Origin of the sequence: Streptomyces sp. NBC_00414 (genome assembly GCF_036038375.1) — a bacterium.
Taxonomy (GTDB): Bacteria; Actinomycetota; Actinomycetes; order Streptomycetales; family Streptomycetaceae; genus Streptomyces.
Genome location: NZ_CP107935.1, coordinates 6416154 through 6473613 on the forward strand (window position 1 = coordinate 6416154; position 57460 = coordinate 6473613).

Sequence of the window (57460 nt, forward strand, 5' to 3'; positions counted from 1 at the left end):
GGACGCTTGATCGCGCCGCCGGCGAGCACCCTTGCGTAGGCATCCCAGACCGCGTAGACCGCAGGTACCTGCTCCAGGACGATGTATTGGTACGGTCCCCTGCCGGAGGTGATTGCCTTCAGTAGGTAGCGCAGCGGCTCCAGTACCAGGCCGGTACGCGAATCGAGGTCTTCGAGCTTTTTGTCGACGAGCTGACCTTCTGGGTCTTCGATCAGCTCGTCGATGAGTTCCGTGACCGTATCGAGAGCTTCTCGCCCGGCGCCTTTCCCCGCGATGGAGAATGACTGGCAGGGCGGTCCACCTGCCAGAACCCTTGTGTGCGGGACCTCGTCGTAACGCTCCTTGCGCATGACGGTCACATCGGCATGAATGGTCGGCAGGCCGGCCCGGTAACGCGTTTCACACGCGTTGCCGTCCAGCTCGATACCGACGCTGGTGAGACCCAGGAAGTGCGCTGCGACATCCAATCCGCCGGGGCCGGCGAAGAGGTCGAGGACGTCGTAGTCGAACGATCTGTCCTCGGAGTCGTGCGTCTGTGTTTCCGGGTTGCTCATGTGGCCGAAGTGTAGCCGGCGTGTGGGTGTGATCGTCGGCCTAGTGCCTCGGCCACCGAATGCCCCAGAGCCTCACCGACCGCAGGTGGGGCGGCGTTGCCCACCTGCCGGTAGCGAGCGGTCTTCCGACCGGCGAAACGCCAGTCCTCGGGGAAGTCCTGGAGCAACGCCGCTTGTGCCACGGTGATCTTGACCAGCCCCTCGTCGCCCAGAGCCGGGTCCCACCTGAAGTCGTGATCGGGGATCTCGTCACCGAAGGACTTCGTGTAGACCCCCATCCGCTCCCATTGAGCCTTGGTGCCGCGCGGCCCGAAGTCCGCGCCTCCTCGCGCCTTCGAGCCGCCCACCAGCGTCGGTGCGACGTGTACGGCTTGTGCTGCCCAACGGTCGGCGTCCGACCAGCCCCGTGACCGCATCGACCGTGCCAGTGCCTGCCCCACCGACACATGTCGGCGAACGGTGGGCGGAGGCGGCTGAAAGGCCGCGGCCCACCGGCGCTTCACAGCCACGAGGACACCCGACTCGCGGTCCTGCGGCACTCCGAAATCTGCGGCGTTCAGGGCGAACCAGCGTAATTCGTAGCCGAGGTGCTCCAGTTCGCCGTGCAGGAAGTCCCGTACGGGTGCGAAGGAATCCTTGTCGACCAAGGTGCGCATGTTCTCGATGACCAGGGCGCGCGGTTGTACGGAGTGGGTGAGGTACGCGGTGGCCTCGATGAGCCGGATCTCTTCGTCCGACGAGTCGCGTGTCACTGTCGCGCTCGACTTCACCCGGGGAAGACCGGCTGTGAGCACGTCCACGTCGTACGCCTCCGGGTGCTCCGAAGGGTCGAAGTCCAACAGATCCTCTTGCACCACGTTCCAGTGCGGGCGGTTCATCAGGAGTGTCTCGCACGCATGCGGGTCGATGTCCAGGAGCAGCTTCGGTTCGAAGCCGGCTCTCTCCAGCCCGAGCGCGAGACCCCCCGCGCCTGAGCAGACATCGACGAACGTCAGCTCACTCATCGTTCTCCATCCCCCTGTTGCCGTGCCGCTGCCGGTCCACTGCGGCCGCCACCCGCTCCGCCACCTCGCTCGGCGCCTCGTGCTCCCAGAACCGCAGCACCGTCCACCCCGACGCCACCAGGTGCCGCGTCGTCTCCGCGTCCCGGGCCATGTTGCGGTCCAGCTTCTCGCGCCACCACTCCGCGTTCGCCTTCGGCTGGGTCGCGTGCTGCGGGCAGCCGTGCCAGAAGCAGCCGTCCATGAAGACGGCGACCTTGGTGCGGGTGAAGGCGATGTCGATCGTGCGCCGGGACATCTCCGGGACCCGGACGTTGAGGCGGTACCGACGGCCCGCGGCATGGAGCAGCTTCCGCACGGCCACCTCGGGTGCGGTGTCCCGTCTCGCCTGTCGACTCATCCTCGCGGAGACGGCGGGCGAGGAGGGTTTCGCGGTGTTCATGGACGCTTCCCGTGCTCAGATGTCCTGGTGATCGACGATCGCATGGTCGCTCGTCCCGTTGTCCCGGGCCCGGAAGCGCAGCAGGCCGCGTCCCGCCCGTGCGGAGCCACCCGGTGCGACCAGGGTAAAGGCCATGACCAGACGACGGGGGTCGACCGAGCCGTCGGAGGAGAGCACGGCATCGGACTCCACGACCGGGTACAGCACGACGGCGCCGCGTCGGGGACGAACGAGTGACTCCACGGTCTCGTTGCCGTGAGGTGCCCCGCCGGACCCGGCGATGCGTAGGACGGACGATCGGTGCTTGGGCTCGCTGATCGCACCGAACAAATCGTCCCTGCGCCGCGTACGACGGGCCAGCGACAGCGGTCGCGACCCCAGGACACGCCCTTCGGTACGGCGGCCCGACGTCTGCTGCGGAGCGATCACGACCCAGTCGTCGATGGGCGCGTTGAGGTTGCCCGCCTCGATGAGGGACTCCAGGTGGGGCGAGAACTGACGCGGCTCCGACCAGCGTAGCTCGCACAACACCCTGAGGAGGGTGTCGTGGTCGACGGTGGAGACGAGCGCCTCGTACTCCGTCCCGCCGCAGGCGAGGGTGACCGGCGGCGCGTCGAGGCGGTCGATGACCGGCTTCCACGTCTCCACGTTGTGCCGCAGGTCCGCCGTCGCGGTGTCGGCCGGGTAAGCCGTGGGCTCCACCCACGCACCTGGCGACCGGATCTCCACCAGCTCCGCGTTGAACATCTTGTTCCGTGCCGCCGGTTTGAGCCACGGTAGGTGCTGGGAGACCAGGGGCGGCACCTGCGAAGGCGTCAACTGCGGACGTCCGTCCACCAGTTCCGCGTACCGCGCCAGCTGCCCGCGGAACAGTTCCTCATCCCGGCACACCGCCTCGAACGCCTCGTACAGGTCCGCTGTCCGGCTACGCCCGTAGGCCTCCTCGCGGCCGATGTACAGGCGTACGAGGTCTCGGTAGCCGGGGCGGAAGCCGAACCAACGGCCCATCTGCATCAGGGTGTCCGCCTGCTGGGTGGTGCGGCGGTAGTAGGTGACCGTCAGACCCTCCACCGTGAAGCCACGCGACAGCTTCGTGCCGCCCACCAGGATCTTCCAGACGTTCGGCGTGCGGTCGAAGTCCAGGTCGAGCTGGTCGAAGTAGCGGTCCGAGTCGCCGTTCACGACGATGACGGGGCGACTGCCGGAACCGATGAGCTGGCGGGCCCGGCTGACGTGCGGGCGCAGTTCCTCGTACGAGGCCGGCGAGGGCAGGCCGGCCGCGCGGGCCTCGCTGACCTTCGCGTGGTCCGACTCCCACAGGGCGGCGAGCCGCGTGTGGCCTGCTGCGGACGCGTAACCCGCCTCGTGCCACATGGAGTTGATGCGCAGCGCGAGCTCCGCGTGGTCGTCCTTCTTCACCGACTCGTGCACCAGCATCGTGTGGTGGCGGAACGGGCCTTCCGGCACGCCGTGCGCCGCCCGGTACAGCTTCAGCGCGCCGGACAGGACGAACGCGTCCATCGCCTCCTGGAGCCGGTCGCCCGTCGAGTCGTAGATGCTGCGGACGTGCGCCTCCTCCTGCGAGTTGGCGTACGTGCGCTCCTCCGGCGGCACCGTCGAGTCCAGGTCGTGGAAGTCCTGTACGCCCATGTAACCGGCGGGCCGCGGGAGGGAGATCAGGAAGTCCGACGGGAAGATGTCGTCGCCGTCGCTCGGGTCCACGAAGACGTTGGCGAACGGGGTCGCCGTGTAGCCGACGTACTGGGCGCGCGGCAGCAGGCCGATGAGCTCGGATATGAGCTTGTTGATCGCGGTGCGCTCGGTGCGGCCCTGCTCCCACTTCTTCGGGTTCGACGTGTTCACGGACGCCTGGTCGGACTCGTCGTCGATGATCAGGGCGGGCAGCTCGCCGAGGATGCCGTGGATCTGCTTGAGGTCTTTGACCAGCTTCTCCAGGACGCCCTTGTTCTTCTTGACCACCATCACGCGGGCCGCCGCGTGGTGCAGGTTCGACGGGTCGTGCAACGGGCGGGTCGGTTCGCGCTTCTCGAACTCCAGGGCGCGGATGCCTTGCGCGAGGCTCTTGTAGTCGTTGTCGCGAGTGGTGAGGCGTTCGATGTCGAATGCGCCACGGGTCGAGGGGCGCCCACCGTGCCGGACGAACTCCGGCCACTCCTCGTCGTCGCCCACGTAGTCCACGCCTACCAGGCTGTCCACGTCGTCGGGGTCCGCGCCGCGCAGGATGTTCTCCTGCCCGATCAGCTCCATGTCGAGGCGGCGCTGCGTCTGCGCGCGCAGCATGTTGAGGGTGCCGCCGAGGACGATGACCAGGCGGTATCCCGCGTCGACGGCCTTCGCGGCCACACCGGTGAAGTTCGCGGTCTTCCCGGACTGCACGTAACCGACGACCAGGCCCTTCGCCTTCCGCGCGGCAGTCTGCTCCGGGTCGGCGAGGCGCTCGACCACCGCGCGGCTCGCCTCGTCGAGACCGGCGACCGCCTCCGGCGACCAGCCCTTGGCGCGCAGCTTGCGCTCGTAGGCCCGCCAGTAGAACGAGCGGGCCTCCGCACGCTCCGGGGTGTACCAGGGGGTGAACTTCCGGGTGATGATCGTCGCGCCGGGCACCTCGGAAACCCGTACCAACTCGTCGAGCACCTTGCGCAGGTCCTCGCCGAGCCGCAGCCGGTCGTACGCGGCCGCGCGCCGCTTCGGGGTGCGGGGTTGGACGTCGGGGGCCCAGGGGGCGGACTCGGCGAAGTCCCAGTCGTTGAGGTGACGGCTCCACAGGGCGAGGAGCGCCTCGTCGCCGGTGGTGAGTCGGGCGCGGAACGTCTCCTCGGTCAGGTCGGCGTCGGGGTGGTCCTCGTCGGCGGCCAGCGCCGCCCACTTGGCGAAGTGCTTCGGGCCGCTCGTCATGCCGGACAGGGCGGAGGTGTGGATGGCGAGGAGGGCGTCGTCGCTCACGGAGGTCCTTAGACGATCGGGGTGGTGGTCACGGTGGCGGGGAGGGAGGGGCAGGAGACGCCGCGTTCGCGGCGCTCGCGCTGGACCCGCACCGACGCCAGCAGGATCGTGTTCCAGTAGTCGACGCGGTCCTGGCGCGCCTTCTCCCAGCGGCCGAGACCGAAGCAGTCCTCAAGGAGGAGATAGAGGAGCGTCTTCGTGACCGGGGCGTCGTTCGAGCCGCCGCGCCGGCCGTCGTTGAAGTCCTCCCGGAAGGACCTGTTGAGGAGGACGGCGTTCGCCTCGCGGTCGAGGTCGAAGAAGCGGTCGTCCGGCAGCGGCACCCAGACGAACGCGATCGGCTCCTCGCCCGGCTTCTCCGGCAGCTCCTCCTTGACGACCCGTTTGACCTTCGGATCGAAACCCTTGCCGGGCGGCGTGACCGGCTTGCGGGTGATCTCGGAGCGCTTCGAGCCGTCGCGGTACGCCGCCTCCGTGTCCAGGAGGTAGGCCTGGAAGGTGTGGCCCGCCGCGTCCACCGACTCCTCCACACCGAGCGTGAAGGCAGGGGTCACGGTGACGCCCTCCTTCTTCACGTCGAGGCTGAAGACACCGTTCGGCTTGGCCGGCAGGTCCACCTCCACGCGGGCCAGGACGAGGTGGCCCTCCGGGCTGCGGAGACCGTTCCAGCCGCCCGCCTGCACGAGCCGGTCGTTGCGGTAGAAGTAGAAGCCCTGCCGCTCGGCCAGGGCGCCGATCTGCCGGAAGCCCGCCTGCTTGGACTTGGCGGGCCAGATGTGCGCGGTGAGCGTCACCTCGCCGACGCCCTCGACCGGGGCCGTGAACGAACGGGGGTAACGCGCCCGCCCCGGCACCTTGTAGCCGAACGGGTCGAGGGGCTCGACGCTGATGTGGTCCAGCTCCTCCCACTGCCCGCCGTCGCCGTCGCCGACGTCCCACACGGCGATGTCCAACTTCAGGCCCTTGCGCAGGAACCGGTGGAAGTAGAGGCCGAGGTGGGTCTCCAGGCGGGATATCGCCTTCGACAGGTACTGGTCGCTCTGTCCGCGCGCGACCGTCTCGAAGGTCCGCACCCGGTCCCAGCGGACCACCGTGCCCTGCCACTCGATGACGCCGTCGTAGCGGTCGACGAGGTCCTGCGCGTAGCGCGGGTCGACGGTGTCACAACGGAAGCCGTCCTCGATGCCCTCGGCCGTGAGGCGGCGGCCCGCGGCGCGGGTGCGCCGGGTGCGGCTGACGACGGTGAGCGAGGAGGCATGGGAGAGGGAGGCGGCCTTCAGGCCCGTGCCGTACATGCCGAGGGAGTCGTCGTCGTAGTCACGGCGCTTGCCGACCGTCATCGCGGCGTCCAGGCCGGCGTTGTCCATGCCGCGGCCGTTGTCGATGATCAGGAGCGTCAGGATGCGCTCGGCGTCCCGAAGGAAGTGCACCACTATCTCGTCGGCGCCTGCGTCGAGGGAGTTGTCGATCAGGTCGGCGACGGCGACCTCGAAGCCGTACCCCTGGTTGGTGAGCGCCTTGCCGTAACCGGCGTCCGGGGGTAGGTGCGTACTGCCGGTGGTGGGGACGTCGTACTGCCAGGCTGCGCTTGATTTATAGGGCATGGGCTTCCTCGTGCACACAGGTCGGAGCCTGCGTGGGGGAGGAGCGGCCCGACATCCCGATCGATGCTGTGACGGTACTGCAAAGGTCGGACATCGGAACCGTCTGTACCGAAATGAGGACGGAGAGTTCCTTGTGCCCCTTGCCCGGGCGGCCGGGGGCTCCGGTTTGAGCCCCCGGCGCCGGGGACGGTCGGACAGCGGAAGGCCGTCTACAGATCCGCCCCGTGACAAGCCTCGTAAGCCTGGCCCGACCCACACCAACAACCCGCCCCCCGCTCCGGCGGCCAAGCCACAGCCCGGCCCCGCGCCGCCAGCGTCGTCGCGTACTGCGGCAACAGGGACGCATCACCCGGGGAAGCCAGTTCCGATGCCGCGAAGGCCTCGTACGACGGGACCGTGCCCGTCACGATGCCCAGGTTCGGGGTGCCGGAGGACGACAGTTCTCGTAGCGAGGCCTCTATCGTCGAGAGGTGTTCCTCGTGGGACGGGTACTCGGCCGACAGGCTCGGGTAGGCCGTCAGGAGTTCGGTGAGTTCAGGGGCCGGCCAGTGCAGGACCGCCACCGGGAACGGGCGCGACAACGCCTCCCGGAACGTGCCCAGTTCGGCGCGCAGGCGGGAGATCTCCGCCTGCAGTTCCGCCGGGTTGTCGGAGCCCAGCGACCACACGCGCTTCGGGTCGTGCAGCTCGTCCAGGGACACCGGGGAGGAGTTGAGCGAGTCCGCGAGGGAGTCCCAGCTGTCGTGGGACAGGCCCAGCATGCGGCGTACGCGATGGCGGCCGAAGAGGACCGGGTGGGTCGCGTACGGAGGCTCCGGGACGTCCGTCAGGAGGTGGACCGCCGCCTCCGTGAACGTCTCCTGCGCGGCTTCCAGCTCGTCGTGGGACTCCAGCGACTCGGCGACGATCACCCATGGGGCCGGGTCGCGCGGTGCCGCCGCGCGGACGCCCTCGATGATCGCCCTGGCCTCCGCCTCGTGGCCGTACTCCCAGAGGTTGGCTGCCTTCAGGGCCCGTACCAGGAACGGGTTCTCCAGCGGGATCGTGCTGGAGAGCAGGCGGTCGTAGAGAGAGGTGGCTCGCGGGCGGTCGTCGGCCAGTTCGAGGTGGGCCGCTGCCTGCACGAGCAGGTGTTCGGCGTCCTCGGGATACAGGCCGGCTGTCCGCTCCAGGCGTGCTGCTTCGGCGTTGTGGTCGACGTACTCGGCAGACGTGTCGGGGCGCATGGATGACACCGTACTGCCGACGGCCGACAGAGGTGAGGTATGTGCAGGCCAGGGGTCAGATCGGAGCGGGATGTTCGGAGGAGCGTCCGGCGGAGTGTTCATGGGGATGGTGGGTTGGTGCGTCAGCCCTTATCGTGCGGCCCCCGGCACCGGAGAGGAGGCACGCGTGCGGGTTCCCGTCGTCCATCAGCAAGGTCGGCGGCGGCGTGCGCGTTACGCCCGTCTCCTCCGCAACGGTGCCGAAGTTCTCGTGACCCTCGGTGTGGTCCTCCTCCTGCTCGTCGCCCACCAGCTGTGGTGGACCAACCGGCAGGCCAGGGAGGGCGCCGAGCGCAAGGTCCAGGCACTGGAGAGGGAGTGGGAGGGAGGGCGAGGGGGATCAGGGGGCGGCTCCTCCGGCTCGGGCGGCGGCGATAGCGATAGCAGTAGTGGCAGTGGCAGTGGCAGTGGCAGTGGCAGCGGTGGTGTCGGGTCTCGGCGCTCGTCGGACTTCGGCTCCGTCGGCGTGCGCCCCCGCTGGGACCAGGCCTACGCCGTTCTCACCATCCCCCGGCTCGGGCTTCGCGTGCCCGTCGCGGAAGGGGTCGGCAAGTCGGGTGTGCTCAACAAGGGGTACGTCGGGCACTACCCGGGCACCGCTCAGCCCGGCCGCGCCGGGAACTTCGCTCTCGCCGGGCACCGGAACACCCATGGCGAGCCCTTCCGGTACATCGACCGGCTGCGGAAGGGCGACCGGATCGACGTCGGGACCAGGGACGCCGTCTACACGTACGTCGTCGACCGGACGCTGCCGCGGACCTCGCCCGGGGACGGCGGAACGATCCGCGCGATTCCCCGCAGCACGGTCAGGCCCGCGTACGGGTACACCGAGCCCGGGCAGTATCTGACACTCACCACGTGCACGCCCCAGTACACCTCCAAGTACCGGCTGGTCGTCTGGGGGAAGCTCCGCTCCGTGCGGCCCCGCTGACACCGAGGGGCAGCCGGGCGGATCAGGATTTCCCGACCTTGTCGTAGCGGCCCAGGAAGTGTGGAGCGCCGTCCTGTACGCGGTGCAGGAAGAGGCTGTTGAGGAGGACGAACTCGTTGGTCAGCGGATCGAACTCGATGGTCTTGGCGAGACCCTTGTGGGTGGTCTCGCGGAGCCTGCGCACCATGGCGCCGCGTTCGGGCTCCACGTTGCCCAGCTCGCGCAGACCCTGGGCGAGGAAGAGCAGCGCGTCGTACGCCTCCACCGCGAAGCGCCCGACCGTGCGTACCCCGAAGCGTTCGCGGTACGTCTTCACGAAGCGCGCCGCGGCCGGCAGCTCGGCCGGGTCCACGTAGGTCGTCACCATCACCCAGCCCTCGGCCGCCGGGCCCGCCTCCGTGAGGAACGCGGTCTGCAGTACGGGTTCCGGGGCCATGCACGTACCCCGGAAGCCGGCCTGCCGCAGGGCGCGGGCGCAGCGGGCGGCCCGGTGCGGTGAGGCGCCGGCGTACACGACGGCCTGGGCGTCGGCGGCGAGCACGGCGGCGGCGACCGAGTCGAAGTCCTCGCTGTCGGCGGCGACGGTGTGGGTCGTCGTCGTGCCCTGGGAGGGCGGGTACGCGGTCAGGTCCTTGACGATCTGCCAACTGGTCTGGCTCGCCGCCCTGTCGTCGACGAGCGCGGTCCTGCGGCTCTTCCCGGCGTGGCTGAGGTAGTGGATGAAGGGCGTCGACAGGGCGTTCTCGTCGGGTCTGAGCTGGAAGTACGCGCGGGTGGTGGACTGGGAGTACAGATCGGCACCGGAGGAGACGGACACGATGGGCAGCAGGGCCTTCTCGTAGCGGGCCACGGCGGTCTCGGCCGTGGCGGTGCCGGTCGCCCCGATGACGGCGTACACGTCGTGGTCCGCGACGAATCCGCCGGCCACCTCCTCGGCCCGCTTCGCCTTCCCGGCGTCGTCCAGGACCTTCAGCGCCAGGTCGAAGGGGCGGTCGCCACCGGAGCCGGAGCCGGAGCCTGCGCCGTCGTCCGAGTCACGCGAGCTGGACCCGGAGTTCCGCGAACCGGGTTTACGGAAGCCGGAGTTGAAGTCCGATACGGCGATCCGCGCGCCCCGCTCCTGCGCCAGGCCGGTCGCCCTGTCCGGGCCCGACAGGTCCGCGTGCAGGCCGATGACGTACCGGGGGAGGGAGCCGGAGCGGGCAGAGCCGCCGCGGCTGCCCGAGGACTGGGTGGCGGCCCAGGCCGCGAGACCGCCACCGGTCACGACCACTCCGGCCGCCGAGCCCAGCGTCAGCAGGCGGCGCCGGGAGAGGGCGGGCCGTGCCGGCGGCTCCACGAGCGTCACGGGCTCGGGGCGGGGGTCGGGCAGGGCCAGGACCGCTGACGAGCGTTCCGCGATCAGGCGGGGCAGCGAGGGCGGCAGCCAGTCGGAGTCCTCCGCCTCGCCCCCAACCCTGCCTCCGCCGTCGACGGTCAGCGTGTCCCGGACCTCCTGCGCGGTGGGTCTGGCCGCCGGGTCCTTGGCGAGGCAGGCGGTCAGCAGCGGGACCAGGGTCCACGGCACGGCGTCCAGGTCCGGTTCCTCGTGGACCGTACGGAAGATGACGGCGGCGGCGGTGCCCGTGCCGAACGGGCGGCGGCCGGTCGCCGCGAACGCCAGGACGCAGCCCAGCGAGAAGACGTCGCTCGGCGGGCCGACGCCACCGCCGCCGGCCCGCACCCGCGCCTGCTCGGGCGAGAGATAGCCGGGCGAACCGATCACCACGTCGCTCGCGGTCAGCGCGGTGGCCCCGGTGGAGCGCGCGATGCCGAAATCGATCAACCGGGGCCCGTCGAGGGCGAGCAGGACGTTGCCCGGCTTGACGTCCCGGTGCACCAGGCCCGCGCGGTGCACCTCGGTGAGCGCTTCGGCCAGCCGGGCGCCCAGGACTCGTACCGTACGGTCCGGCAGGGGCCCGTGCAGGGCGACGGCCTCGGCCAGTGACGGGCCCGGTACGAAGGCGGTCGCCAGCCAGGGTTCGGGGGCCTCCGGCTGTGCCGTGGTGACCGGTACCACCCACCGCCCGGTGAGCCCGCCCGCCGCGTCGGCCTCGCGCCGGAAACGGGTCCGGAAGTCGTGGTCGGCCGCGTACTCGGCGCGGATCACCTTCAGCGCGACCAGGGTCCCGCCCGCCGAACGGGCCAGGTAGACCACGCCCATGCCGCCCGCGCCGAGCCGGCCGAGCAGCCGGTGGCCGCCGACGGAGCGCGGGTCGCCCGGCTTGAGCGGGCGCAGTCCCGCGGGACCTTCCGCGGGCGCTCCGCCCACCCCGCTCACCGCGCTACACCTCGGAGGGAGCTTCGCCGAGGTAGCGGAACCTGCCGCCCTCGACCTGGTGCAGGAAGATGCCCCAGCCGGCGAACGTGCCGTCCTCCGGCTTGAAGGAGAACTCCTTGGTGATGCCCTTGTAGCGGCTCTTGCGCAGCAGATCCACCAACTCCCGGCGCCCCGGCGGCCGTACGCCCGCGGCAGCGGAACCTGTCGTACTCGCCGTGCCCTTGCTGTCCTTGCTGTCTTTGCTGCCCTTGGTGGTCCTCAGCAGCTCCTGGACGACGAGGTTGACGGTGTCGTACGCCTCGACCGCGTAGTAGCCGGGCGCCGCGTCGTAGCGTTTGCGGAACGCCGCGGTGAAGGCCTTCGCGGCCGGTACGGCGGAGGGGTCGACGAAGGAGGCGGTCATCAGCCAGCCCTCGGCGGCCTCCCCGGCCCGCTCCAGGAACTCCGGGTCGATCACGGCCTGCGAGGCGAACCGCGGTCCCTCGAAGCCGGCCGCCGCCAGTTCACGGGCGACCCGGGCCGCACCCTCGGCGTATCCGGCGTAGACGAACGAGCCGATCCCGGCCCGCAGCATGTCGGCGACGACGGGGCCCATGTCGTCCGTGCCCGCCGGGACCACCCGGGGGTAGGCGGGCCGGCCCAGACTGCGCATCATCGTGGCGTTGATCCCGGCGGACTCCTGGGCGTACGTCTGCCCGGTGCGGTCCTGGAGCAGGCCGGGGCGCAGCGAACCCGCCCGCGTCGCGCTCTTCGTGTTCGTCGGGCTCTTCGTGTGCTTCATGAGGTAGACGCTCATGGGGAGGGAGAGGGCCGCGTCGCTGGGACGGCAGTGCACGAAGGACCGGTACTCCGGTGAGGTCAGGAGCAGACCTCCGGCCGAGACCGACAGCAACGGCATGAGGGCCTCGTCGTACGTGCCGAGGACCGCGCGGGCCGCCTCGTCGCTGGTGGGACCGAGCACGGCGAGCACATCGGTGTCCTGGATCAGCTTCTTGGCCGCGGCCGGCGCCCGCTTTGCGCTGCCCCCGTCGTCCACGATCCTCAGGGTGAGCTCGAAGGGCCTGTCCTTACGGGAGTTGAACTGCTCGACCGCCAGCCGGGCACCCCGCACCTGTGCCTCGCCCGCCGTCCGCAGGGGGCCGCTCAGATCCGCCTGCACGCCGATGGTCCAGCGGCGGGCCCCCGACGCCGACGCGCTGGAGTCGTCGCGCAGGACCGCCCAGGCCGCGGTTCCGCCCGCGGCCATGAGCACCGCCGCGCCGGAGGCCAGGAGCAGCCGCCTGCGGCCGGGCGACGCCGGTTCCGTCTCGTCCTTCGAGCCCGAGCCCGAGCCCGAGCCGGTGCCCGAGCCCTGGGCCGGAGTTTCGGCGACGGTCGGCTCGATGTCGGGAAGCGCCAGCATCTCGGCCGAACGGTCCGCGATGCCCCGTACGACGTCCTCGGGCAGCCAGGCGAGCCGCTCGTCGTGGGGGACGGCGTCCTCGACCAGCAGGACCGTGCCGATCTGTTCGGCCGTCGGACGGTTCGCCGGGTCCTTCGCCAGGCACAGGCGCAGCAGTGTCAGCAGTTCGACGCCGTCGGCAGGATCGGCGGAGTCGGCCGCGTCGCTGGAAGTCGCAGGACCGCTGGAATCCGCAGGACCGCTGGAGTCGTCGGAGATGCCGGACAGGTCGGGTTCGTCGTGGACCGTGCGGTAGAGGAGGGCGTCCGCCGTGCCGGTGCCGAACGGCGGGCGACCGCTCGCCGCGTACGCCAGCAGACAGCCCAGCGAGAAGACGTCGCTCGCCGGGCCCACCGCCGCGCCGCGCGCCTCGGCCTGCTCGGGGGAGAGGAAGCCGGGGGTGCCGACGATCAGGTCGGTGGAGGTGATCGCGGTCTCGTCGGTCGCCCGGGCGATCCCGAAGTCGATCAGGCGGGGCCCGTCCACGGCGAGCAGGACGTTGGCGGGCTTGACGTCGCGGTGGACCAGCCCGGCCGCGTGCACCTCGCGCAGCGCGGCGGCGAGCATCCTGGCCAGCGCGAGCACGCTGCGGGTGGGCAGCGGGCCGTGGCGGGCGACCGATTCCTCAAGGGATGGGCCGGGTACGAAGGCGGTGGCCAGCCAGGGCTCGGCCGCGTCCGGGTCCGCGCCGGTGACCGGCACCGCCCAGGGGCTGCTCACCCGGCGGGCCGACTCGACCTCACGGCGGAAGCGGGCGCGGAAGTCGGGCTCGTCGGCGTACTCGGACCGGATGACCTTGACGGCGGCCAGCGCTCCGGCCTCCGTACGGCCGAGGTAGACCACGCCCATGCCGCCGGACCCGAGCCGTGCCAGCAGCCGGTGTCCGCCGGTCCGGGCGGGGTCGGTGGGGAGCAGAGGACCGCTCATTCCGGCGCCTCCAGTGCGATCTCGACGCGGCTCAGCATCTGGCCCGCTCCCTGTCTCAGCGCGGAGTCGACGTCGTCGTCGGAGCGCCCCTTCGCACCCCTGCCGCCGACGGCCACGGTGACCTGTCCCAGGCGGCTCTGCACCCAGTAGTAGTAGTGCGGGCCGCCGAGCTCGTCGCTGTAGTACTTGCCGCTCTCCGTGAGCGAGTCCTCGGAGGTGAAGTTGGCCAGCAGACCGTAGGCCGCGCCCTGGGAGAGCAGTCCGGCGATCCGTTCGTCCTGGCGGAGCTGCTGGTCGGGACAGCGCAGCGCTTCCTCCAGCATGCCCGCCATCTCCCACTCGGCGTCCTGCACGCTCCGGTGCACGGTGACGACTGCGGTGACGCGGATCGGGCCCTTGGCGCCCTCCGCGGGCAGTTCGCTGTTGCGGGTGAGGGTGGCGAGCACCGTCGGGGGCAGCGACTCGCGCTGCCAGACGCAGTCGGTGCCGAGGACGGGCCAGGCGCCGGGGTCGCTCTCGTACGGGCCGCGTCTGACGAAGCCGGGGGCCCAGTCCGCGGGCGTCGCCGCGACGGAGCGGGCCAGGCGCCGGGCCTCCGCGCGGGTCTTCGGCGCACGGTCGGGGTCGGGGGTGAACCCCAGACCCGTGGCGCCGGCACTGGGACCGGTACCGGTGTCGGCACCGGTGTCGGCACCGGTGTCCGCGGCGGTACTGGCGTCAGCGGTGGTAGTGGCGTCGGGAGTCGGACTTCGGGGTGGGCCGGAAGCGGGACTGGAACGGGCGGGCTCGGCGGACCCGTCCTCCTCGGTCCCCGAACAGCCCCCCAGTAACAGCCCGGTGGCCAAGACACCCGAAAAAAACCGCACGGGTCTCCGATATCCCATCAACGCCCCCATCCGCACGCGCGTTCCCCGCTGGGAGGGTACCGACTATGCCCCTGGGGTACTACGGGTCCGCTGGAGTCCGCGGGACTCGGTACGGCGGCGCCCGCGGGCCGGTCCCGTATACCGGTCCCGTACACCAGTCCCACACACGGTCCCGTACAGCCGATCCTGTCGATCCTGTATAACGGCAAGAGGTCATCGAACAGCAGAACCGAACGAGCAGAACCGAACGAGCAGAACCGAACGAGCAGAACCGAACGAGCAGAACCAGAGGACAGGAGGGCAGCCCGTGACACGGACCTGGGCGCAGTTGAAGCCCGCCGTCCTGCTGCTCGTCCTTCTCCTGCAGGTGGCGCTCCTGGACACGGGAAGCCTCTCCGGCGCCGTCGCCGTCACGTTCGCGGCGACCGCCGCGGCCGGGTCCGCGCTCGCCGCCTGTTCCCTGATCTCCTCGCGGCTCGCGCCCGCCGTGCCCCGTACCCGGGTCCGTACGGCCATGCGTGACCGTGAGCAGCGCACGGCGTTCCTGCCGCAGCGCGATCCCGACGCCCGGGGGCGCAGGCGTCCCCGAGCCCCCGGCCGGGCCCTCCCGACGGCCGCGTAGGGGACTCTCAGCTGCTCTGAGCAGCTGTTCCAGCCAGCCGCTTCAGTCGCCTCAGCTGCTACAGCTGTTGCGCTGTGCCCCTCGCGGGCCGTCATGCCGACGCACGTCACGTCGCACCTCGACGCACGTCACGTCTCATCTCCTCGGCACGACGAGACCCACGGAGGGCTCACCCATGTCCGGCTTCTCTTCCCTGTTCGCCACCTTCATGTCCGCCTTCGCGAGCCTCGTGGAGGGGCTCGCGGATCTCCTCGACCCGCTCTTCCACGACTCGGCGACGGCCGCCGCGATCATCCTGTTCACCGCGTTCGTACGGCTCCTCGTGCATCCCCTGTCACGGGCCTCGGCACGTGGGCAGCGGGCGCGGGCGGCGCTGCAGCCGCGGATCGCCGAGCTGCGCAGGAAGCACGGGAAGAACCCCGAGAAACTGCAGAAAGCGGTGATGGAACTGCACGCCGCGGAGAAGGTGTCCCCGCTGTCCGGATGCCTGCCGAGCCTCTTCCAGCTGCCGGCCTTCTTCCTCCTCTACCACCTGTTCTCGAACTCCCGGATCGGCGACGAGGCGAACTCCCTGCTCGCCCACAAGCTGTTCGCGGCGCCGCTGGGGGACCGGTGGGCGGACGCGCTGGGCGACGGCGGGATCTTCGGGGCGCAGGGGCTGGTGTACGTGGGGTTGTTCGTGATCGTCACGGCCGTCGCCACGTTCAACTACCGGCGTACGAAGCGGATGATGGCGGCGAGTGCCGCGGCGAACGGTGCCACCGCCGGGTTCGGTACGGCGCGCACGGCCGGTGCGGCCCCTGGTGGCCAGGACGGGCAGCCGCAGGTGCCGGGCATGGGCGCGATCACCAGGATCATGCCGCTGATGTCCTTCTTCACGCTGCTCACCGTGGCCTTCGTACCGCTGGCCGCCGCGCTGTACGTGGTGACCAGCACGACGTGGAGCGCGATCGAGCGGGCCGCGCTGTACCGGGACATGCCGGGTACGGTGCCGGCCGCCACCGTGCTGGGCTGACCCACCGGAGTCCGGGGCGGGCTGACCCACCGGAGTCCCTGGCGGGCCGGCCCCGGAGTTACGGTCCAGTCCGTGAACCGGGTATTGCGGACTGGACGCCGACCTTGGAGGATCGACCAGTCCTCCGATGGCTGCACCCATCGGTCGGGCCGCCCGCGATCAAGGGAGATAGTGCTCATGAAGCTGCTGCGAGTCGGTACGGCGGGGGCCGAGCGTCCCGCGCTGCTCGATGCCGAGGGAGTCCTGCGGGACCTGACGGGCGTCGTGCCGGACATCGACGGGGCGCTGCTCGCCGACGACGCGGCGCTCGGCCGGATCCGTACCGCCGCCGAGGCCGGGGAACTGCCCGCGCTCGACGCGGACGGGCTGCGGGTCGGGCCGCCGGTCGCCCGGATCGGCAAGGTCGTCTGCATCGGCCTCAACTACCACGACCACGCCAGGGAGACGGGCGCCGAGCCGCCTGCCGAGCCGGTCATCTTCTTCAAGGCGGCGGACACCGTGGTCGGGCCGCACGACACCGTGCTGGTGCCGCGTGGCTCGGTGAAGACCGACTGGGAGGTCGAACTGGCCGTCGTCATCGGGCGTACGGCGCGGTATCTCGGTTCGCGCGAGGAGGCGCTCGCGCATGTCGCCGGGTACGCGGTGGCGCACGACGTGTCCGAGCGGGAGTTCCAGATCGAGCGGGGCGGCACCTGGGACAAGGGGAAGAACTGCGAGACGTTCAATCCGCTGGGGCCGTGGCTGGTGACCGCCGACGAGGTGCCTGATCCGCAGGCGCTCGGGCTGAAGCTGTGGGTGAACGGGGAGTTGCGGCAGGACGGCAGTACGGGCGACCAGATCTTCTCCGTGGCGGAAGTGGTGCGGTATGTGAGTCAGTTCATGACTCTTTATCCCGGGGATGTGATCAATACCGGGACGCCTGCGGGGGTTGCTCTGGGGATGCCCGAGCCCAAGCCGTTCTTGCGGGCGGGGGATGTCGTGGAGCTGGAGATTTCCGGGTTGGGGCGGCAGCGGCAGGTTTTTGCGCCGGCGTAGCCGTTCCACGGGGCCGTTCCACTGGGGGGCGCGGGGAGGTGGGCTGGTTGCGCCGTCCCGCGCCCCTTGAGGGCTGCGCCCCCTGAAGACCGAAAAGACTGCGCCGTTCCCCGCGCTCCTTGGGCCTACGCGGTCAGGAAGCGGGTCAGGGCCTCCACCACCAGTGCGTGGTCCTCCAGTTGGGGGAGGCCCGATACCACCACAGTGCCGATCACTCCGGTGTTCTCGATGGTGATCGGGAAGGCTCCGCCGTGGGCCGCGTAGGTGTCGGGGTCCAGGCGGGAGGAGGCCTCGAACGTGGTGTCCTTGTCGCGGAAGCGGGTGCCGACCAGGAGGGACGAGGCGGCGTAGCGCTCGACGACCCGCCGCTTGCGGTCGATCCAGGCGTCGTTGTCGGGCGTCGAGCCGGGAAGCGCGGCGTGGAAGAGCTGCTGGCCCCCGCGGCGGATGTCGATGGCGACGGGAGCGTCGCGCTCGCGGGCCATCTCGACGAGCAGCGTGCCGAGGGTCCACGCGTCGTCGTGGGTGAAGCGGGGGAGCGTCAGCCGGCGCTCCTGCTCCTCCAGTTCGGCGACGGTCGGGGCGGAAGAGGTACTCACAGGGTCACCGTCACGTTCTCGTGGGCCGAGCGGTACGCGGCCTCCAGGACGTCCAGCGCGGCGGCTGCCTCCAGAGCGGTCACCGGGTTCTCGCCGGTGCCGCGCAGGGCGTCGGCGACGGCCGCGTAGTACGCGGGGTAGTCGCCCGGCACGGTCGGGACCGGGGTGCCGCCGCCGGTCAGCGGGGACTCGCCCGAACCGACCCGGCCCCACAGCTCCTCGGGCTCGACGCCCCACTCCTTCTCGCCGCCCGCGACCGGGCGCGCGCCGTCGCGCAGGGCGGCCTCCTGCGGGTCGAGGCCGTACTTCACGTAACCGGCCTTCGAGCCCAGCGTGCGGAAGCGCGGGCCGAGTTGGGCCGTCGTCGCGGAGGCGTAGAGGTGGGAGCGGACGCCGTTCGTGTGCGTGATCGCGATGAACGTGTCGTCGTCGGCCTCGGCGCCCGGGCGGCGTACGACCGACTCCGCGTACACCGTGGCCGCCGGGCCGAAGAGCACCAGCGCCTGGTCGACCACGTGGCTTCCGAGGTCGTACAGCAGACCTCCGATCTCTGCGGGATCGCCGGACTCGCGCCAGCCGCCCTTGAGTTCGGGCCGCCAGCGCTCGAAGCGGGACTCGAAGCGGTAGACGTCGCCGAGGCCGCCCTCGGCGATCAGCTTCCGGAGGGTCAGGAAGTCGTTGTCCCAGCGGCGGTTCTGGAAGACGGAGAGCAGCAGACCGCGCTCGTCGGCGAGGGCGGCCAGCTCGCGGGCCTCGGCCGCCGTGCCCGCGATCGGCTTGTCGACGACCACCGGCAGGCCCGCTTCGAGGGCGGCGCGGGCGATCGGGACGTGCGTCTTGTTCGGGGACGCGATGACGATCAGATCCAGCTCGTCGGCGCGCTGCCAGAGCTCGTCGGGGGTCGTCGCGAACCGTACGTCGGGGAACTCGTCCCGTGCCTGCTGCTGCCGGTCCGGGTTCGCCGTGACGATCGTGTCGAGGACGAGGCCCTCGGTGGCGGTGATCAGCGGGGCGTGGAAGACGGAGCCCGCGAGGCCGTAGCCGACGAGGCCCACCCGGAAGGGGCCTTCACGGACGGGGCCCTCGCGGCGGGAGGTGTCAGAGCCTGTGGCAGTCATGCCCTCCACTTAAACAACGCTGTTGCCAAAGTGCAAGCGCCGGGGACAATGGGGTGTGGACGCAAGGAGCGCAGAAGGAGCGAAGAGGGGTGCCGAGTGGCTGGGATCAGGACCGGCGGTGAGAGCGGGGTGAACCTGCTCGCACTGCGCAGTCACAACGCCGCGCTGCTGCTCGACCTGCTGCGGCGGGCCGGGCGGGCGGGGGTCAGCCGCCTCGAACTCGCCGAGCGCACGGGGCTGACTCCGCAGGCCGTCAGCAAGATCACCGCCCGGTTGCGTGAGGACGGCCTGGTCACCGAGGCGGGACGGCGGGCCTCCACGGGAGGCAAGCCCAGGACCGCGCTGCGGCTGGTGCCGGAGGCCGGGCGCGCGGTGGGACTCCAGGTCGACCGGGACGAGCTGTGGGCCGTCCTCGTCGACCTCACGGGCGCGGTCGTGGCGGAGCGCCGGGCCGCGCTCGACCTGGGAGCCGGGGCGGAGGCCGTACTGGCAGTGGTCGTGGACGAGGCCCGGGTGCTGGTGGAAGGGCTGCCCCGCCCCGGCACCGGCACCAGCCCCGGCACCGTCGGGCCCGCCGAGTCCATCGAACCTCCCGTGTCCCCCGTGTCCCCCGTGCCCTCCGTGTCCTCCGTGTCCGCCAAGTCCACCGTTCTCGGTGTCGGGGTCGCCATGCCCGGGCCGCTCGACCACACGCACGGCGTGCTGCACCGGGTGACCGGGTTCCCCGAGTGGGACGGGTTTCCGCTGCGGGACGCCCTGGCCCGGCGGCTCGGGGTGCCCGTGGTCCTGGACAAGGACACGAACGCGGCGGCGCTCGGGCTGGCCGTCGGCGGCGAGGTCGGAGCTTTCGCGTACCTGCATCTCGGTACGGGACTGGGTGCCGGGCTCGTGCTCGGCGGGGCCGTGCACCGCGGGGCCCGTACCGGGGCGGGGGAGTTCGGGCATCAGGTCATCCAGCTGGACGGACCGCCCTGCCCGTGCGGCAACCGGGGCTGCGTCGAGGCGCTCTGTCTCGCGGCGGTGGCCCGGGGCGACATCGACGAGGCGGCCCGTGTCCTCGGCGAGGGCGCCTCGAACCTCGTCGGACTGCTCGACATCGACCTCGTCCTGCTCGGCGGCCGCACGGTCACCGCGGAGTCCGAACGCTTCGTACGCGGCGTCGGCGCGGTCCTGGACACCCATGCCCGGCGCGAGGGCGCCGGCAGCCCCGTACCGGTGCGGATCGCGCCCGGCGGCGCGCGGGCGGTGGCGGAGGGCGCGGCCCAACTGCTGCTGGCCCCGCTGTTCGGACGGACACGGGCCCTGACCGGAGGAGGCTGAGCGACGGGATCGGCCCCCTCGGCCGGGAGCCGCCCCTTGACCCGGGAGCAGCCCCTGGACCGGGCGTGCCCCCGTGGCGCAGACCCGACCGGACGCGCTCCCGCCCCCGAAAGGCCCCCGAACGGCCCCCGCCCCCGCGCGCCGCGGCAGCCCCCGCCCACCTCCGTGGCAGGCTCCCGTGTCCATGCGACTGAGCAAGCCCCTGTCTCTCGCCGTGACCGCTGCAGCCGCCCTCACCTCCGTGCCCGCCGCACAGGTCTCCGCCCAGGCCCTCCCCGGGTCCGGGCCCGACCAGCACGTCGGCCGGCTCGAACCGGACCGGCTCGAACCGGGCCGGCCCGCCTGCGCCGCCTCCGGGAAGCGGGAGTTTCCCGTCCGTACCCGGATCCACGGCGGGCCCGATGTCTACGAGGCCGGTGGCGGATACCGGATCTGGTACATCGACCTCACCAACACCACCGACGTGACCTGCGAGAACGTCCACCCGGTCGTCGTCCTGGTGGACGAGAAGCGGGCGTTGACGCCGGAGCAGCCGCGTCTGGAGTTCTACGACGGGCAGCGGCCCCGGCCCGTGACCTTCGAGCGGACCGACGAGGACGAGCACATCGGCGTGCTCGGCGCCTCCGTGCCCGGCGGGTCCGGTGATTCCGGGGAGGACGACTTCCCGGGGTTCACCGTGGCGCCCGGCAGGACCCTCTCCGTCAAGGTGCGGCTCGCGGTCACCTCGGACGCGGTGGCCAACGACGTCGTCGCGAACGCGGCCGTCGTACAGCGCCACGACGACGACGGCGCCTGGGTGGGCCAGTCGAACGACTACCGGTTCCGCATCGTCGGGGGCGGGGCGGGGGAGCAGGGGACGGCCGAGCCGCGCGGCGACGCGGCGGACCGGGAGCGGGTGCCGGGCGCCTCCGACGGCTTACCGGACGGACTCCCGTTCGCCGAAGAACTGGCCGGTACGGGACTGTCGTCGCCCCGCGCCGTCCTCGCCGCGTCGGCCGGCGCGCTGCTGCTCCTGGCCGCCGGGGCCACCGCACTGGTCGTGGCCCGCCGCAGACGCTGAACACGAGGCGGGTCACCGCGCGGGCCCTCACCCGCCCTCTCCCTCGTCCGCCCTCTCCCTCGTCCGCCCTCTCCACCAAGATCCAGCGCATGGCTAGGCTGGGGGCGTCGGCACACAGCTGTGTCCGGTGATGCGGGCGCACCCGCACGGCTCACGCAGAACGCGTACGGCAGGAGACGGCACATGGCAGAGCGCAAGCCCATCGAATCGTGGCTCACGGACATGGACGGGGTGCTCATCCACGAGGGTGTGCCGATCCCCGGCGCCGACGCCTTCATAAAGAAGCTCAGGGAGTCCGGGAAGCCCTTCCTGGTCCTCACCAACAACTCCATCTACACGGCCCGTGACCTGCACGCCCGCCTGCGCCGGATGGGCCTGGACGTGCCGGTCGAGAACATCTGGACGTCCGCCCTGGCCACCGCCCAGTTCCTGGAGGACCAGCGCCCCGAGGGCTCCGCGTACGTCATCGGCGAGGCGGGTCTGACCACCGCGCTGCACGACATCGGGTACGTGCTGACCGACCACGACCCCGACTACGTGGTCCTCGGCGAGACCCGTACGTACTCCTTCGAGGCCATGACGAAGGCGGTGCGGCTGATCAACGACGGCGCCCGTTTCATCGCCACGAACCCCGACGAGACCGGCCCCTCGGCCGAGGGCGCGCTGCCCGCCACCGGAGCGGTCGCCGCGCTGATCACCAAGGCGACCGGCAAGCAGCCGTACTTCGCGGGCAAGCCGAACCCGCTGATGATGCGGACGGGACTCAACACCATCGGCGCGCACTCCGAGACCAGCGCGATGATCGGCGACCGCATGGACACCGACGTGCTGGCCGGTCTGGAGGCGGGCATGGAGACCTTCCTCGTCCTCACCGGTCTCACCACCCGGGCGGAGATCGAGAAGTACCCGTACCGCCCGTCCACGATCGTCGACTCCATCGCGGACCTCGTCGAACGGATCTGAGCCACCCGTACGAGCCACCCGCACGGGCCACCGCACGAGCCACCCGTACGGAGCAGTGGGCCCCCTCCCCGGATGCGTCCCCGAGTCCCGGGGAGGACGCTCCAAGTGTCTGGAGGTTCACGATGGGTTCACTGCGACTCGCTCTCTGTGCCGGTGCGGCGGCTGCCGCCGCACTCGCCCCCACCGCGTACGCCGCCGACGGAGGTGTCCGGGTGACCCCGGGCTCCCCGGCCCCCGGCAGCGACATCCGGCTGCGGGTCCAGGGGTGCACCGGGATGACCGGCACCGCCGCGTCCGAGGCGTTCGTCGCCGACGCGCAGCTCACCGGGACTCCCGGGACCCTCAGCGGCGAGACCCGTGTCCGCTCGACGCTCGACCCCGGCACGTACGACGTCAAGGTCACCTGTGACGGCTTCGAGCACAAGATCAAGGGCACGGTCACCGTCGCCGACAAGAAGCAGCGCGAAAAGCGGGAGCGGGAGCAGAAGGAGAAGAAGCGGGAGCAGGAGGAGCAGAAGGGGAAGCGGGATCCCGCGTCCCCTGCCGCGTCCGCGCCCGCCTCCCCCGTCGCCCCCGTGCACGCGGGCGGTGGCGGTACCGCCCGGCTCGCCGCCGCCGAGGCCCGCTCGGAGGGACCCGGCACCCGGCACGCGGTCGTCGGCCTCGTCCTGGCCGGAGTCGCCGCCGTCGCCGTGGCCGTCAGCAGCGCCCGGCGGTCGCGCGGTCGCGCGGACTGAGCGGCCATGTCGAAACGCGGGCATCGCGAACGGAGCGAACCCCGGGAGCACGCCTCGGGCGGTGGCCGGCTCCTGATGGGAGTGGCCTGGGCGCTGCTGCTGCTCGGACTGTGGCTGTGGGGCCGAGAGGTCACCGACGTACGGCAGGGCATATCCTCGCCGACCACCGGTGACGTGGCGGCGGTCGGACGGCCGCTCGGTGTCGAACTGCCGCCCGCGGTCCGGCCGCTGCGGGCCGCGCGGCCCCAGCGCGTGGACGTGCCGGCCCTGGGCGTCCAGGCGCCCGTGGTGAGCCGCGGGCTCGACCCGCGCGGGGCGATCGATCCGCCGCCGTACGGGCAGCCGGGGACGGTCGGCTGGTACGAGGACGGGGTGCGGCCCGGGGCGGCCGGGACCGCGCTGCTCGTCGGGCACGTGGACACCGACACCCGGCCCGCGGTCTTCTACCACCTCAGCGAGGTGCGGCCGGGCGCGGAGGTCCGGGTGGTCCGGGACGACGGCACGGTCGCCGAGTTCACAGTCGAGGACGTACAGGTCTTCGCCCGCGACCGCTTCGACGCCCGGAAGGCGTACGGGGTACGGCAGACCGGGCGCGCCGAACTCCGGCTCATCACGTGCGGCGGCACCTTCGACCGGGACAGCCGCACCTACACGGCGAACGTGGTCGTCTCCGCGTACCTCAGCGGCACCGGTCGATGAACGGATGAGCGGACGGGCGGTGGCAGCACCTTGCCCGGTCGACGACCCGCTCCCCCCGGAGCCGTCGACCGGGCTGGTCCTCGACCGTGCGCGCACGGGCTGCGGGAGTAACCCGGCGACCGGCACGGGAGGTTCAGGGTCCCATCCGGGTGTGTGCGGATGGTCGGACAGCCGGGGGCCCGGGCCGTCTGAGACGACTCTAGAACGTATGAGCGTTCCGGCCTAGGGTCTGAATGACGCCAAGTCCCGCTCCGGTGGCACTGAGTTATCCGCGCAGGTGGCCGGAGTGCCGTGGCAGCGGCGAGGCGGGTCCGCGGGCCCCGCTGCCCGCCCCGCGGCAGCCCGGTCGTTCATCGCTGTAACAGCTGGCCGACAAGGCGTGACTGTGCTCGTGGGCGGCCCGACACGTATGTCAGGATTGATACTTCGGACGGTGCACCCGAGGGGGAGTTTTCGATGTACGGGAGCAGGGGGGCCGGGGCAAGGGCGTCCGTGGCGGTGGCCGGAGCTGTGCTGCTGCTCGCAGGATGTTCGTCCTCGGACGACGGCGGCGACAAGGACAAGTCGGGCGCCAAGGTGAGCCAGCAGCCCAAGGACAAGGACCCGTTCTGGGTCAACCCGGAGGGGAACGCGGCTGAGCAGGTCGCCACCTATGAGAAGGACGGCAAGGACGAGGACGCCGAGCTGATCCGTACGATCGCCGAGCAGCCCACCGGTCAGTGGCTCACTCCGGAGAACGCCGAGCAGGAGGCGCGCGGTTTCACCGAGGCCGCCGCGAAGGCCGACCGGGACGCGCTGCTCGTCGTCTACAACATCCCGCACCGCGACTGCGGCCAGTTCTCCAGCGGCGGCGCCGCCGACGGCAACGCGTACCGGGGCTTCATCGACCAGGTCGCCAAGGGCATCGGCGACCGGGCGGCCACGGTGATCCTGGAGCCGGACGCGGTCCTGCACATGGTGGACGGCTGCACCCCGGACGAGTTCCACGAGGAGCGGTACGACCTCCTGCGGGGCGCGGTGGAGAAGTTCGAGTCGCTGAAGAACACGAAGGTCTACCTGGACGCGGGCAACGCGGGCTGGGGCAAGCCCGACGACATCGCCGAGCCGCTGAAGCTGGCGGGCGTCGAGAACGCGAGCGGCTTCGCGGTCAACGTGTCCAACTTCTACAAGACGCCCGACAGCACGAAGTACGGCAAGGAGCTGTCGTCGAAGGTCGGCGACAAGCCCTTCGTGATCGACACCAGCCGCAACGGCAACGGCCCGTACACGGAGGGCGATCCGGAGGAGAACTGGTGCAACCCGCCGGGGCGCGCCCTGGGTGAGGCACCCACGACGAAGACCGGTGACGACCTCGTCGACGCCTATCTGTGGATCAAGCGGCCCGGCGAGTCCGACGGCACCTGCAAGGACGGCCCGAAGGCGGGCCAGTGGTGGCCGGAGTACGCGCTGAAGCTCGCGAAGGCGAGCAAGCAGTAGCCATCCGCTCGTCATGTGACTGGGGCGCCCTCCGCATGCGGAGGGCGCCCCAGTCACGCGACGACTGCTGTCGTCAGGCCGGTGTCAGGGGATCTTCACCCACTGGGCCTTGCTCGGGGTGCCCTGGTCGTCCGTCACGAACAGCATGTACCAGCCGGACTCGACGAGGTTGCGGCTCTTCGGGACGGTGACCTCGATGCCGTTCTTCGTCTTCTCGAAGTCCAGCGCGATCGACCGCTGGTCGACGTCGGTTACGTGCGTCGAGGCGCTCGGCCGGATCAGCCGGGCCGACTTGATCGACGAGGAGTGCTTCGACGTGAAGGCCGCCGACTCACCGCGCGCGATGGTCTTCGGGCCGCCGGAGAGCGTCGGCCGCGAACCCTGGAACAGGTACGGCGGCGTGTAGATCTCCACGCGCTGCTCGAACTTGCCCGGCTTCGTGTTGGCCTTGTCGGCGTAGAGCGAGTCCGAGCCGAAGAACATCACGCGGCCGTCGGGCAGCAGGATCGAGCCCGAGTGGTAGTTGCGGCCCACCAGCGGGTCGGCGACCCGCTTGAACTCGTTGGTCTTCGAGTCGTACATCCGCGCCTGGAGGATGTTGGTGTCGCCGCGCCCGCGGTAGTCCTCCGAGCCGCCCGACACCAGCACGTCGTCGTCGGGGAGGATCGAGTACTGCGGGTAGCGCGTGCCCTTCTCCATCTCGGGACCGTCGGTGAACTTCGGGTTGTCGGCCAGCAGGTCGATGATGCGGGTCTTCTTGCTGGACAGCTTGGACTCGCCGACCCCGCCGCCGCCGATCACCATGTACTTCTCGTCCTGCGCGGGCGGCAGCAGCACCGTGCCCGCGGTCTCCAGGAGCTTCGGGTCGGACATGCCCTTGAGCTTCTTGAACTTGTTCGACTCCAGGTCCCAGACGCCCGGGTCACGGCCGACGTCGTCGGGTCCGTAGCCGGCGTTCGCGCCCGAGTAGAACAGCTTGCCGTTCTGCATCAGGGAGATCGCCGGATAGGTCGGGAACTGCCGGACGCCGTCGGTGTACGTCCACTTCTTGGTCTTCGGGTCGTACACCTCGTTCTTGCCCGGCACCAGCTGGCCGATCTCGTCCAGGCCGGAGAGGCTGAGGATCTTGCCGTCGGACAGCGTGGTGAGCGTCGGGTACCAGCGCGCCTCGTTCATCGGGTCGACCTTGATGTACTTCTCGGCGACCGGGTCGAACTCGTAGGCGTCCTTGATGCCCTGGAAGTCCTTCTTGTCGAGGGCGAGCTTCTGGGCGATGCCGTACGTGTTGCGCGCGTCGGCACCCGACAGGCCCTGCACGCGGTAGTTGTCCTGCGTGCCCGTCTCGTACTTGGAGCCGCTCTTCTGCGCCTCGACGTAGATCCGGCCGAGGCCCGGTTCGTTGCGCAGGAACTTGCCGGTCGCCTTGTCGAAGACCTTCTTGGCCCGCTCGACGACGACCGGGTCCTTCGACACGAACGTCTTGCCGTTCTCCTTGCCGGAGAAGCGGGTTCCGGCGGGCAGGGTGATCGGCTCGTCCGGGTTCTCGTTGTGGACGACCATCAGGCCGCCCGCCTTGGTGATGTCGCCCTTGAGCTTCTCGTAGCGCTTGGTGCCGCCCGCGATCAGCAGATTGCCGTTGGGCAGTTGGGTGTGGCCGGTGCAGAACAGGTCGGCCGGCGTCGGGACCTTCTTGATCGTCTTCTTGACCGGGTCCCAGATGCGCGTGTCGAACTTCTTCGCGTCGAAGTTGTCCTGGTTGTTGCCCGAACCGGCGATCAGCAGGATCTTGCCGGTGTGCAGAAGCGCGGCGTGAATGGTGTTCAGCCGGTACTTCTCGGGGAACTCGACGATGTCCCACTTGCCGTTCGCGGCCTTGTACTCAGGCCTGTTGATCTTGTACTCGTGGTACTGCTCCGACCCGAAGCGGTACAGCGCGGGTCCGTTCATCCCGGCCAGCGCAAGCACCACCGCCGCACCTATCGCGATGCGGCGGGCACGGCGGCGGCTGGAACCGTCTTTCACTTCAAATCCCGTCTAACTCGGCTTGCTTGACTGGCCCGGCGTGGCGGCCGGCGGCGACCGGAAGGATCTTCCGGCCCCGGCCCGACCGCCGGCCCGGCCCCTGGGAGGAGATACGTGGCGCGGCGGCCGCGTATCTCAGTTCCCGGACGAACGGTGCTGCCCCCCGAGGGAGATCTGCACGGTCTGGTCGTTCCCCCCGCCCGACGCCCAGCTGGGCTTGTGCTGAGGCGCGTGCTGGGCCGCGTGCTGAGGGGCCGGAGACTGCTGTGGCTGGAGCGGGATCCGGCTGTCGTACACGGGCGCCGGGGCGGCCGGTGGCTCCTGCGGGGAACCCTGCCGGTGCTTTCTCCCCTTCTTGTCCTGTCGCATCATCCAGCGCCAGGCGAACATCGGCGAGGCGGTGATGAGCAGCGCGAACGTCGCCCAGATGATCATCGCCGGGTGGGCGTGACCGTAGACGAACCCGGCGGTGATCGAACCGATGAAGATCGCGATGAAGTACCAGTGGTACCGGAACGTGCCGAACCAGGTGTCCGGGCTCGCGGAGTCGCCCTTCGGGGTGACCACGAACTTGCTCTTGCGCCGCAGCACCGAGTCGATGAGCGCCTTCGCGTACAGCGGCGCCGACAGCGCGGACATGATCATGCCGGCCACGCCGCCGGAGCCCTCGGGCTCGTGCGGCGAGACGTTGTGGCGGCGGTTCCAGACGTAGAGCCCGATCTGCAGCGCGGAGGCGTTGCCGTAGAGCATCAGCCAGATCGCCGGGTCGATGTTCACACCCGAGGCGCCGAGACCCAGGAACAGGGCACAGCTCAGCGCGGCCAGGATCCAGTTGAGCGCCGACATCGGGTAGAAGATGATCATCATCGTGTAGTTGAAGAACTTACTCGGCGGCAGCGAGTAGGCGCCCTTCCAGTACTGCTTGAGGATCGTCTCGTACGTACCCCGTGACCAGCGCATCTGCTGGGTGAAGAAGTCCGTCCAGGCGTTCGGGCCCTCGCCGACCGCGAGGACGTCCGGGGTGTAGACCGAGCGCCACTTCTTGCCCGTCACCGGGTTCTTGTGGCGGTGGATCTCGAAACCGGTCGCCATGTCCTCGGTGATCGAGTCGTACAGACCGCCGATCTGCTTCAGCGTCTTGATGCGTACGGCGTTGGACGTGCCCACGAACATGGGGGAGCCGTAGGCGTTGCCCGCCCGCTGGATCAGCGCGTGGAACAGGAACTGCTGCGACTCGGCGGCCTTGGTGATCGGGTTGTCGTAGTTGCCGTAGACCTGCGGGCCGATCACGAAGCCGATGTTCGGGTCGCGGAAGAAGCCCAGCATCCGCTCCAGGTAGTTCGGCAGCGGTACGTGGTCGGTGTCGACGGAGGCGAAGAAGTCGTAGTTGTCGCCGTGCGCGTCCAGCCAGGCGTTGTAGTTGCCGTGCTTGGTCTTGGCGCGGTGCGGGCCCTTCTTCTGGTTCCACTTCGCGACGCCCTTGCGGGAGAAGTGGTGCACGCCGAGGCGCTCGCAGACCGCCTTCACCGCGGGGTCGTCGCCCTCGTCGAGCAGCCAGACATGCATGAGGCCGCGGTGGCGGATCCGGACCGCGGCTTCCAGGGTCTTCGTCACCATCTCCAGCGGCTCCTTGCCGGGCACGAAGGAGGTGAGGAAGGCCACTCTGGTGCCGGTCTCGGGCACCACCGGGATCGGGTCGCGGGCGACCAGCGTGGCGTGCGCGTTGGACAGCACGTTCATGCAGCGGAACAGCTCGATCAGACCGATCGAGACGAGCATCACCATGTCGAGCGCGGGCAGGAAGTCGTACGCGGGATAGTCCCGTTCGGTCCAGTGCGTCGGCTGGAGCAGCCAGCCGAGCAGCACGAGCGACAGGAGCGGCGCCGCGCCCAGCATCAGGGCGGCGCGCAGCCGGTGCGGCTCCTGCGAGAGCAGCGTGCGGTACTGCACCTTGTACGGCTTGCTCGGATCCGGTTGCGTGAGAGGACCCGCGAGTCGGCTGTAGTGCTCGTAGTCGTATCTCGGCAGGTTCTTCTTGATTCTGCGGAAAGTGCCGGTCCGCGTCTGTGACGGCACCCTCAGCTGGGTGGTCTCGGACGGGTCGGAGTTCTGCCGGGCGCCCGTCGGCGTCGACGTCATGAGTCATCCCCCCACACGCGAAGTCGCCGCGTGCTCGTTGTTCCCTTGCCGGCTCATGTCCCCCTAGACATTCACAGGCGTATCAACAGCAGGCCCCCGTCACCACATCATCCACATACCCTATAGACATGGCGGAGCGGCCTTCCGGTTGCATGATGCCCCCCTCGACATCCGTGTCTGAACGGGGCCCCAATCCCCGTCTCCGGACGCAACCGCTTTCATGCCCCCAACTGCGCTGTAACCGCAGCCTCTTGTTGCCCAGGGTTCTACGCCATTCACCATGATCGCAAGATGCGAAACACGGTGTTTACCGGTCATACGCGCTCATTGGGGAGCCTGCTGATCTCGTTCGGTACCGTTGCGGTCAACCGTGTACGGATGTTGCCGAAGTGTTCTCTTATTGCGTCCTCGGCCCGCCCGGCGTCACCGGAACGCACCGCGTCGAGGATCTCCCGGTGCTGCCGGCAGGTGACCTTCGGATCCTGCGGAAACTCCACGAGATCCGTGCGTACGCGGTGGAAGGCGTCCCAGAACGCCTCCAGGAGCTCGCTCAGCAGCAGGTTGCCCAGACCCCGATAAAGGGTGGCGTGAAAGGCGCGGTCGGTCTCGGCGAGACCCGCGCCGGCGCCGGCTTCGGCCTCCATGCGGTCGACCAGCGCGTCCAGAGCGGCCAGGTTGTCCGGCGGGACGTTGCCCGCGACCCGGGAGACCAGGCCGGTCTCCATCGCCTCGCGCAGCTGCAGCAGCTGCAGGAGGCTGTCCTCGCCGCGGTAGTGCCCGGCGACCGTGCGGAACGCCAGGCCCTCGATCATCGGCGCCATGGACATCGGCCCGACATAGGTGCCGAAGCCGTGCCGGATCTCGACGATGCCCATCGCCTGGAGAGCCTTGAGGGCCTCGCGCACGGAGTTCCGGCTGGCGCCGAGCAGCTCCATGAGGTCGGGCTCGGTCGGCAGTACGGCGCCCGAGGGCAGCCGACGGTCGATGATGAGCTTCTTGATCTGCTCCTGGAGGTCGCGCGCCATGGCGAGAGGGTAGCGGGCCGTACGGGGTCGGCCCTACGCGAAGAGGCTCCTCGCTTCTCGCGAGGAGCCTCTTCCCTACTGCTTGTGCAGTTCTTGCCGCACCTCTTGTGCGCCGCCAGGGACTCGAACCCCGGACCCGCTGATTAAGAGTCAGCTGCTCTAACCAACTGAGCTAGCGGCGCGTGTGGCTCTCGCCGACGCGAGAACTCTACCGGACCTTCGGGAGCGGTCCGACCGCAGCTCCGGCGGGGGCCGGCCGCGCAGTTCCCCGCGCCCCTGGCCGGGCCGGGGCACAGCCCCGCTTTTCAGGGGCGCGGGGAACTGCGCGAGCAACCCGCACCGGAGCCGCAGCCGAAATCGAACCCCACCGCCGGAGGGGGCCGACTACATCATTCGGACCGTCAACATGCGGTATAGGCGACAAGTTGCGAAACTGACGAACGTGCAGACGCGCGGAAAGCTCACGCAGGACAGCGAGGGGAAAAGCATGACCGCTCCGGCATTCGAGGAATTCGATCCCGAGAGCGATTGCGACTGCCCCGGATGTACACACTGGCGGCACGTGCTGCCCCATTCCGCGGCCGTCGGCGGATTCGGCGGCCACCCGGCGGCCCATTCCCCGGCTCTCGGCCCGATCCTCACCCGCGCAGGGGGCGCCCCCATCGCGCTCGTTCTCGCGGCGGCCGCCGCCGGCACGGCGCTCGGCGCCGCGGGCGCCACCCCCGCCCTCGCCGCCGCGCACGCCCCGCAGCGGCCCGGTGTCCCCGCGGGGGACGACCCCGGCTCACCCCAGGGCGGCACGACCCCGCTGCACGGCCCCGGCGGCTCTCCGGCCAAGATCAAGGCGCCTCTGACGACCCGGGCCGAGATCATCAACCGGGCCAAGGAGTGGGTCGTCGCGCAGGTGCCCTACAACATGGGCGCGTACTGGTCCGACGGTTACCGCCAGGACTGCTCGGGCTTCGTCTCGATGGCCTGGAATCTCGGCGGGAACGAATGGACGGGCAGCCTCGACAAGTACGGCGTCCGAATCGCCCGGGACGATCTCCAGCCGGGGGACATGCTGCTCTTCCACAATCCGTCCGACCCCGAGAAAGGTTCGCACGTCGTGATTTTCGGCGGCTGGACGGATTACACGCGGAGCCACTACATCGCATACGAGCTGACCCGCCCGCACGCCCGCAGGGTGGTCACTCCCTACGCCTACTGGAGCAATTCGGACCGCTATCTCGCCTATCGCTACAAGGGAGTCAGGTCGGAGCCGGTCAAGGGCGGCACCGTCACGCCCGTCACCTCGCCGGCCACGGCCGCCTTTCCCGGGGCGGCAGCCTTCGGTCCCGGCGCGAACAACGCGTACGTCACCCGGCTCGGGCGGATGCTCGTCGCACGGGGCGCGGGGAGTTTCTACACCTCGGGGCCGGGGCCGCGCTGGTCGGACGCGGACCGGCGGGCGACCCGGGCGTTCCAGCAGGCGCAGGGCTGGACCGGGGCGGACGCCGACGGGCTGCCGGGGCCGGCGACCTGGTCGTACCTGGTGAACGGCAAGGGCCGTGACGTCAGGGCCGCGAACGCCGGCAGCCCCGGCAGGCCCGGCGGCCCCGGTACTCCCGCGAAGCCCCCGGCCGGAGGGGTCGCCTCGCACGGTGTCGCCGGCTATCCCGGCCGGGCGCTGTTCCGGCCCGGCGCCGACAACGCCCACGTCACCCGGCTGGGGAGGCAACTGGTGAAGAAGGGATTCGGCAAGTACTACACACAGGGCCCGGGACCGCGCTGGGGCGAGGGCGACCGGCGCAACGTCGAGGCGTTCCAGCGCGCGCAGGGATGGCGCGGCGGGGCGGCGGACGGCTACCCGGGGCCGGAGACCTGGCGGCGCCTCTTCTCCTAGCGCCCTGCTCTCAGCGCTCGGCTCTCAGCGCCCTGCTCTCAGGGCTCGGCTCTCAGGCCCGGTTCTCGGAGCCCTTCTCTCACGGCGGTTCGTTCCACACGGCAGTTCTTCCCGGTGCGGAGGCACGGAGGCACGTATGAGTACGACGACCACTTCACACTCCCCGGAGTCCGAGGGGCCGCCCGAGGCGGCCGGTCGGGACACCGGCGGCCGGGAGGCGGGTGGCCGCGGGGCGCGGGTCATCCACAACGAGGCGACCACCGAGATCCCGGTCCACCTGCTGTTCCGCGACGAGCCCGAGCCGGTGTCCGTGGCCCTCGCGCCCGCCGTCGTGAGCCGCAGGCGGGGCACCGGCGAACAGCCGCGGATCGCCCGGCGCACCCCGCCCCCGCTGCGGCCGAGGCCCACCCCGGACGTCGACCCCGACCTGGTGGAGCGGCCCGCCCGGGTGCTGCCGGGCATGGCCGGAGTGCTGGCCGGCGCCGTCGGTGCGACCGGGTGCGTCCTGGCGTCGTGGTGGGCGGGCGCCCTGCCGCCGCTCGCCGTGGACGCGCTGGGCCTGCCGGCGCACACCGGTGCCGGGCTCGGCGGCCCGCAGTGGGCGGCGCTCGCGGGCTGCGGCGCGCTCGCCCTGTTCGGGTTCGGCGGGCTGGCACGCGGCCGCACCGGACGCGCCTGGGTGCTGGGCCTGTTCGGCCGCTACCGTGGCACGGTCCGGCGCACCGGGCTCATGTGGGTGAACCCGCTGGTGCTGCGCCGCCGGATCGACGTACGGCTGCGGCACTGGCGGAGCGAGGCGATGCCCGCGGTCGACGCGAACGGGGTCGCGCTGCGTGTCGTCGTGCTCGTCGTCTGGCGGGTGCGGGACACCGCCCGCGCCGCGCTCGGGGTCGAGGACCATCAGCTGTATCTGCGCGAGTGCGTGGAGGCGGCGCTCGCCCGGGTGCTCGCCCAGCTGCCGGCCGACCTCTCGCCGAACTCGCCGGGAGCGGCGGACGCCGCGACCCTGCGCAACACGGAGGCCGTCAGTGACTCGCTGACCCGTCTGGTGGCGGCGGAGGCGGCGGCGGTCGGTCTCCAGGTGTACTCGGCGCAGCCGCTCGGGGTGGAGTACGCGCCCGAGATCGCCGCCGTGATGCAGCGCCGCCGGATCGCGGCCCTGGACGCCCAGCACCGCGACAAGGTCCTCACCTCGGTCGTCGACTCCGTCGAGGACACGGTGACCCGGCTGACGCTGCGCGGACTCGTCGAGCTCGACGACTACGAGCGCAAGGCCCTGGTGAAGGACCTGACGGTGGCGTTCTATACGGGGCATGGAGATCGATGACCCCCGCACCCCCACCGCCGACCCCCACGCCCCCACCACCGCCGGCCCCCACGCCCCTACCGCCCCCGACCCCCACGCCTCCGCCGCCACCGACCCCCACGCCTCCGCCGCCACCGACGGCCCCCACACCCTCGCCGACCTCGCCTCGGACGCCTGGAGCCTGACCGAGGACACCCCGCGGGCCGTACTGGGCCTGGCGGGGCCGCCCGGCGCCGGCAAGTCCACCTTCGCCCGCGCCCTGGTCGAGCGGCTCGGCGAGGGCGCCGCCTATCTGCCGCTCGACGGCTTCCACCTCTCCAACGCCCAGCTGGCACGCCTCGGCCTGACGGCCCGCAAGGGCTCCGAGCCGAGCTTCGACGTGTGGGGATACGTCGATCTGCTGCGCCGGGTCCTCGACGAGACGGTCCGCGACATCTACGTACCGGACTACGACCGCACGCTCCACGAGCCCGTCGCCGCGCGGCACCTGGTGCCGCCGGCCGCCCGGCTCGTCGTCACCGAGGGGAACTATCTCGCCTGCGATCTGCCGGGATGGCGGGACGCGTACGTGCTCATGGGGGAGTGCTGGTACGTGGAGGCGCCGGGGGACGTGCGGCAGGAGCGGCTGGTGGAGCGGCAGTTGGCGGGCGGCAAGGACAAGGCGCGGGCGCGGGACTGGGTGGCCACCAACGACGACCCGAACGGGGAACTGGTGGAGAAGTCACGGGACCGGTGTCACCGGATCCTCTCCACGATCGGCCTCCCCGTCGGCCCCTCCGAGATTGGTATGGACCCATCCCGTTTTTGACGTGGACTTGATATGGACACAGCCAAGTCCTGGCAATAATCTGGTACTTGGTCTAGACCTGAATCATCGCCTCGGACCCACACGGATTCACTCGGCTTCACCCGGGCCCCTTCGGACCCACCTCCACGCATCGCGATGCGCACGCACGGCTCACGGAACTTCCCCCACGTTCTCCAGGAGCGGCAGCATGCGAGAAACTCCCCAGTCGACCCTCCGGCCGACTCCCACCCCCCGAAAGCGGCTGAAGTGGTACGCCGCCGCCGTCGGGCTCGCCACCACCGGAGCGATCGTCCTCTCCAGCGGCGGTGCCACCGGCCACGGCTACACGGATCTCCCCATCAGCCGGCAGAAGCTCTGCCAGAACGGCGCCGTGGCCAACTGCGGTGACATCCAGTGGGAACCCCAGAGCGTCGAGGGCCCCAAGGGCTTCCCGGCGGCCGGGCCCGCGGACGGTCAGATCTGTTCCGCGAACCACGCCAACTTCGGCGCGCTGAACAAGGCGACGACACCCTCGGGCGGCGCCTGGCCGACGACCAAGGTCAGCGGCGGGCAGAGCTACACCTTCCGCTGGCAGTTCACGGCCCGGCACTCCACGACCGACTTCAAGTACTACCTGACCAAGAGCGGCTGGAACCAGAACGCTCCGCTGACCCGGTCCGCGCTGGACACCACGCCGTTCCTGACCGTCCCCTACAGCGGTCAGCCCCCGGCGACGCTCTCGCACAGCGGCACCCTGCCGTCGGGCAGGAGCGGACACCACGTCATCCTCGCGGTGTGGACGATCGCCGACACGGGCAACGCGTTCTACGCCTGCTCGGACGTCACCTTCTGACCGCCCGGCGGGCGTCTTGCGGCGCCCGCCGCGCAACTCTGAGCATCCCTTGAGGATCTCCGCCACCCCCCACGGGTAGGTTCCACGCACGTCGACATGACCATGACGGCGTGCGTGGAGCTGCACCGAATGTCGGGGGACGACCATGGATCTCTTCTTCTACGCGCTGCCCGGGCTGATCGCGGCCGCGATGCTGTTCCTGGCGAGCAGGGTGATCCGGCGCTCGCTGCAGCTCCGGCGCATCTGGAACAGCGGGCTGACCGCCGAGGCGCGCTGTCTGCGCACGTACACGACGACCAGCGGCGGCAGCGGCGACTCCTCCGTGCACACGACACTGCACCACGTCTACGAGTTCACGGCCCGGGACGGGCGCAGCATCCGTTTCGAGGAGGAGGACGGGCCGGGCACGATCGTCGAGGGTGACCTCGTCGTCGTGTACTACGCCGAGGGCGAGATGGTGAGGGCCACCGCCAGGCCGCCGGGCCACGGCAGGAACACGGCGCGGACCGCGGTGGCCCTGACGTTCCTCGGACTGATCGTGGCGGCCTGCGTCGGCTTCGCGGTCACCTACGCCGAGATGTCCGAGGCGGGCGACTCCCTCTCCGATGACTCCGACCAGGTGTTCGACGACTTCAAGTGGCCGGGGCCGGACGGCACCACCATCACGGGCCCGGACGGCGTGACCGTCACGGTGCCCCCGCAGGTGCCCTGACGGGCGGTCCCGGAGCCCTCCTCATCTGACGCTCCGTCAACTACCCTGCGCCCCCATGGGAGCCAGCAGCGTGGGGACCGGGAGTGCGGGAGCCGGCCGGCGTACCGTCGCCGAGCTCGTACAGGAGCGGTGGGGTGATCACCGGCCGGGTCTGTGGTTCGAGGAGCGCACCCTGACGCACCACGAGGTGGCCGCGGGCGCGGCGGCGCGGGCCGCACTGCTCACCGACCTGCTGCCGCCCCGCGCGCAGCCGCACGTGGGGGTGCTGCTCGACAACACTCCCGAGTTCCCCCTCTGGCTGGGCGCCGCGGCCCTCGCGGGCGCGGCCGTGGCAGGGATCAACCCCACCCGCCGAGGCCCCGAACTCGCCCGCGACATCCTCCACACCGAATGCGGTGTCCTGGTCACCGAGCGGACCCACCTCCCGCTCCTCGACGGCCTTGAACTCCCCGGCGTACGCGTCCTGGTGACCGGCACGGAGGCCTACGAGGAACTGCTCGCGCCGTACGCGGACGCCGGCCCCGGGCCGGGGACGGCCGCGGGGGTCACCCCGGAGAGCCGCTTCCTCCTCTACTTCACCTCCGGTTCGACCGGCGCGCCCAAGGCGGCGATCTGCTCGCAGGGGCGGATCGCGGCGGCCGGGCGGTCGCTGGCCGGCCACTTCGGGGTGCGCGCGGACGACGTGCACTACATCTGCATGCCGATGTTCCACGGCAACGCGGTGATCGCCGACTGGGCACCCGCCCTCGCGGCCGGCGCGGGCGTGGCGCTGCGGCGCCGCTTCTCGGCCTCGGGCTTCCTGACGGACGTAAGGACCTACGGGGCCACGTACTTCACCTACGTCGGGCGCGCCGTCCAGTACATCCTGCAGACCCCGGCCCGCGCCGACGACCGCGACAACCCGCTGCGCACGGGCTTCGGGACGGAGGCGGGGGCGGTGGACGCGGCCGCCTTCGAGGAGCGGTTCGGAGTGCGCCTCGTGGAGGGCTACGGATCGTCGGAGGGCGGGGCGGCGATCCAGTGGACGCCCGGGACGCCCAAGGGAGCGACCGGGCGGGCGGCGCCCGGCGACGACCTCGCGGTGATCGATCCGCGGACCCGCACCGAGTGCCCCGCGGCGGTCTTCGGCCCCGACGGCCTGCTGCTCAACGGGCGGGAGGCGATAGGCGAGCTGGTGAACCGCGGCCCCAACGCCTTCGAGGGCTACTGGCGCAATCCGGCGGCGGAGGCGGCGCGGGGCGGGGGCGGCTGGTACTGGACCGGCGACCTCTTCTACCGGGACGCCGACGGGTACCTGTACTTCGCGGGCCGTACGGACGACAGGCTGCGCGTCGACAGCGAGAACCTGGCCGCCGCGGTGATCGAGAACATCCTCGCCCGCTACGAGGGCGCGGACGCCGTGGCCGTGTACGCCGTCCCCGACCCGGTGGCGGGCGACCAGGTCATGGCCACCGTGGCCGGTACGTTCGAACCGCGAGCCTTCGAGGCCTTCCTGCGCGCCCAGCCGGACCTGGGCACCAAGATGGCCCCCCGGTTCGTACGGGTACTCGACCGGATGCCGGTCACCGCCACCAACAAGATCCACCGGGCGGGGCTGCGCCGGGAGGGCTTCCGGTGCGCGGACCCGGTGTGGTGGCGCCCGCCGGGGGAGCCGGGGTACCGGCCGCTGAGCGGGGCGGACGTCGAGGAACTGGTGGCGCGGTACCGGGAGCGGGGGCGCGAGGAGCTGCTGCTCAGGTGAGGTGCAACGCAAAAGGCCCCCGCTCTCACGGAGGCCTTTCTTCTGTGCGCCGCCAGGGACTCGAACCCCGGACCCGCTGATTAAGAGTCAGCTGCTCTAACCAACTGAGCTAGCGGCGCGTGACTCCCGCCGACCGCTCTCGCGGCTGGCGACAGGGAAAATACTACCCGGTCCGCGGGGGTGCTCCGGACCACCGGCGGACCATGGGCCGACCACGGGCGGTCGGCCGATGGAGGCCCGGTTGTCGCCCGGACGGCCTGCTCGGACGGCCCGCTCAGATGGCCAGCGAGAGAAGCACCGGTGCCGCGCCCCGGTTCAGCGTGTTCGCCGCCTCGCGCAGCCGGTGGGCGTGCTCCACCGGGAGGGAGAGGGCGAGGCAGCCCACGGCCGAACCCGCCGTGATGGGGACCGCCGCGCAGACCGTGCCGATCGCGTACTCCTGGAGGTCGAGCACGGGCACGGTGGGTGCCTGGGCGTCGAGCCGGGACAGGAGCACCCGTTCGTTCGTGATGGTGCGCGAGGTGAGCCGGGCCATCCGGTGGCGGGAGAGGTGGTCGCGCCGGCCGTTGAGGTCGAGCTGGCCGAGCAGGCTCTTGCCGATCGCGCTGGCGTGCGCCGCGGAGCGGAAGTCCACCCACTCGTTGACCGCCGGGGTGGCCGGGCCCTCCGCGCACTGGGTGACGTGGATCTCACCGTCCACGTACCGGCTCATGTAGACGGCGGCGCCGACCGAGTCGCGCAGCCGGTCGAGGTTCCGCTGGAGCTGGCCGCGCAGGGCCTCGTCCCGGTCGCGCACGGAGCCCAGCCGGCCGAAGGCCTCCCCGGTGACGTACGCCCCGTCCGCGAGCTGTTCGACGTAGCCCTCGCGGCGCAGCATGCGCAGGAGCGCGGTGAGGCGCTCGGTTTCGAGGCCGGTGTGCCGGGCGAGCTCGACGTCGGTGACGCCGGTGGTGTGCCGTGCCACGGTTTCCAGGACGCGCAGGGCGTCCTGCGCCGAGTGGTACGGCGCGGTCGGCTCATGCTTCAGGGCCACGATTGTCCCCCTGCGCTTTTCGGCCCGGCGCGCGGGTCGACACGGTCCGCATCGGCCTGCACATCAACGCAGCCCGGTCGGCCGGGCCTCCTCCACGATAGCCGTCAAGGCGGGTGCGGGGAGGGGCGGTTGGCGGGATTGGTGGCGCATATCAGCCCCTTCAGCAGCGGCGCACGCGTGTGGCATATGCCAACGTCATTGGCGCGAGCTGTGCGGTGCCGCACCGGATCGGCGCGACACCGCACGGCACCACGGTTCAGAGCAGCGCGCCGAGGAACTCCCGGGTCCTGTCGTGCTCCGGGTCGCCGAAGATCTTCTCCGGCGGGCCGGACTCCAGGACACGGCCCGAGTCGAACATCAGCACCTGGTCGGAGATGTCCCGGGCGAAGCTCATCTCGTGGGTCACGCAGAGCATCGTGATGTCGGTGCTGCGGGCGATGTCCCGCAGCACGTCCAGGACGCCCACGACCAGCTCGGGGTCGAGCGCGGACGTCACCTCGTCGAGGAGCAGCACCTGCGGCCGCATGGCGAGGGCCCGCGCGATGGCGACGCGCTGCTGCTGCCCGCCGGAGAGCTGGCTCGGGTACTTGTCGATGTGCTCGGCCAGACCCACCAGGTCGAGCAGCTCACGGGCCCGCTCCTCGGCCGCGTCCTTGGACATGCCGAGCACGGTGACCGGCGCCTCGGTGATGTTGCGCAGCACCTTCATGTTGGGGAAGAGGTTGAACTGCTGGAAGACCATCCCGATGTTCTTGCGGACCTCGCGGATGTGCTTCTCGCCGGCCGGGACCAGCTTGCCGTTCTTCTCCTCGTGGGTGAGGTAGTCGCCGCCCACCTTGATCGTGCCCTCGTCGGGCTTCGTCAGGGTCATCAGCAGACGCAGGATCGTCGTCTTGCCCGAGCCGGACGGGCCGATCAGCGTCACGTGCTTGCCGGAGGCGACGGAGAAGTCGAGCTCGTCGAGGACCGTGTTGTCGCCGAAGCGCTTGGTGACCTTGTCGAACCGGATCAGCTCGCTGCCGTCCACCGCCGGGTTCGCGGCGGAGTCTTCTGTCAGGGGGGTGTCAGCGGACAAGACGTCGCTCCAGGGCTCGCATGAGGAGGGAAGCCGGATAGGAAATGAGGATGAAGGCCACGCCGATGACCGTCAGCGGCTCGGTGAACTGGAAGTTCTGCTGCGCGAACAGGCGCGCCTCACCGAGCATGTCGAGGACGGTGATCGCCATCAGCATCGGCGTGTCCTTGAGCATCGAGATGACGTAGTTGCCCAGTGCGGGCACCACCCGGCGGATCGCCTGCGGCAGGATCACCGCGGTCCACGTCCGGGTCATGGGCAGGTTCAGTGCCGTGGCCGCTTCCCATTGGCCGGTCGGCACGCCCTCGATGCCGGCCCGGTAGACCTGCATCGTGTACGTCGAGTAGTGCAGCCCGATCGCGACGACACCGGTGGTCATCGCGGAGAACGTGATGTCCCACTCGGGCAGTACGTAGAAGAGGAAGAACAGCTGCACCAGCAGCGGGGTGTTGCGGATGAACTCGGTCACGACCCCGACCGGCCAGCGCACCCAGCGGGTCGGCGCCCGCATCAGCAGCGCCCACACCAGCCCGAGGACGAAGGAGATCAGCGAGCCGAGCACCAGGGCCTGCAGGGTGACCAGCAGTCCGTCCCAGAAGTGCGGCATGAAGTCGCCGACGGCACTCCAGTCCCATGTCATGCGGCACCTCCGCCGACTCCGGTGGTCTCCGGGCGATGCAGCTCGGCCTGGGACACACCCTTCTCAGGAACCTCTCCGATTCCGGCCTTCAACCGCTTCTCCAGTCCGCGCATGAGCCGCGTGAGCAGGAAGGCGATCACGAAGTAGATCAGCAGGATGTACGTGTAGATCTCCGCGCTCTCCTGCAGTGCGAGCCGCACGAGGTTCCCGCTGAAGGCCAGGTCGCCCATGCCCATCACGGACACCAGGGCGGTGCCCTTGAGCAGTTCGATCAGCAGGTTGGAGAAGGGCGGGATCATCTCCGGCACGGCCTGCGGCAGCAGGATCAGCCGCAGCCGCTGCCAGGGCGTGAAGCTCAGCGCGATACCGCCCTCGACCTGTGCCGGGTCGACGGAGTTCAGGGCGCCGCGCACGATCTCGGAGCCGTACGCCCCGTAGGTGAGGCCCAGGGCCAGGGTGCCCGCCCACATCGGGACCAGCTGCCAGCCGAAGGCCAGTGGCAGCACGAAGAACACCCAGAAGATCATGATCAGTGCCGAGGTGCCTCGGAACACCTCGGTGTAGAAGCCCGCGAGGAAGCGGACGATCCACAGCCGGTGGACGCGTGCGATGCCCACCACGAAGGAGACGGCGGCGGCCAGCAGCGCGCTGAGGACCAGCAGCTGGACCGTGACCCAGATCCCCTTCAGTACGAGTTCCCAGAGTCCCGATGTCATCCGCCGCACAACTCCTTCGCGGTCATATCGGTCATCTCGTTCTTGGTGAAGCCGAAGGGGCGCAGAATCCTCAGCAGCTCACCGCTCTCCTTCATCTTCGCGAGTTCCACGTTGAAGGCGTCCCGCAGCTTCGTCTCCGTCGGACGGAACGCGAAGCCGCCGCCGTCCGTGTGCGGCTTGCCGTCCACGAGGGGCGCGAACGGCTCGGTCGACTCCACCTTGCCGGACTTCTTGACGACCTCGCGGGTGGTCAGCGCCGTCCCGGCGAAGACGTCGACACGGCCCGCCTCGACGGCGTTCATGCCCGCGACCTGGTCCTGGACGATCAGGATGTCGCTCTCCTTGTACCCGGCCTCGACCGCGTACTGGATCTCCGCGTAGCCGGTGCCGGTCGCGAACTTCGCTCCCGACTTCACGACGTCCTCGTAGTCGCGCAGGTTCTTCGGGTTGCCCTTGCGGACGATGAAGGCGTCGAGCATCTGGTAGTCGGGGTCGGAGAAGATCACCTGCGCGCAGCGCTCGGCGTTGATGTACATCCCGGCGGCGACCACGTCGAACTGCTGGGACTTCAGACCGGGAATGAGCGAGCCGAACTCCGTCGGCACGGGCTGCACACGGTCCACCCCCAGCCGCTTGAAGATGACCTTGGCCAGTTGTGGGGCCTCACCCGTGAGCTCGCCGTTCTTGTCGATGTAGCCGAAGGGGATCTCACCGGCGATACCGAGGCGTACGACGCCCTGCGCCTTCAGCCGGTCCAGGAGATCACCGCCGTCCTTGCCCGACGCGGTGGGCACCCGGCTGCAGCCGGCGGCACCGAGCGCGCCGAGCGCCGCGACACCCGCCAGCAGCGACCGGCGGCTCGTGCCGCGCGGGCCGCGGTTCCCCACGTCCGGCGAAGCTTCCTTAGAGTCGTTCCCAATTGGTGGAGCCATGGGCGCGCGGCTACCCGAAGTGATGCAAGTTATTCGGATTAATTTGCGCCCCGATTCGCACGGGGGCGGTATTGACCCCGGGTGGACCATGGAACCCATGGCTGACCGCTACATCGACGTGTCCCTGTCCAAGCGCGGAGTCCACTGCACCGCGAAGCTCCTCGACGACCGCGCACCGATCACCTGCGAGGCCGTGTGGAACGCGTTGCCGCTCGGCGGTGACGTGTACCACGCCAAGTACGCCCGCAACGAGATCTATGCCCTGCTCCCGGCCTTCGCGCCGGCCGAACCGCCCCTGGAGAACCCGACCGTCACGCCCATCCCGGGCGACCTCTGCTACTTCTCGTTCTCCGGTACGCAGCTGGGGTCCCGGTCGTACGGGTACGGGGGTGCCTCCGGCGTCGAGGCGGGCACACCGGTGATCGACCTGGCCCTCTTCTACGAGCGCAACAACCTGCTGCTCAACGGGGATGTGGGGTGGGTGCCGGGCATCGTGTGGGGGCAGGTGGTGGACGGGCTCGACGCGATGGCGGAGGCGTGCAACGACCTCTGGCGGGCGGGGGCGCTGGGGGAGTCGCTGAACTTCCAGCGAGCGTAGGCCGCGGCCCCGGGCCGGCAGGGGTGTTCCCTGCGGCCCAGTGGGGGCGGGGGCTGTGGATCGCTGCGGCCCGGTGAGTGCCGGCCGCGCAGTTCCCCGCGCCCCTGAGGCACCTGCGGCGCCACAGGTCCCCCCCCCGGGACCCGCCCCCGCAGTCGCCCCCCGGAAGGGGCGCGGGGAACCGCGCGGCCGGCTCCCACTGGCTTGATGCGTGCATCGGCGACCAGTTGCTTTCAGGGGCGCGGGGAACTGCGCAACACGCCCCCACCGGCCCGCAGCCCCCGCACCCCCTCGGCCAGAGGGCCCGCACCCCCCTCGGCTAGAGGGAAGGCGGCGCCACCCCGCCCACGCCCGCCGCATACAGCGCGTGCGCCGTCCGCAGGACCAGCGCGTCCTGATGGCGCGCCCCGACGATCTGCAGCCCCACCGGCAGCCCGGACTCGTCCACCCCGACCGGGACGGTCGCCGCAGGCTGCTGCGTCATGTTGAAGGGGTACGTGAAAGGCGTCCAACCGGTCCAGCGCCGATGCCCCGACCCACCCGGCACCTCCACCCCCGCCTCGAACGCGGTGATCGGCATCGTCGGCGTCACCAGCACGTCGTACGTGTCGTGGAAGCGCCCCATCCGCCGCCCCAGCTCCATCCGGACGTCCACCGCCGCGAGATAGTCCAGCGCGCTGAACCGCTCACCCAGCCCGACGATCTCCCGCAGCCCCGGATCGAGCAGCTCCCGCTGCTGAGGGCCGAGCCGCTGCGTCACCCGCGCCGCCCCGCTGAACCACAGCACATGGAACGCCTCGACGGGATCCGTGAAGTCGGGGTCGGCCTCCTCGACGTACGCGCCGAGGGACGCGAGCCCCTCCACCCCGCGCCGCACGGCCGCCGCGACCTCGGGCCGTACCGCCACCTGCCCACCCAGGGAGGGCGAATAGGCCACCCGCAGCCCCCGTACGCCACCGTCCAGGGCCTCCGCGTACGAGCCGGGCGGCGGCCCGAGCCCCGACCAGTCCCGGGTGTCCGGACCGCTGATGACGTCCATCATCAGCGCCGCGTCCGCGGCGTCCCGCGTCATCGGACCCACATGCGCGAGCGTCCCGAAGGCGCTCGCCGGATACAGCGGCACTCTCCCGTACGTCGGCTTCAGCGCGAAGATGCCGCAGAAGGAGCCGGGGATACGGACGCTGCCGCCCCCGTCCGTGCCCAGCGACAGCGGACCCGCGCCCAGCGCCACGGCCGCCGCGCTCCCGCCGCTCGACCCGCCAGCGGTGCGGGAGGGGTCGTACGGATTGCCTGTCACTCCCGACACCGGGGAGTCGGTGACGCCCTTCCAGCCGAACTCGGGTGTCGTCGTCCGCCCCAGGAAGACCGCCCCGTGCTCGCGCAGCCGCGCCACCGACGGCGCGTCCTCGTCCCAGGCACCGGACTCGGACACGGTCCGCGAGCCTCGTAGGGTCGGCCCGCCCTTCATCAGCAGGATGTCCTTCACCGAGACCGGCACGCCGTCCACCGGACCGGCCGGCTCACCCCGCCGCCACCGCTCGGCGGACTCCCGGGCCTGCGCGAGCGCGGCCTCCTCGTCGAGCCGTACGAACGCGTTCACCGCGGGCTGGATCTCCTCGGCCCGGCGCAGCGCGGCCCGCACCGCGTCCACGGGGCTGAATTCGCCCTTGCGGTACCCCTCGACGAGTCGTACAGCGGTCAGTTCGGTGAGCTCGGTCATCCGGTCATCCGCCCCTCCACGTGTGTCATGGCACCGTGTGTCAGTGGCCAGGTACGTATCCGCGCCGCTTGTCGACGACGTTCGGCAGGGGTTCACCCGCCTCCCAGAGCTCGTACAACTCCACGAACTGCGTACCCAGTTCGTCCCGCCAGCCCACCGTGTCGCCGCTCATGTGCGGTGACACGATCAGGCCGGGGACCTCCCACAACGGGCTGTCGGGGCCCAGCGGTTCGTGCTCGAAGACATCGAGCGCCGCCCCCGCGATCCACCGGTCCCGCAGGGCCCGGGCGAGCGCGTCCTCCACGACGAGCTGTCCGCGGCCGACGTTCACGAAGCGCGCCGACGGCTGCATCAGCCCCAGCCGCCGCGCGTCGAACATCCCGGACGTCTCCTCGGTGAGCGGCGCCGCGGACACCACCCAGTCGGCGCGGGCCATCAGCCGGTCCAGCTCCTCGGGACCGTGCACGCCGTCGCGCGCGGTGCGCCCCACGAGCGCGGTCGTGATGCCGAGCGCCCCCAGAGTCCGCTCGATGGCCCGTCCGATCGGCCCGGAACCGACCACACACGCACGTGTACCTGCGACGCGCTGCGATTCACGGTGCCGCCACTCGCGCGCCCCCTGGAGCTCCAGAGTCCGCGGCAGATCCTTGGCCATGGCCAGGACGAGCGCGGCCACGTACTCGGCGATCGGCTGGTCGAAGACACCGCGCGCGTTCGTCACCAGCGTGTCGGACTCGGCGAGTTCGGGGCACATCAGGTGGTCCACACCCGCGCTCGCCGTGTGCACCCAGCGGGGCCGGCGCCCCTCGCCCGGCCAGGCCCGGCGCAGCGCGCGCGAGGCGAAGTCCCAGATCAGCAGCGCGTCCGCGGTGGGCAGCAGCGCGGCCAGCGACGACTCGTCCGCGTACTCGACACGCACCCGCCCGGTGAGCCGGCCGAGCCGGGGAGGCGGATCGGAGCCGAGCACCAGCAGCGTCGGCTTTTCGGCCATGTTCGGCGACGGAGGAGCGGTCAGGGGAGTGGTCATCGGGGGGAAACCGTTTCGCAACGAGGGTCCGCTTCTCTGAGTCTGAAGCACTGCTGCGGGACATTGGGCAAGTCGTCTGAGATGGGCGGATTGACCACGCTCGCACCCGAACCTACCTTCGTCAACACGGGCTTGTTTCCCGGGGGTTCCGGGTGTCCCGTCTGTTCCTGTCCCGACGTCCCGGCATGCGCCGGCTTCTGTCCCCCCGGCTGCCAGGCGGGCCCTCGCGGCTGATCTCCACCACTTGCTCGATCCGAGTTTGGGGCTGCTCATGGACGTCTCCTTCCTTGGTGGACCACACCCTCAAAGAGGTGTCGGCATCGTCGCTCCCTTCGACTTCGCCCTCGACCGCGAACTGTGGCGATGGGTGCCCGACGAGGTGTCGCTGCACCTCACGCGTACACCGTTCGTGCCCGTCGAGGTCAGCCTCGACCTGGCGCGCCTGGTCAGCGAACACGAGACGCTCGGTGACGCGGTGCGCGCGCTGAACGCCGTCCAGCCCGAGATCGTCGCCTACGCCTGCACGTCCGGCAGCTTCGTCGGCGGGATCGCCGGCGAGCGCGCCATGTGCGAGGCCATGACCCGGGCCGGCGAGGTGCCGTCCGTGACCACGTCCGGCGCCCTCCTGGAAGCACTGGAGGAGCTGAACGTGCGCCGGATCGCCCTGGTCACGCCCTACACCGTCTCCGTCACCCAGTCCCTTGAGGAGTACGTCGCCGAGGCGGGCATCACCGTCACCGGCCGCGCCTACATGGGCCTGACCAGGCACATCTGGAAGGTCCCGTACCGCGATGTCGTCGACATGGCCCGCGGCGCGGTGCGCGGGGACGCCGACGCGCTCTTCATCAGCTGCACCAACCTTCCGACGTACGACGTCATCCCGCAGCTGGAGGCCGAGCTGCGCATCCCGGTGATCTCGGCCAACCAGGTCACGATGTGGGCAGCGCTGCGTCACCTGGGTACCCGGGCGATAGGGCCCTACCAGGCGCTGACCGACGAGTCGGCGCGGCGGCGGCCCGTACCGCCCGCACTACCGGAAGAACAGGAAGGTTGGGCATGACGGCTCTCGGATTCCTCTACCCGGGTCACTCGGCCGAGGACGACTACCCGCGCATCGAGCAGCTCCTCGGCAGCGACATCCGCCTCCAGGTCGTCCACACGGACATCGGCGAGGACGCCCACCGCGTGGACGCCCTTCTGGAGATGGGCTCGGCCGCCCGCCTCGGGGCCGGTGTCGAGGAGCTGCGGCTGTCCGGCGCCGAGGCGGTGGTCTGGGCCTGCACCAGCGGCAGCTTCGTGTACGGCTGGCAGGGCGCCCACGACCAGGTCCGCACCCTGGCCGTGGCGGCAGGGCTGCCGGCCTCCTCCACGTCCTTCGCGTTCGCCCACGCGGTGGGTGAGCTGGGGGTGAAGCGGGTCGCCATCGGCGCGACGTATCCCGACGACGTGGCGGCGCTCTTCTCCACGTTCCTGACCGACGCCGGTTTCGAGGTGGTCTCCGTGCGGGGTTCCGGGATCGTCACCGCCGCCGAGGTCGGGACCTGGGGGGAGGCGGAGGTGCTCGCTCTGGCGCGGGCGGCCGATCATCCCGAGGCGGAGGTGGTGCTGCTGCCGGACACCGCGCTGCACACGGCTTCCTGCCTTCCCGCTCTGGAGGCGGAGCTGGGCAAGCCGGTGCTGACCGCCAACCAGGTCACGGTCTGGGAGGCCCTGCGCCTCGCCGACCGCCGGGTGAACGCCCCGGAACTGGGCGCGCTCTTCACGAGGGAGCCGCTGGTCCAGGCATAAGGGTTTTTCCTCGCCCCCGCCGCCCCTACCCTTCCCGTCACTGCATGGGGGCTGCGCCCCCTCGCCCCCGTATCGCGCTGCGCGCTCGTCCTCAAACGCCGGACGGGCTGAAGAATCCGCGGCCGAGCCGCGATCTCTCAGCCCGTCCGGCGACGCTTTCAGCCCGTCCGGCGTTTGAGGACCGGGGGTTCGGGGGCGGAGCCCCCGAGTCAGTGACGGGAAGGGTAGGGGCGGCGGGGGCGAGGAATAAGCGGAGCCGACCTCCTGTTAGGGATTCGCGGAGAACGCGAGCAGCAAACAGGAGGCAACCCGTGGCGGCACCGGACCAGACGTCCACCGAGACCGGCGACACCGGCGACATCCGAGGCGAGGCACAGGGCACCGCCCCCGTCCCCCTCTCCGTCCTGGACCTGGTCACAGTAGGCGCAGGCCACACCGCGACCGAGGCCCTGCGCACCGGCGTGGAGCTGTCCCGCCTCGCGGAGTCCCGGGGCTTCCACCGCTACTGGGTGGCCGAGCACCACTCCATGCCGGGCGTGGCCTCCTCCTCACCGGCAGTGATCCTCGCCCACCTGGCCGCCCACACGACCCGCATCCGCCTGGGATCCGGCGGCGTGATGCTGCCGAACCACGCCCCGCTGGTCATCGCGGAGCAGTTCGGCACGCTCGAAGCCCTGGCCCCGGGCCGCGTGGACCTCGGCCTCGGCCGGGCCCCGGGCACGGACGGCGCCACGGCCGCGGCCCTGCGCCGCTCGGACCGGCTGAACGAGGGCGCCGACGACTTCCCCCAGCAGCTCGCGGAACTGACCCGCTTCCTGGACGACGACTTCCCGGACGGCCACCCGTACGCCCGTATCCACGCGGTCCCGGGCCCGGTGCAGGCGACCTCGCCCGGCGGCGTCCAGTCCCCGCACCGGCCGCCGGTCTGGCTGCTGGGCTCGTCCGGCTTCAGTGCCCGCCTCGCCGGCACCCTCGGCCTGCCCTTCGCCTTCGCGCACCACTTCTCGGCGCAGAACACCGTCCCGGCGCTGGACCTCTACCGGGAGTCCTTCCGGCCGTCGGACGTGCTCGACGAGCCGTACGCACTCATCGGTGTCTCCGCCCTCGCGACGGACGACGAGAAGGAGGCGCGCCGGCAGATCATGGCCGCCGCGCTGAACATGGTCCGCCTGCGCACCGGCCGCCCCGGCCTGGTCCCCACCCCGGAGGAGGCGGAGGCGTACGCGTTCAGCCCGATGGAGCGGGAGTTCGTCGACTCCTGGAACGCGAACGTCGTCCACGGCACCGCCGACGAGGTCCGCTCCGGTCTCGACGATCTGCAGAAGCGCACCGGCGCCGACGAGCTGATGCTCACCGCCAACGCCCACAGCAGTGCCGTACGCCTGCGCTCGTACGAACTGATCGCGGACGCATACGGGCTGCCCCGGGCGTCTCAGGCCTGAGACGCCCGGGGCAGGGCCGCCGTGGTCAGAAGTGCGGAGATGCGGTCCGGCGCCACCGGCCGGGAGTACAGCCAGCCCTGGCCGGTGTCGCAGCCGATGCGCCGCAGGCGGGTCGCCTGGCCCGCCGTCTCCACGCACTCGGCGGTGACGGTCAGACCGAGCCGGTGCGCGAGCTGGATCATCGCCTCGACGACGACCTCGTCGGCGGGGTTGGGCGGCGCGCCGGCGCCGTTCCCGCCCTCGTGGTCCCCGCTCTCGTACTGGAAGCCGCGCACGAACGACCCGTCGAGCTTCAGTACCGAGACCGGCAGCCGGCTCAGGTAGGCGAGGTTCGAGTAACCGGTGCCGAAGTCGTCGATGGCGATGCCCACGCCCATGTCGCTGAGCGCCTGCAGGGCCTGCAGCGGCCGGCCCGCGGAGCCCATCACGGCGGACTCGGTGAGCTCCAGCTGGAGCAGGTGCGGGGCGAGCCCGGTCTCCGCGAGGATCGCCGCCACGTCGGACACCAGGTCGGAGTCCCAGACCTGCCGCACCGCGACGTTCACGCTGACGAAGATCGGCTCGGCGTCCGGGTGGTCGAGCTGCCAGCGGCGGGCCTGCCGGCAGGCGGTGGCCAGCACCCAGCGGCCCAGCTGCACGATCGAGCCGTCCTCCTCGGCCAGTCCGATGAACCGATTCGGCGTCAGTGTGCCGAACTGAGGATGGTTCCATCGCACCAGCGCCTCGACGCCGCGCACGACGCCGTCCTCCATGCACACCAGCGGCTGGTACTCCAGGGCGAACTCCCCGCGTTCGACGGCGGGACGCAGCGTGGAGGAGAGCGCCTGGCGGGTCATGCGGTGGGCGTTGCGCTCCGGGTCGAAGAGCGTCCAGCGGGCCTTCCCGTCGGCCTTCGCCCAGTACAGCGTCGTGTCGGCGGCCTGCATCAGCCCGGTCGCGGTGGTGCCGGCCGCGTGCCGTTCGACGACGCCGATCGAGGCCGACACCGACAGCCGCTGCCCGGAGAGGTCGAAGGGCACCTGCAGTGACTTCAGTACGGAATCGGCCAGGTCCGCGAGCTGTTCCGTACCCGTCGAGTCCTCGACCAGCAGGGCGAACTCGTCGCCGCCGAGCCGGGCGACCAGCGGGGTGGCCGTTCTCGCGTAGCCGGCCTCGTTCGCGCAGCGGGTCAGCCGCTCGGCGACGGCCGCCAGCAGCCGGTCGCCGACGCGGTGGCCGAGCGTGTCGTTGACCGCCTTGAATCCGTCCAGGTCCAGGTAGCACAGCCCGATCCGGCCGGTGCCGGACTCCTCGTACGCCTCGGCCTCCAGGGCGGCCGAGAGCCGCTCGAAGAACAGGGTGCGGTTGGGCAGCCGGGTCACCGGGTCGTGCATCTGCAGATGCCGCAGCCGGGCCTGCAGTTCCCGGCGGGCGCTGATGTCGGAGACCGAGATCAGCACGGCCCGCTCCTCCTCGGGCAGCGGACTGACCGTCACCTGCGCCCAGAGCGAGTGGCCGTCGGGATGCTTGAGGCGCCGGGTGCAGCGCAGCCGGGCCTGCCGGCCGCGGAGCACCTCGCGGTACGCGTGCCAGGTACGGGCGTCCGAGGCGAGGTCCACCAGGTCGGCGGCGATCCGGCCGGTGAGCCCGGCCCCGTCGGAGCCCGTGCCGAGCAGGGCGGCCAGCGTGTCGTTGGCCGTGACGACCCGGCCCTCGCGGTCCACGACGGCCATCGCGAGGGGGGCGGCGGCGAAAGTGGCTCGAAACGTACGGGCGTCGACGCCCGTACCGGTCCCGGACACGCCCTCGGGGTGCGCGGGGAGCCCGTTCGGGGCGGCGGCCGACAGTCTCGCCGGAAGTCCGGCGGCCAGACCGACCGGGAACTCCGACGAGAGACCGACCGGAAGTCCGGCCGAGAGGCCGGCCGGGGTGTCGATCAAGGGGTCCACCAGGGGGTCTACCAGGGGCTCGACCCGTCGAGCCCGGTCCTCATGAATAGGGGTCCCGGCACGAGGAGAGGTCGCGACATGACTCTCTGTGACGGCTGACCGAACGAGGTCTGCCGTGGGCGCCGGTCCATCGGACGTTCCGCTCACCGTTCGCTCCCGCTGTGCACTCGTTCGTCGTACAGGTCTCGTCGAGGGTCGGCCGGTGGTGAACGGCCGCTCCAGCCGTGTCCGCGCAGGAAAGTGTGCCGATCATAGAGGCTGGCCGTTGGGCCTTCCAGCTACCGTCCAGTGTCCCGGAAGGGCACCCCTTTCTGACAGATCGTTTCTGCCCGCACCTGGACAGGTTCCTTCATCGGCCGATCACTTGTGACGTTCCGTGAGTGCTCGGGGTGTCGGCGTGTCCTGGCGCCCCCCTGGTGCTCCCCGATGTTCTCGGTCGGGTGTCGGCCCTCTCACTCCTTTGGATCAGATAAACAGGGCGTAGGTTATCAAACCGGCACAGGCTGGCTGCGGTATCCCGAATTCCGCATCCGGAGGTCGACGTGCCGCGTCTGCTCCCCCTCAAGGGGCTCACCCGTGGCGGGGGCCGGCCCCGTTGGTACGGGCACGGTTCGCGTGGGCAGGGGTGGCGTGGTCCCGCGGCCGTGTTCACCTCCATGACGGCCCTCGCCGCCACCTCGCTGGCGGCCCCCTCGGCCGCCGTACCGCTCTCGATGTCGTGCGCCCTGAAACGGACCGAGGCCCACCACTCCGAGGGCGTGGACACCTGGAACGCCGCCTATCCGCGGCCCGCCCGCCGCCTGGACGCGGTGATGGTCTTCCTCTCCTTCCCGGACGCCACGCCGCTGACCAGGCCCGACGAGCTGACGGCCGACTACTTCCCGGCCACCAGCCGCTTCTTCGAACAGGCCTCGTACGGGAAGTTCCGGCTGCGTCCGCACCCGCTCCGCGAGTGGATCCGGATGCCGCGTGCCTCGACCGCGTACGCCATACAGCGCGACTGGAACGCGGCGGCGCGCTCCGCGTATCTGCGGGACGCCCTCGCGGCGGCGGACAGTCAGGTCGACTTCTCCCGCTACGACGTCGTCTACTTCGTCGCCGATCCCGACGCTCCCGGGGTCGACTCGGACGCCACGAAGGTGGTGAACATGGACGTGCCGCTGCGGGCCGACGGCACGGACATCCGCCGGATCGTCACGGTGTTCGAGAAACATCCGCCGGACCGGCTGGTCCTGGCCCACGAGACCGGTCACGTCTTCGATCTGCCGGACCTCTACCACCGGCCCGTCGACGGCAAGGGCGACTGGGACACGTACGTCGGCGACTGGGACCTCATGGGCAGCCAGTTCGGCCTCGCTCCCGACCTCTTCGGCTGGCACAAATGGAAACTCGGGTGGCTGGAACCGCGTCAGGTGGCGTGTGTACGGGGCGCGGGCGGGCGGGGTACGCGGCTGACGCTGGAGCCGTTGGCGGCGGGACCGCCCGGGGTGGCCGCGGCGGCCGGTGCGACGGACGGGCTCGCCGCGGACGGGCGTGCTGCGGGTGGGATCGCGGCGGGTGCGGAGGCCGCCGGTGTGCCGGGGGCCGGACCGGGCTGGGCGGGGTTCGGGACGGCGGGCGGGACGAAGCTGGCGGTGGTGCGGACGGCGCGGGACAGCGTCATCGCCTTCGAGGTGCGGGGGCCGGCCGGCAACGACGAGGCGGCCTGTTCGCAGGGCGTGCTCGTCTACCGGGTGCGCGGCGGGGCGGAATCCGGCCGCGGGCCGATCGAGGTCGTCGACGCGCACCCGGGGTCCGAGACCTGCTGGGACGACTCGGTCTACGCGCCGCTCGCGGACGCGCCGGTCGGTCTCGGGGAGAGCTTCACCGTGCCCGGCGAGGACGTCCGGGTCGAGGTGGAGGACCGGAGGGCGTCGGGGGCGTGGACGGTGACGATCACGCAGGGGTGACAGGGGTGACAGGGAGCAGACCGACCGGGGAACGCGAGAAGCCCCTCGCTCTCGCGAGGGGCTTCTCACCGTCTGTGCGCCGCCAGGGACTCGAACCCCGGACCCGCTGATTAAGAGTCAGCTGCTCTAACCAACTGAGCTAGCGGCGCCTGCCGACGTCGTAGACCTTAGCACCCTGATCGGCGGGAGGAAAAATCGATATCGGCGCCGTGGGGGAGGGCTCCGAGAGCCGTCGCCGGGCCGCTGACCGGGCCGCTCGGACCGCCGCCCAGAGCATGATCTCCGGGCCGGGCAGCCAGGGAGCGCGGGTGTCGGGGGCGACCAGCCACCGGGAGTCGAGGCGGCCGGCGGCGGTCGGCGCCGCCGGGACGACGGAGGCCGGGGCGGGGACGGTCACCGCGTCGCCGGTGCCGTGACACAGGAGCGGCGGGATGGCCCGGCCGCGGTCCGAGGCGCCGCCGGACCCCCACTCCTCCCACTCCAGGAGCGAGGGCAGGCGCTGCGCCGTGCCCGGGGCGGCGAACAGCAGGATCCGGCCCCGGTGGGCGGCCACGGGACCCGAGCCCGGGCCCTCGTCCCACAGCCGGTCCAGCATGTGGCGACCGAATATGGCGGGGGCGTTGACGACGTCGAAGACCGAGCCGCAGCCCAGGACCACCGGGGCGGTGGGACGGTCGTCCCAGAGGACGCGGGTACTGCGCGGATACGTTCCTGCCGAGGCGAGCCAGGCCGCGCCTTCCGGGGTGACCCCGGTGACTTCGGTGACCTCGGCGTCGACGTGTGGGGCGTCGAGTGCGTCGAACAGGTTGGGGAGTGCCTCGACGGTGCCGGTGCCCGTGTTCGGGCCGTGGGGGGCGGTACTTACCAGGTTCCGATCGCTGCTCATACCAACCAGTTCTACCCGGGGTGAACAATCAGTTCCGCAGAGTTGCCGGAACCTGGGACAGGAAAGGACGAGGTGGAGTATCTTGCCCGCCTGGCATATGCCAGCAACGATTTCACCCGCCCACTGTCCCCCCAGCGGCGCGGGGTGCCCGCCCGGCGTCTTCCAAGGGCAGGCCCCGCCCGACCGCCGTCTTCCAAGGGCAGGCCCCGCCCGACCGCCGTCTTTCAGGGGCAGGCTTCGCGCGCCCGCCGTCTTCCAGCGCAGGCCCCGCACGCCTGCCGCCTAACAGGGGCAGCCCTCGCGTGGCCGCCGTCTTTCAGGGGCGCGGGGAACTGCGCGACCAGCCCCCACCGGCCCGCAGACGCACTCCGGCCCGCAGGCGAACCCCGGCCCGCAGGGCGAAGCCTGATCCGCCGACCCCGTCAGATCGGGTCGGCGTACCCCTCCGCATCGGCCCCCCGCAACAACTCCCGCCCGAACTCCACCATCTTCTTCGCATAGTCCTCGGTCCACTCAGCCCGCGCGGCGACCTCCGCAGGGGTGAGCCGGTCGAACCGACGCGGATCGGCGAGCTGCGCCGCGGCCATCGCCTGGAACTCGACGGCCCGGTCGGTCGCCGCCCGGAACGCGAGCGCCAGCTCCGTGGAGCGCGCCAGCAGCGCCCGTGGGTCGTCGATCGACTCCAGGTCGAAGAAATGCTCCGGATCGGTGGCCGCCTCGGCGGGCTCGAAGAGCAGCGGCGCGGGGCGAAGCCGCGGCTCGTTCCGACGCGGCGTGGGCTCCGCCATGACTTCTCCTCCTCGACAGCGGTCGACCCGTCCTTGTGGGCGGGCCACCGTCCATTGTCCCTTGACCGCGCAAGAGGGCCCGGGACACCTGCCGACAGGCCCCGATGCGCCGTCCGCACCCTTCCGCGCCCCACGCACTCTTCCGCGCCCCCGCACCCTTGCGCGCCCCCTCACGTCTCCCAGGCCACCCGGTGCTCCGACAGGTGCGAGAACACCGCGTGGTTCGCCTCCCAGCCGTCCGGGAACTTCACCGTGACGCCCAGCTGCACCGGCTCCGTGGAGGGATGGTCGTCGAGGAGGTCGGTGACGCCTGCTCGGCACACGACGATGCACGCGTGCCGGTGGCGCGAGGCCAGCACGCACAGGCGGCCCGTCTCCAGGTGGAAGGCCGTCGCGTCGGGTCGGCCCGACAGGGGGTGCAGGACGACGGTCACGTCGAACTCGCGGCCCTGCAGCCGGTTCGCCGTGTCGACGGTCACCTCCGGCACCCCCAGCTCGGCGAGCGCCGCGCGGACGGCCGCCGCCTGGTCGCGATGGGCCGTGCCGACGGCGATCCGGTCGGCCGTCAGCGGGGCCGCGTCGGGGGACCGCTCCGAGGTCGCCGCGCCGCCCCGGTCCAGCAGCCGGCGTACGACCAGGGCGAGGGCCCCGATCGCCTCCGGGTCCGTGCGCGGGGTGTGCCGGGCCGGGAGTTCCAGCAGGCCCCAGCCCGATTCAGCAGCCTCGTCGATGACGCGGTCGGGGCTCGATCCGTCCGACGGCACGGCGAAGGTGAGCCGGCGGTCGCCGTGGCCCGTGCCGCTGCGGAACGGGGTGAAGGGGTAGAACGCGGCCGAGACCAGCGGCGCCGCGGAGGCGGGCAGCCGCCAGGAGACCGGCAGCCGGTGCTGCGGCAGCTCCGGGTTGTGGGCGAGGAGCGTCGTCACCGCCGAGGCCGACGGGTCGTACGACAGGCCCGCCCACTGCTCCGAGCCGACGATCGCGAACGGGTCCAACTGGCCCGGGTCGCCCACGAACAGCGCCCGCTCGAAGAGCCCGGCCACGGCGAGCAGCGCGTCCGAACGCATCTGGTACGCCTCGTCGACGATCGCGTGCCGCCACGGCTCGACACCCTTGACGTGCGCCCACTTCGCGGCCGTCGAGATGACCACGTCGAGCCCGGCGAGATCACCCGCCTTCGCGGACTTGCGGACGCTCGGCAGCTCGTCGAGCGCCTTGTCGTACGGGTCTGAGTCGCTGCTGTGCAGGCGGCCGACGGGCAGGTCGGGGTTCTTCTCGGCGAGCCGCACCACCAGGTCGTCCACCTGGGCGTTCGTCTGGGCGATGACCATCAGCGGGCGCCCGGCCTCGGCCAGTTCGAGCGCGGCCCGTACGACGAGCGTGGACTTGCCGGCGCCGGGCGGCGAGTCGACCACGACCCCGCGGTGCGTCCCGTGCAGGGTGTCGCGCAGGATCGCGTCGGTGGCGCGGGTCGCCTCGGCCCCCGGGTCGAACACGGTGCTCACAGAACGTCCTCTTCGGTGACGGCGTCGGGCCGCGGCGCGGCGTCGGTCTCTCCGGGCGGCCCGCCGTGCGTCCACGGGGTGTCCTCCGGGTCGGGCAGTTTCGCGCCGCCCCGCTGCTCGTGCTCGAAGAGCGTGAAACAGAGCGGATCGCCCTTCTCCGGTACGGATCCGGGCTCGGGCTCCTTGCCGCGGCCCATCTTGTCGAGGATGCGCAGCACGACGAGGGTTCCGCCACCGTCGCCGTCGCCGGGAACACCGGCCGAGCCGTCCGTCTCGTACCCCACGAACTCCGCCGACTGCGGCTTGCCGCCGAGCGAGCGGTAGACCTTCGCTCGCTCGCCGAGATGCGGCCGGTCGTCCGTGCGCACGGTCACCAGAGGGCGCGGGGCGGCCCGCTTCCCCTCGCTGTACGCCATCACGACATCGGTGACCTCACCCGAGAAGGCCTCGCCCGCGAGCCGGCGCCCGGCCATGACCAGCGGGTCGTCGAGGGCCTCCTGCGCTTCGAGGCGGGCCTGTTCGCGCTCACGCGTGGCGAGCTTGTTCGCCGCCGTGACCGCGTCGTCGCGGCGCGGCTGCGGGGGTTCGCCGGCCAGGACCCGGTCGCGGTGGCCGGTGAACGACCAGCGGTCGCGGGTCCACCGGTCGGCCGCGCGCGGGCCCTCGGGCAGGGCCCGCAGCAGGTCGAGGCCGTGCCACACCGCATCCCAGGTGGGGCGGGTACGGCTCGCCACCAGCTCGCGGATGTGCCGCTCGGCCGCGGTGAGGTCGCCGAGCCGGTCGTCCGCCTCGACACCGTCCTCGGCGGCAGCGAGTGCCGTACGCGCGCGGTCGTAGCGCTCGATGGCGGGCGCGAGCAGCTTGTTGTCGAAGGCCGGGTCCGTGGCGGGCCCGGCGGGCGGGCAGACGAGCTGCCCCTGGCCGTCCCTCAGCAGCTCGGCCCGCAGCGCCGCCTCGGCGCCGGACACGCCCTCCGGGGGGTCGATCCAGGCGAGCAGCGCCCCCAGGTGCTGGTCCTCCAGGGTGGACTGGCCGGTGGCCCAGTGCCGGGACAGGACGTCCGTGAGGGCCGTCAGCAGCGATGAACCCGGTACCCGCGCCCGCTCCCCGTAGTGCGTGAGCCACCGCCCGAGCAACGGCACGCGCGGCGGCGCCGGATGCGGGGTCTCCGGGTCCTGCTCGGCGGTGCGCCGGAACCGCATGGAACGCCCGAGCAGCCGTACGAGGTCGATGCCGGCCCGGCCCGGGACGATCAACTGCGGTGCGTCCGCGCACAGTTCGACCTCGACCTTGACCCGCTTGCCGGTCTCCGGGTCGGTCTCGTTGCGCTCGGCGGCCTCGACGTCGTCCGCGTAGCCGTCGATGTACGGCAGGACGATGTCCGCCAGTTCGGCGAGGAACGCGAAGCGGAGGTCGCGGTCGCGGGGCTGCGGCACGACGAGGAGGCGCGGTGCGTCGCGGTCCGTGCCGACGAGCGCGCCCAGGGGGGCGCCGGCCTCTCCGGCGGTGGTGAGCGGTACGAGGACCAGGGGGTGGTCGGTGAGGTGGCGGTGGCGGACGGTGGTGAGGGGCTGGGCCCTGCCGGTGTCCACGGCCTCCAGCCTTGCGAGGGTGGTGATCAGGGTCACTTCGACCCCGATCGCCCGGGTTGCGGCACGGGGCGCTCCGCGGTCTGCGGTGTGTCGTCCGCGGCGCCGTCTCGGCTGGTCGTGCCGTTCCCCTCGCCCCTGGAGGGCGGCGGGACCTGGGGTTGTTCGTCGGGTGCTGCGCCGTCTCGGCTGGTCGTGCCGGTCCCCGCGCCCCTTGTGGGGCCGAGTGCCGCTGCTCTGAGGGCTGCTGCTCTGCGGAGGGCCTCGACCGTCGGGTCGGTCGGGTCGCCGGTGTGGCCGTGGGCTGCGGACAGGACGTCGGTGACCGTGGTCAGGGCGCCCAGTTCCGCCCGCAGGGAGCGGCCCAGTGAGGTCACCGCGCCCTGCGCGCGGGAGCGGCCCCGGCAGTGGAAGG

General features: G+C 71.2%; 48 protein-coding genes and 3 tRNA genes (2 of these 51 only partly in view). 21 read left to right on the forward strand and 30 right to left on the reverse strand.

The features are described from left to right. The 6 genes from OHS59_RS27935 to OHS59_RS27960 all read right to left on the reverse strand — a co-directional run. Window positions 1–554 carry the beginning of a DNA cytosine methyltransferase gene (locus OHS59_RS27935; protein WP_328496108.1) on the reverse strand. 835 nt of this gene lie to the left of the window's left edge, so only the first 554 of its 1389 coding nucleotides appear in the window; it begins with the start codon at window positions 552–554; its stop codon lies beyond the left edge, outside the window. After that, window positions 551–1558, reverse strand: coding sequence for a DNA cytosine methyltransferase (locus OHS59_RS27940; protein ID WP_328496109.1), 1008 nt, complete (start codon window positions 1556–1558; stop codon window positions 551–553). Before OHS59_RS27940 ends, OHS59_RS27935 begins: the two co-directional genes overlap by 4 nt. Next, complete coding sequence (locus OHS59_RS27945; RefSeq protein WP_328496110.1) at window positions 1551–1997, reverse strand: very short patch repair endonuclease; 447 nt, start codon at window positions 1995–1997, stop codon at window positions 1551–1553. Before OHS59_RS27945 ends, OHS59_RS27940 begins: the two co-directional genes overlap by 8 nt. Window positions 1998–2012: 15 nt before the next feature. Continuing rightward, a complete protein-coding gene (locus OHS59_RS27950; protein WP_328499390.1) occupies window positions 2013–4913 on the reverse strand; it encodes a Z1 domain-containing protein in 2901 nt (966 codons plus the stop codon). A gap of 56 nt (window positions 4914–4969) precedes the next feature. Next, entirely contained in the window at window positions 4970–6565 is a 1596-nt protein-coding gene (locus OHS59_RS27955; protein ID WP_328496111.1) for an ATP-binding protein, read from the reverse strand. A 209-nt stretch (window positions 6566–6774) separates the two neighbouring features. Next, window positions 6775–7791, reverse strand: coding sequence for an SEC-C metal-binding domain-containing protein (locus OHS59_RS27960; protein WP_328496112.1), 1017 nt, complete (start codon window positions 7789–7791; stop codon window positions 6775–6777). Window positions 7792–7957: 166 nt separating this feature from the next. On the opposite strand from OHS59_RS27960, the gene OHS59_RS27965 reads away from it, so the two are divergent. Continuing rightward, complete coding sequence (locus tag OHS59_RS27965) at window positions 7958–8761, forward strand: class E sortase (protein WP_328496113.1); 804 nt, start codon at window positions 7958–7960, stop codon at window positions 8759–8761. A 22-nt stretch (window positions 8762–8783) separates the two neighbouring features. Here OHS59_RS27965 and OHS59_RS27970 read toward each other — a convergent pair whose 3' ends face one another. From OHS59_RS27970 to OHS59_RS27980, 3 genes are read right to left on the reverse strand one after another with little or no spacing between them, the layout of a single operon-like run. Then, window positions 8784–11039, reverse strand: coding sequence for a bifunctional serine/threonine-protein kinase/ABC transporter substrate-binding protein (locus OHS59_RS27970; protein WP_328499391.1), 2256 nt, complete (start codon window positions 11037–11039; stop codon window positions 8784–8786). A 46-nt stretch (window positions 11040–11085) separates the two neighbouring features. Next, window positions 11086–13449 carry a bifunctional serine/threonine-protein kinase/ABC transporter substrate-binding protein gene (locus tag OHS59_RS27975; protein ID WP_328496114.1) on the reverse strand — a complete coding sequence of 788 codons (2364 nt, stop codon included), beginning with the start codon at window positions 13447–13449 and terminating at the stop codon, window positions 11086–11088. Further along, window positions 13446–14294 (reverse strand): hypothetical protein, encoded by an 849-nt coding sequence (locus OHS59_RS27980; RefSeq protein ID WP_328496115.1) that lies wholly within the window; start codon window positions 14292–14294, stop codon window positions 13446–13448. The genes OHS59_RS27975 and OHS59_RS27980 overlap by 4 nt, the downstream gene beginning before the upstream one ends. A 328-nt stretch (window positions 14295–14622) precedes the next feature. Between OHS59_RS27980 and OHS59_RS27985 the strand changes: the two genes are divergently transcribed. The 3 genes from OHS59_RS27985 (at window position 14623) to OHS59_RS27995 (ending at window position 16987) form a co-directional block, all read left to right on the forward strand. Further along, window positions 14623–14937, forward strand: coding sequence for a DUF6412 domain-containing protein (locus OHS59_RS27985; protein ID WP_328496116.1), 315 nt, complete (start codon window positions 14623–14625; stop codon window positions 14935–14937). 208 nt (window positions 14938–15145) lie between these two features. Then, window positions 15146–15952 carry a YidC/Oxa1 family membrane protein insertase gene (locus OHS59_RS27990; RefSeq protein WP_328499392.1) on the forward strand — a complete coding sequence of 269 codons (807 nt, stop codon included), beginning with the start codon at window positions 15146–15148 and terminating at the stop codon, window positions 15950–15952. Window positions 15953–16129: 177 nt separating this feature from the next. Further along, the gene (locus OHS59_RS27995; protein WP_328496117.1) at window positions 16130–16987 is read left to right on the forward strand and encodes a fumarylacetoacetate hydrolase family protein; all 858 of its coding nucleotides are present in this window, start codon (window positions 16130–16132) and stop codon (window positions 16985–16987) included. A gap of 125 nt (window positions 16988–17112) precedes the next feature. On the opposite strand, the gene OHS59_RS28000 is transcribed toward OHS59_RS27995, so the two are convergent. Together OHS59_RS28000 and OHS59_RS28005 are read right to left on the reverse strand one after the other, a co-directional pair. Beyond that, window positions 17113–17586, reverse strand: a complete 474-nt coding sequence (locus tag OHS59_RS28000) for a heme-degrading domain-containing protein (protein ID WP_328496118.1) — start codon at window positions 17584–17586, stop codon at window positions 17113–17115. Beyond that, complete coding sequence (locus OHS59_RS28005) at window positions 17583–18704, reverse strand: Gfo/Idh/MocA family oxidoreductase (RefSeq protein ID WP_328496119.1); 1122 nt, start codon at window positions 18702–18704, stop codon at window positions 17583–17585. The genes OHS59_RS28000 and OHS59_RS28005 overlap by 4 nt, the downstream gene beginning before the upstream one ends. Window positions 18705–18752: 48 nt before the next feature. Between OHS59_RS28005 and OHS59_RS28010 the strand changes: the two genes are divergently transcribed. The 6 genes from OHS59_RS28010 to OHS59_RS28035 all read left to right on the forward strand — a co-directional run bounded on the left by OHS59_RS28010 (window position 18753) and on the right by OHS59_RS28035 (window position 24959). After that, on the forward strand, window positions 18753–20024 hold the full coding sequence (locus OHS59_RS28010; RefSeq protein WP_443061510.1) for an ROK family transcriptional regulator: 1272 nt from the start codon (window positions 18753–18755) through the stop codon (window positions 20022–20024). A gap of 214 nt (window positions 20025–20238) precedes the next feature. Continuing rightward, window positions 20239–21084 carry a hypothetical protein gene (locus tag OHS59_RS28015; protein WP_328496121.1) on the forward strand — a complete coding sequence of 282 codons (846 nt, stop codon included), beginning with the start codon at window positions 20239–20241 and terminating at the stop codon, window positions 21082–21084. Window positions 21085–21267: 183 nt separating this feature from the next. Beyond that, window positions 21268–22047 (forward strand): HAD-IIA family hydrolase, encoded by a 780-nt coding sequence (locus OHS59_RS28020; protein ID WP_328496122.1) that lies wholly within the window; start codon window positions 21268–21270, stop codon window positions 22045–22047. 122 nt (window positions 22048–22169) lie between these two features. Continuing rightward, entirely contained in the window at window positions 22170–22784 is a 615-nt protein-coding gene (locus OHS59_RS28025) for a hypothetical protein (protein WP_328496123.1), read from the forward strand. A gap of 6 nt (window positions 22785–22790) precedes the next feature. Then, the gene (locus OHS59_RS28030; RefSeq protein ID WP_328496124.1) at window positions 22791–23483 is read left to right on the forward strand and encodes a class F sortase; all 693 of its coding nucleotides are present in this window, start codon (window positions 22791–22793) and stop codon (window positions 23481–23483) included. Window positions 23484–23939: 456 nt separating this feature from the next. Then, complete coding sequence (locus tag OHS59_RS28035) at window positions 23940–24959, forward strand: glycoside hydrolase family 6 protein (protein ID WP_328496125.1); 1020 nt, start codon at window positions 23940–23942, stop codon at window positions 24957–24959. 84 nt (window positions 24960–25043) lie between these two features. Here the strand turns inward: OHS59_RS28035 and OHS59_RS28040 are convergent, their stop codons facing one another. From OHS59_RS28040 to OHS59_RS28055, 4 genes are all read right to left on the reverse strand, one after another. Continuing rightward, window positions 25044–26981: a kelch motif-containing protein gene (locus OHS59_RS28040; RefSeq protein WP_328496126.1), complete on the reverse strand. Its 1938-nt coding sequence runs from the start codon at window positions 26979–26981 to the stop codon at window positions 25044–25046. Between the two features lie 135 nt (window positions 26982–27116). Further along, complete coding sequence (locus tag OHS59_RS28045) at window positions 27117–29120, reverse strand: glycosyltransferase family 2 protein (protein ID WP_328496127.1); 2004 nt, start codon at window positions 29118–29120, stop codon at window positions 27117–27119. A gap of 314 nt (window positions 29121–29434) precedes the next feature. Next, window positions 29435–30145, reverse strand: coding sequence for a FadR/GntR family transcriptional regulator (locus OHS59_RS28050; protein WP_328496128.1), 711 nt, complete (start codon window positions 30143–30145; stop codon window positions 29435–29437). 108 nt (window positions 30146–30253) lie between these two features. Next, window positions 30254–30327: transfer RNA gene (locus OHS59_RS28055), tRNA-Lys, on the reverse strand. Window positions 30328–30632: 305 nt separating this feature from the next. On the opposite strand from OHS59_RS28055, the gene OHS59_RS28060 reads away from it, so the two are divergent. From OHS59_RS28060 to OHS59_RS28085, 6 genes are all read left to right on the forward strand, one after another. Beyond that, on the forward strand, window positions 30633–32030 hold the full coding sequence (locus OHS59_RS28060) for a peptidoglycan-binding protein (protein ID WP_328496129.1): 1398 nt from the start codon (window positions 30633–30635) through the stop codon (window positions 32028–32030). Window positions 32031–32166: 136 nt separating this feature from the next. Further along, a complete protein-coding gene (locus OHS59_RS28065) occupies window positions 32167–33357 on the forward strand; it encodes an SPFH domain-containing protein (RefSeq protein ID WP_328496130.1) in 1191 nt (396 codons plus the stop codon). Then, window positions 33344–34144 carry a nucleoside/nucleotide kinase family protein gene (locus OHS59_RS28070; RefSeq protein ID WP_328496131.1) on the forward strand — a complete coding sequence of 267 codons (801 nt, stop codon included), beginning with the start codon at window positions 33344–33346 and terminating at the stop codon, window positions 34142–34144. Before OHS59_RS28065 ends, OHS59_RS28070 begins: the two co-directional genes overlap by 14 nt. Window positions 34145–34331: 187 nt before the next feature. After that, window positions 34332–34976, forward strand: a complete 645-nt coding sequence (locus tag OHS59_RS28075; RefSeq protein ID WP_328496132.1) for a lytic polysaccharide monooxygenase auxiliary activity family 9 protein — start codon at window positions 34332–34334, stop codon at window positions 34974–34976. Window positions 34977–35121: 145 nt separating this feature from the next. Further along, a complete protein-coding gene (locus OHS59_RS28080; protein WP_328496133.1) occupies window positions 35122–35688 on the forward strand; it encodes a DUF3592 domain-containing protein in 567 nt (188 codons plus the stop codon). A 55-nt stretch (window positions 35689–35743) separates the two neighbouring features. Then, entirely contained in the window at window positions 35744–37429 is a 1686-nt protein-coding gene (locus tag OHS59_RS28085) for an AMP-binding protein (protein WP_328496134.1), read from the forward strand. Between the two features lie 45 nt (window positions 37430–37474). Here OHS59_RS28085 and OHS59_RS28090 read toward each other — a convergent pair. From OHS59_RS28090 to ehuB, 6 genes are all read right to left on the reverse strand, one after another. Continuing rightward, window positions 37475–37548, reverse strand: a tRNA-Lys gene (locus OHS59_RS28090). A 155-nt stretch (window positions 37549–37703) separates the two neighbouring features. After that, window positions 37704–38462: an IclR family transcriptional regulator gene (locus OHS59_RS28095; RefSeq protein ID WP_328496135.1), complete on the reverse strand. Its 759-nt coding sequence runs from the start codon at window positions 38460–38462 to the stop codon at window positions 37704–37706. Between the two features lie 256 nt (window positions 38463–38718). Further along, window positions 38719–39537 (reverse strand): ectoine/hydroxyectoine ABC transporter ATP-binding protein EhuA, encoded by an 819-nt coding sequence (gene ehuA, locus OHS59_RS28100; RefSeq protein WP_328496136.1) that lies wholly within the window; start codon window positions 39535–39537, stop codon window positions 38719–38721. Beyond that, complete coding sequence (gene ehuD, locus OHS59_RS28105; RefSeq protein ID WP_328496137.1) at window positions 39527–40177, reverse strand: ectoine/hydroxyectoine ABC transporter permease subunit EhuD; 651 nt, start codon at window positions 40175–40177, stop codon at window positions 39527–39529. Before ehuD ends, ehuA begins: the two co-directional genes overlap by 11 nt. After that, the gene (gene ehuC, locus OHS59_RS28110) at window positions 40174–40893 is read right to left on the reverse strand and encodes an ectoine/hydroxyectoine ABC transporter permease subunit EhuC (protein ID WP_328496138.1); all 720 of its coding nucleotides are present in this window, start codon (window positions 40891–40893) and stop codon (window positions 40174–40176) included. Before ehuC ends, ehuD begins: the two co-directional genes overlap by 4 nt. Continuing rightward, the gene (gene ehuB, locus OHS59_RS28115) at window positions 40890–41825 is read right to left on the reverse strand and encodes an ectoine/hydroxyectoine ABC transporter substrate-binding protein EhuB (RefSeq protein WP_328496139.1); all 936 of its coding nucleotides are present in this window, start codon (window positions 41823–41825) and stop codon (window positions 40890–40892) included. Before ehuB ends, ehuC begins: the two co-directional genes overlap by 4 nt. A 97-nt stretch (window positions 41826–41922) precedes the next feature. Between ehuB and OHS59_RS28120 the strand changes: the two genes are divergently transcribed. Further along, complete coding sequence (locus OHS59_RS28120) at window positions 41923–42423, forward strand: DUF3830 family protein (protein ID WP_328496140.1); 501 nt, start codon at window positions 41923–41925, stop codon at window positions 42421–42423. A gap of 319 nt (window positions 42424–42742) precedes the next feature. Here the strand turns inward: OHS59_RS28120 and OHS59_RS28125 are convergent, their stop codons facing one another. Beyond that, window positions 42743–44143, reverse strand: a complete 1401-nt coding sequence (locus OHS59_RS28125) for an amidase (RefSeq protein ID WP_328496141.1) — start codon at window positions 44141–44143, stop codon at window positions 42743–42745. 40 nt (window positions 44144–44183) lie between these two features. Further along, complete coding sequence (locus OHS59_RS28130; RefSeq protein ID WP_328496142.1) at window positions 44184–45170, reverse strand: D-2-hydroxyacid dehydrogenase; 987 nt, start codon at window positions 45168–45170, stop codon at window positions 44184–44186. A gap of 271 nt (window positions 45171–45441) precedes the next feature. Between OHS59_RS28130 and OHS59_RS28135 the strand changes: the two genes are divergently transcribed. From OHS59_RS28135 to OHS59_RS28145, 3 genes are all read left to right on the forward strand, one after another. Beyond that, on the forward strand, window positions 45442–46230 hold the full coding sequence (locus OHS59_RS28135; RefSeq protein WP_328499393.1) for a maleate cis-trans isomerase family protein: 789 nt from the start codon (window positions 45442–45444) through the stop codon (window positions 46228–46230). Further along, complete coding sequence (locus tag OHS59_RS28140) at window positions 46227–46958, forward strand: maleate cis-trans isomerase family protein (RefSeq protein WP_328496143.1); 732 nt, start codon at window positions 46227–46229, stop codon at window positions 46956–46958. The genes OHS59_RS28135 and OHS59_RS28140 overlap by 4 nt, the downstream gene beginning before the upstream one ends. A gap of 311 nt (window positions 46959–47269) precedes the next feature. Beyond that, the gene (locus tag OHS59_RS28145; protein WP_328496144.1) at window positions 47270–48400 is read left to right on the forward strand and encodes an LLM class flavin-dependent oxidoreductase; all 1131 of its coding nucleotides are present in this window, start codon (window positions 47270–47272) and stop codon (window positions 48398–48400) included. On the opposite strand, the gene OHS59_RS28150 is transcribed toward OHS59_RS28145, so the two are convergent. Continuing rightward, window positions 48391–50319, reverse strand: coding sequence for a putative bifunctional diguanylate cyclase/phosphodiesterase (locus OHS59_RS28150; RefSeq protein ID WP_443061511.1), 1929 nt, complete (start codon window positions 50317–50319; stop codon window positions 48391–48393). The two genes, OHS59_RS28145 and OHS59_RS28150, sit on opposite strands and share 10 nt — an antisense overlap. A 551-nt stretch (window positions 50320–50870) precedes the next feature. Here OHS59_RS28150 and OHS59_RS28155 point away from each other — a divergent pair. After that, window positions 50871–52277, forward strand: a complete 1407-nt coding sequence (locus OHS59_RS28155; protein WP_443061512.1) for a M6 family metalloprotease domain-containing protein — start codon at window positions 50871–50873, stop codon at window positions 52275–52277. Window positions 52278–52352: 75 nt separating this feature from the next. Here the strand turns inward: OHS59_RS28155 and OHS59_RS28160 are convergent. The 6 genes from OHS59_RS28160 to OHS59_RS28185 all read right to left on the reverse strand — a co-directional run. Continuing rightward, window positions 52353–52426, reverse strand: a tRNA-Lys gene (locus OHS59_RS28160). Then, complete coding sequence (locus tag OHS59_RS28165) at window positions 52417–53163, reverse strand: bifunctional DNA primase/polymerase (protein ID WP_328496146.1); 747 nt, start codon at window positions 53161–53163, stop codon at window positions 52417–52419. Before OHS59_RS28165 ends, OHS59_RS28160 begins: the two co-directional genes overlap by 10 nt. Before the next feature lie 422 nt (window positions 53164–53585). Then, window positions 53586–53951: a hypothetical protein gene (locus tag OHS59_RS28170; RefSeq protein ID WP_328496147.1), complete on the reverse strand. Its 366-nt coding sequence runs from the start codon at window positions 53949–53951 to the stop codon at window positions 53586–53588. A 170-nt stretch (window positions 53952–54121) separates the two neighbouring features. Further along, window positions 54122–55456 carry an AAA family ATPase gene (locus OHS59_RS28175; protein WP_328496148.1) on the reverse strand — a complete coding sequence of 445 codons (1335 nt, stop codon included), beginning with the start codon at window positions 55454–55456 and terminating at the stop codon, window positions 54122–54124. Next, on the reverse strand, window positions 55453–57084 hold the full coding sequence (locus tag OHS59_RS28180; protein ID WP_328496149.1) for a hypothetical protein: 1632 nt from the start codon (window positions 57082–57084) through the stop codon (window positions 55453–55455). The genes OHS59_RS28175 and OHS59_RS28180 overlap by 4 nt, the downstream gene beginning before the upstream one ends. Further along, window positions 57081–57460 carry the end of a hypothetical protein gene (locus tag OHS59_RS28185; RefSeq protein ID WP_328499395.1) on the reverse strand. It continues 859 nt past the right edge of the window, so only the last 380 of its 1239 coding nucleotides appear in the window; its start codon lies off the right edge, out of view — the gene reads right to left on this strand; the stop codon is at window positions 57081–57083. The genes OHS59_RS28180 and OHS59_RS28185 overlap by 4 nt, the downstream gene beginning before the upstream one ends.

Bases quoted from the DNA above. Each gene is read 5' to 3' on its own strand.
- OHS59_RS27940 (WP_328496109.1), bottom strand. From the start codon at position 1,558: ATGAGTGAGCTGACGTTCGTCGATGTCTGCTCAGGCGCGGGGGGTCTC.
- OHS59_RS27945 (WP_328496110.1), bottom strand. From the start codon at position 1,997: ATGAACACCGCGAAACCCTCCTCGCCCGCCGTCTCCGCGAGGATGAGT.
- OHS59_RS27950 (WP_328499390.1), bottom strand. From the start codon at position 4,913: ATGACGAGCGGCCCGAAGCACTTCGCCAAGTGGGCGGCGCTGGCCGCC.
- OHS59_RS27955 (WP_328496111.1), bottom strand. From the start codon at position 6,565: ATGCCCTATAAATCAAGCGCAGCCTGGCAGTACGACGTCCCCACCACC.
- OHS59_RS27960 (WP_328496112.1), bottom strand. From the start codon at position 7,791: ATGCGCCCCGACACGTCTGCCGAGTACGTCGACCACAACGCCGAAGCA.
- OHS59_RS27975 (WP_328496114.1), bottom strand. From the start codon at position 13,449: ATGAGCGGTCCTCTGCTCCCCACCGACCCCGCCCGGACCGGCGGACAC.
- OHS59_RS27990 (WP_328499392.1), top strand. From the start codon at position 15,146: ATGTCCGCCTTCGCGAGCCTCGTGGAGGGGCTCGCGGATCTCCTCGAC.
- OHS59_RS27995 (WP_328496117.1), top strand. From the start codon at position 16,130: ATGAAGCTGCTGCGAGTCGGTACGGCGGGGGCCGAGCGTCCCGCGCTG.
- OHS59_RS28005 (WP_328496119.1), bottom strand. From the start codon at position 18,704: ATGACTGCCACAGGCTCTGACACCTCCCGCCGCGAGGGCCCCGTCCGT.
- OHS59_RS28010 (WP_443061510.1), top strand. From the start codon at position 18,753: ATGGGGTGTGGACGCAAGGAGCGCAGAAGGAGCGAAGAGGGGTGCCGA.
- OHS59_RS28020 (WP_328496122.1), top strand. From the start codon at position 21,268: ATGGCAGAGCGCAAGCCCATCGAATCGTGGCTCACGGACATGGACGGG.
- OHS59_RS28025 (WP_328496123.1), top strand. From the start codon at position 22,170: ATGGGTTCACTGCGACTCGCTCTCTGTGCCGGTGCGGCGGCTGCCGCC.
- OHS59_RS28030 (WP_328496124.1), top strand. From the start codon at position 22,791: ATGTCGAAACGCGGGCATCGCGAACGGAGCGAACCCCGGGAGCACGCC.
- OHS59_RS28035 (WP_328496125.1), top strand. From the start codon at position 23,940: ATGTACGGGAGCAGGGGGGCCGGGGCAAGGGCGTCCGTGGCGGTGGCC.
- OHS59_RS28045 (WP_328496127.1), bottom strand. From the start codon at position 29,120: ATGACGTCGACGCCGACGGGCGCCCGGCAGAACTCCGACCCGTCCGAG.
- OHS59_RS28050 (WP_328496128.1), bottom strand. From the start codon at position 30,145: ATGGCGCGCGACCTCCAGGAGCAGATCAAGAAGCTCATCATCGACCGT.
- OHS59_RS28060 (WP_328496129.1), top strand. From the start codon at position 30,633: ATGACCGCTCCGGCATTCGAGGAATTCGATCCCGAGAGCGATTGCGAC.
- OHS59_RS28065 (WP_328496130.1), top strand. From the start codon at position 32,167: ATGAGTACGACGACCACTTCACACTCCCCGGAGTCCGAGGGGCCGCCC.
- OHS59_RS28070 (WP_328496131.1), top strand. From the start codon at position 33,344: ATGGAGATCGATGACCCCCGCACCCCCACCGCCGACCCCCACGCCCCC.
- OHS59_RS28075 (WP_328496132.1), top strand. From the start codon at position 34,332: ATGCGAGAAACTCCCCAGTCGACCCTCCGGCCGACTCCCACCCCCCGA.
- OHS59_RS28080 (WP_328496133.1), top strand. From the start codon at position 35,122: ATGGATCTCTTCTTCTACGCGCTGCCCGGGCTGATCGCGGCCGCGATG.
- OHS59_RS28085 (WP_328496134.1), top strand. From the start codon at position 35,744: ATGGGAGCCAGCAGCGTGGGGACCGGGAGTGCGGGAGCCGGCCGGCGT.
- ehuD (WP_328496137.1), bottom strand. From the start codon at position 40,177: ATGACATGGGACTGGAGTGCCGTCGGCGACTTCATGCCGCACTTCTGG.
- ehuC (WP_328496138.1), bottom strand. From the start codon at position 40,893: ATGACATCGGGACTCTGGGAACTCGTACTGAAGGGGATCTGGGTCACG.
- ehuB (WP_328496139.1), bottom strand. From the start codon at position 41,825: ATGGCTCCACCAATTGGGAACGACTCTAAGGAAGCTTCGCCGGACGTG.
- OHS59_RS28120 (WP_328496140.1), top strand. From the start codon at position 41,923: ATGGCTGACCGCTACATCGACGTGTCCCTGTCCAAGCGCGGAGTCCAC.
- OHS59_RS28125 (WP_328496141.1), bottom strand. From the start codon at position 44,143: ATGACCGAGCTCACCGAACTGACCGCTGTACGACTCGTCGAGGGGTAC.
- OHS59_RS28130 (WP_328496142.1), bottom strand. From the start codon at position 45,170: ATGACCACTCCCCTGACCGCTCCTCCGTCGCCGAACATGGCCGAAAAG.
- OHS59_RS28135 (WP_328499393.1), top strand. From the start codon at position 45,442: ATGGACGTCTCCTTCCTTGGTGGACCACACCCTCAAAGAGGTGTCGGC.
- OHS59_RS28140 (WP_328496143.1), top strand. From the start codon at position 46,227: ATGACGGCTCTCGGATTCCTCTACCCGGGTCACTCGGCCGAGGACGAC.
- OHS59_RS28165 (WP_328496146.1), bottom strand. From the start codon at position 53,163: ATGAGCAGCGATCGGAACCTGGTAAGTACCGCCCCCCACGGCCCGAAC.
- OHS59_RS28170 (WP_328496147.1), bottom strand. From the start codon at position 53,951: ATGGCGGAGCCCACGCCGCGTCGGAACGAGCCGCGGCTTCGCCCCGCG.